This is a genomic window from Streptomyces sp. NBC_00075 (assembly GCF_045041225.1).
Classification (GTDB): Bacteria; Actinomycetota; Actinomycetes; order Streptomycetales; family Streptomycetaceae; genus Streptomyces; species Streptomyces adonidis.
Genome location: NZ_CP108243.1, coordinates 11,244,848 through 11,302,518 on the forward strand (window position 1 = coordinate 11,244,848; position 57,671 = coordinate 11,302,518).

Genomic DNA, 57,671 nt, shown 5'->3' on the forward strand with positions numbered 1-57,671 from the left:
CGGCGCCTCCTTCCGGAGGTCGGCCGGCTGCTCGTAGGTGTAGACGTGGTACAGCTCGTCGAGCGGGTTGAACAGCCGTCCGCGATACGCCTCGGAGACCTTGCCGGGGCCGCCGGTGGTGTCGATCCAGGGGATCGCGTGGCCCAGCATGTAGCGGTAGAAGGGGTCGTTGCCGGTCAGTAGGCGGTTGTCGAGGAAGCGGTAGGGACTGACGGCGTCACGGGCCGTGGAGACGGTGCCCTTGACCGGGTCCACCCGGGTGCCCTGGACGGTGAGGATGCGGGCCAGGCCGGTGGCGGCGTAGACGTCGTCCTCGGCGTGCGCCTGGTCGCGGCCCATCTCCTGGAGCTGGATGAAGGAACGGCCGAAGGTGTTGAGCGGGTCCTTCCTGTCGATCCTCGGGTAGAGCGAGGCGATCGCGCCGTTCTGCTCGGGCCGCGTGGTCGTGGAGTTGACGGTGTACCACTCGACGCCCTCGCGATAGCGGTCGAGGTTGTCGGTGAAGATGTAGCCGGCCAGGGCGCCGACCAGCGGGTAGAGATGCTGGTTGTAGTAGTAGGTGTTCTTGTGCAGGAACGTCTCCGTCATCGGGACGACGAGATTGGCCGTCAGATTCGCGGTGTCGGAGTCGTGCCAGACGATGTCGTAATCGGCGTACGGGGTGGACGCGGCGTCGAGGTCGGTCGCACGGAAGATCTCGGCCCCGGCCAGCAGCCGATAGAGCGGCACGCCGGAATGGATCTGGGCGTCGGCGTAGTAGGCGTACTTGTCCGGGGCCATGTGGCTCCAGATCCGGATGATCCGCATGCCGTTGGCGCGGTGGACCGGGTCGCCGGTGACGAAGAACAGGATCGCCTGGGTGAGCACGCCCCAGGAGTCCTCGATGAGCTTCGACTCCGTGCCCTGGGAGGCGAAGGTGTCGGTGCCCGGGAGGTCCGGGACGCTGCCCAGGTTCTTGGATTTGAGCGTCGTGGAGGCGTACGACGTCTGCCGCATCGCCGCGTAGTAGCTCGCCCAGGGTTCGCGGCCGGCGAGCACCTGGGCGCGGGCGAGACGGAGATTGCCGGCCGAGACACCGATGCCGGGGTGGACGAAACCGTTGGGGCTGCGCCAGGTGCGCAGGACGGGCAGACCGTCGTCGGCCGGCGCTTCGTCGGCCATGGCGCGTCCCGGCGCCACGGCGGGCAGGCCGAGCGCGGCGGCGCCGACGGTCATGGCGCCGAGGACGGTACGGCGGGAGGGGCGTTGGGCGTACGACGGCTGGTGACGTCTGTCGGACATGCTGCGGCTCCGGGTGCGGTCGTCGTCAGATCCAGGTCGATTGCGGGGTGGTGTAGTAATCGTTTGCTGCCAAGCTAGGTGAGACCAGTGACACCTATCAAGAGGCGTGCGACCGCTTATGACGTAAACGATTACCGTCGCGTGGGATCGGACTCCTGCCCGCACCTCTAGTCAGCCTGTATATGGGCTATGTAGAGTACGGGCATGGGTACGCCGCGTATGACCCTGCAGACCCAACTGGTCCTGCGGGCTTTGCTGGAGGATCCCGCCGAGCAGCGGTACGGCCTGGAGCTGTGCGGGGTGGCGGGACTGCCGTCGGGCACGATCTATCCGATCCTTGCCCGGCTGGAACAGGTCGGCTGGGTGGACAGCGTCTGGGAGGACCCGGCTGTCCATGAGACGGCCGGGCGCCCACGCCGCCGCTTCTACCGGATCACCCAGGACGGCGCCGAGCAGGCCCGCGACGCCCTGGCCCGCGTCTACCGGTCCCGGAAGAAACCTCTGCCCGGCTGGGCGGCCGTCCGCCCGGCGACCGAGGGAGGCCCGTCATGAAGGCCCGCCGCCGGTCAGGGGCGCGCCGTGTCGTACGGGCAGGCAAGGCACAGTCCCTCGACGGCCTGCTCGCCGCTGTCCGCGCACACCACCCCGAGTCCGACACCGCCCCGGTGGAACGCGCCTATGCCGAGGCCGCCTTCTGGCACGAGGGCCAGCGGCGCCGCAGCGGGGACGCCTACGTCACCCACTGTCTCGCCGTCGCCGCCATCGTCGCCGATCTCCGGCTGCCCCCGCACGTGGTGTGCGCGGCGCTGCTTCACGACGTGCTGGACGACACGGCCTGTCCTCCGCAACGGATCGCCGACCGATTCGGCCCAGAAGTCGCCGACTTGATCGCGGCGATCGGAGCCGCCGAGGTCTCCTGGTACTGGCAGGACGGCAGGGCGACGATGCCCGCGTCCGATGTCGCCGACCCGTCACCGGAGATGGCCGTGCTGGCCGTCCGACTCGCCGACCGGCTCCACAACATGCGCACCATCACGTTCCTGGCCAGGGCCAGGCAGCTTCTCAAGGCCCGTGAAACCCTTGAGGTGTTCGTGCCCGTGGCCTCTGCGGCGGGCCTGGATACGGTCGGCCGTGAACTGCGGGACCTCGCCTCGGCGGTCCTGCAACCGGCGCCGTCTTCGTACGCCGTCACGGGACGGCTCCTGACAGCATGCACTCTGCTGCTGCCCGCAGGGCAACGCGCACGCTGGCAGGAGGAATGGGGCGCCGACCTGGCCACCCACACCACCCGCCGCGCGCGCACCCGCTTCACACTCCGCGTCCTGCTCGGCACCCCCCGACTGTCGATGACGCTGCGCCGCCCTTTACGTCAGGAACCGCGATGACGAGCGGGGCGGCGCGACTGGGTGCCGTCCTCGGGACAGTGGCCGCGTTCGTGATGGCCATGGTGCAGGGAGGGCTGACCGCATGGGCGGCCGGAGCACTCGCCGTAGGCGGACTGGCGTTGGTGGCGGCAGTGCTCTTCGTCCCCAGCGAGACACCGGCTCGTCGTCTGTGCCGGCTGCTCCAGGCCTGGCAGAACCCCACGTCCGGTGCCGCCGGACCCGAGCCGAGCCGGCGCCCGGCACGACCTTCCGCTCCGCAGGACGGGCTGTGACGGCCGGGACGCTGCAACGGGCCGCCGACACCCGCTCGGTCGGAAGCGGATCACGACGATCGTGGGCGACAGCTCCTCCAGGCGCCGGATCGCCGTCCAGAGCCCGGCCTCGGCCGCCGCACTGCGCGGCGGCATGAACTCGATGGGCCCGTCTTCCGCGATGCCGGTGCCGGGGGAGGACCACGGGGGAGGAGCAACAGAGATGCTCCCCCGTCCGCAGCCCTTCCCCGGCCTATGGGGCCTGCCGTCAGGGCGCGGCGAGTTCCTCACGGACCGTGCGGGCTGCCGCGACCAGGTGCTCAAGCGATGCGCGGGTCTCGGGCCAGCCGCGGGTCTTCAGGCCGCAGTCGGGGTTCACCCAGAGGCGCTCGGCGGGGATCGCCTTGAGGCCGGTGCGGAGCAGGTCGGCGGCCTCCTCGGTGCTCGGGACGCGCGGGGAGTGGATGTCGTAGACGCCGGGACCGGCCTCGCGCGGGTAGCCGTGGGCGGCGAGTTCGCGGGCGACCTGCATGTGGGAGCGGGCGGCTTCGAGGCTGATGACGTCGGCGTCCAGGTCGTCGATGGCCTGGACGATGTCGCCGAACTCGGCGTAGCACATGTGCGTGTGGATCTGGGTGTCCGGACGGACACCGCCGGTGCTCAGCCGGAACGCCTCCGTGGCCCAGGCCAGGTAGGCGGGACGGTCGGCGGCCCGCAGTGGCAGCGTCTCGCGCAGTGCGGGTTCGTCCACCTGGATGACCGAAGTCCCGGCCGCCTCAAGGCCGTTGACCTCGTCGCGCAGGGCGAGGGCGACCTGGCGGGCGGTGTCGCCGAGAGGCTGGTCGTCGCGGACGAAGGACCAGGCCAGCATGGTGACCGGCCCGGTGAGCATGCCCTTGACCGGGCGTGAGGTGAGGGACTGGGCGTACGTCGTCCAGCGCACCGTCATGGGTTCGGGGCGGGAGATGTCGCCGGCCAGGATCGGCGGGCGGACATAGCGGGTGCCGTACGACTGCACCCAGCCGTGCTGCGTCGCGAGGTACCCCGTCAGCTGCTCGGCGAAGTACTGGACCATGTCGTTGCGCTCGGGCTCGCCGTGGACGAGGACGTCGATGCCGGTCTTCTCCTGGAAGACGATCACCTCGCCGATCTCCGTCCTGATGCGATCCTCGTACGCCGCCTGGTCGATCCGGCCCGTCCTCAAGTCGGCGCGGGCGGTGCGGAGTTCGGCGGTCTGCGGGAAGGAGCCGATGGTGGTGGTCGGCAGCAACGGCAGGCGCAGGTGGGCGCGTTGGGCCCTGGCACGCTCGCCGTAGGGCTGTGAGCGGCGGGCGTCGGCGTCCGTGACGGCGGCCGTGCGGGCTCGTACGGCGGGGTCGCGGGTGATGGGTGATGCGGCTCGGGTGGCCAAGTCGGCGCGGTTGGCGGTCAGTTGGGCGGTGATGGCGCCGGTGCCCTGGGCGAGCCCCGTGGCGAGGGTGACGATCTCGGTCGTCTTCTCGCGGGCGAAGGCGAGCCAGCGCAGGATCTGCGGCTCGATGTCGCGTTCGGCGGCAGTGTCGAGGGGGACGTGGAGCAGGGAGCAGGACGCCGACACATCGACCCGGTCGGCCAGGCCGAGGAGGGTGCCCAGCGTCGACAGCGACTTCTCCAGATCGTTGACCCAGATGTTGCGGCCGTTGACGACGCCTGCGACCAGGCGCTTGCCGGGCAGGCCGCCCACCGCCGCGAGCGCGTCCAGGTTGGCGGCGGCCGACTCGGTGAAGTCCAGCGCCAGCCCCTCGACCGGCGCCTTCGCCAGCACCGGCAGCGCGTCGCCGAGCCGGTCGAAGTAGGACGCGACCAGCAGCTTCGGCCGGTCGGTGAGCCCGCCGAGGGCACGGTAGGCGCGGGCGGCGGCGTTCAGCTCGGCCGGAGTGCGGTCCTGGACCAGGGCCGGCTCATCGAGCTGCACCCACTCGGCGCCCGCCGCCCGCAGATCGGCGAGAACCTCGGCGTACACCGGCAGCAGCCGGTCCAGCAGGGTGAGCGGGTCGAAGCCGGCGGGCACGCCCGGGGCGGGCTTGGCGAGCAGCAGATAGGTGACCGGGCCGACCAGCACCGGGCGGGTGCTCAACCCGAGGGCGAGAGCCTCCTTGAGTTCACTGACCTGCTTGGCCGAGTCGGTCGTGAAGACGGTGTCCGGTCCCAACTCCGGGACGAGATAGTGGTAGTTGGTGTCGAACCACTTGGTCATCTCCAGCGGCGCCACGTCCTGCGTACCCCGCGCCATCGCGAAGTAGCCGTCCAGCGCGTCGGCCTCGACGGCCGCGCGGTGGCGTTCCGGGATCGCGCCGACCATCACGGTCGTGTCGAGGACGTGGTCGTAGTACGAGAAGTCGCCGGTCGGGACCTCGTCGATGCCGGCGTCGGCGAGCCGGCGCCAGTTGGCGGCACGCAGTTCGGCCGCGGTGGTGCGGAGGGCGTCGGCGCCGGAACGGCCCTTCCAGTAGCCCTCGATGGCCTTCTTCAGTTCCCGGTTCGGGCCCTGACGGGGGTAGCCGTACACGGTGGACCGTGCTGCCGCGGCTGCGGACTTCGCTGTCACGGAAATCTCCTTCGCGAGATATCTCCCCGGGATCCCGGGACGGGACGAGGAGCGCGAAGGGAACGACACACCGGGCGGACGCGCGACGGCCGTCCGACCGGATATGTACGCCGACCCGCCCACGAGGTCACCGGGATGTCCGCGCACGAGTGCTTCGTACGCGGGCAACGGGCAGGTCTTCGGACTCGCGAGCACGCCCTCCGACCGGAGGACACCTACTGGCCGTCGCTTCCCAGACCCTGTTCACCGGATCCAGTGCGTATGACGGCGGTCGTTCTCGCTCACCGCTGCGGGGCAGTCCCGGATTCCCACCGGGTTCCCTCTTGCGACGCATCCCGCCTGGCGGACGGGGCGAACCAGCTGCACGGACCAGCCTAAGGGGCAGCACCAGGGCGCGGTGGATCACGCCCGGCATATGTGACGTGCGCCATACGGCTGCCCCGGAACCCGGCCCACATCCGGTCCGACTACTCAACCGGTACGGCGCGATCCGAGCGACGCCGTACGACGTGACTTGGAGACGCGGTTGATGGACGAGTCCCGGCAATCCTCCTTACCCGGCGCGGGTGCGGTCCTGCGGAGAGCGGCGCCCCCGCCCGCACTCTGCGGCTTCCTCCTGCTGCTGGCCCTGGTCTTCACGGTGTCCTACGCCGCCGGGACCGCCTCCGGCCCCGTCGCGCCCGGGATGCACAGCACGGGTACCGGCACGGGCACTGGCACGGGCGGCGGGACCGGCGAGACGGACGACATGGGCGACATGGGCGACATGGACATGAGCGGAGGAGGCAACTGATGGGCGCCGAACCCACGACCGTCCTGGTGACCACCGATCTGACCGTCGGCGGCATGACCTGCGCGGCCTGCGTCACCCGCGTCGAGAAGAAGCTCGGCAAGCTGGACGGCGTCACGGCCACCGTCAATCTGGCCACCGGGCGGGCCCGGGTGAGCCACCCGGCGGACGTCGGCCCCGACGAACTGGTCGCGACCGTGGAGAAGGCCGGCTACACGGCCGCCCTCCCCGAACCGCCCAGGAAACGGGAGGCCACGGACGACGGCGGGCCCGAGGAGACGACGCACGAACGGGACCGGCTCGTCGTGACGGCCCTGCTCGCGGTGCCCGTGCTGGTCCTGTCGATGGTGCCCGCGCTCCAGTTCGGCAACTGGCAGTGGCTGTGCTTCGTACTGGCCGCGCCCGTCGCCGTGTGGGGCGCCTGGCCTTTCCACGAGCGGGCGGTACGGGGGCTGCGGCACTCCGCCGCGACCATGGACACCCTGGTCTCGCTGGGCGTCGTGGCGTCCTTCGCCTGGTCGGCGTACGCACTCTTCCTCGGCGGTGCCGGCACCCCCGGCATGCGGATGCCGTTCACGCTCCTGCCGTCCGCGTCCGACGGCGTCGCCCACATCTACCTCGAAGCGGCAGTCGGCGTACCGCTGTTCGTGCTCGCGGGCCGCTTCCTGGAGGCGCGGGCCCGGCACGGGACCGGGGCGGCGCTGCGGTCGCTGGCCCGGCTCGCCGCCAAGGAGGTGTCCGTCCGGGAGGGCGACGGCTCCGAACGGCTCGTCCCCATCGAGGAGTTGATGGTCGGGCAGGTTTTCGTCGTGCGGCCGGGGGAGCGGGTCGCCACCGACGGCGAGGTGGCGGAGGGCAGTTCGGCCGTGGACCTGTCCCTGGTCACCGGGGAGAGCGAACCGGTCGAGGTCGGGCCCGGCTCGGCCGTGGTCGGCGGTGCCGTCAACGCGGGCGGGCTGCTGCTCGTACGCGCGACGGCCGTCGGCGCCGACACCCAACTCGCGCGCATCACACGGCTGGTGACAGAGGCTCAGGCCGGCAAGGCCCGTGCCCAGCGGCTGGCCGACACGGTGGCCGGTGTCTTCGTGCCCGTCGTGCTGGCGCTGGCCGCGACCGTGCTCGGGTTCTGGCTGGGCGCCGGGGCCGATCCGCAGGCGGCGATCACCGCGTGCGTGGCCGTCCTGGTCGTGGCCTGCCCGTGCGCGCTGGGCCTCGCGACCCCGACCGCGCTGATGGCCGCGACCGGCCGGGGCGCTCAGCTGGGTGTCCTGGTCACCGGTCCGCAGGCGCTGGAGGGACTTCAGCACATCGACGCCGTCGTCCTCGACAAGACCGGCACGCTGACCTCGGGGCACATGACCGTCGCCCGGGTCGCCGCCGTACCGGACGGGCTCGGACGTGACGAGGCGCTGCGCCTGGCGGGGGCCGTCGAGTCGGGCTCGGAACATCCGCTGGGCCGGGCTGTCACCGCGTACGCCCGGCGGGAGTCGGGCGAGCGGCGGCTGCCGGAGGCGAGTGACTTCGGTGCCCTGCCGGGGCGGGGTGTCCGCGGCCGGGTCGAGGACCGGATGGTCGAAGTCCTCGCGCCGGACGACGAGTTGCCCACCGCCCTCGCCGACGCTCTGGCCGTGGCCGAAGCCGCCGCACACACCCCCGTGCTGGTCCGGGTGGACGGCAAGGCCGAGGCACTGATCGAGATCGGTGACGTCGTACGGCCCGGCAGCTACCGTGCCGTCGAGCGGTTGCGGCGCCTCGGAGTGCACCCCGTGCTCGCCACCGGCGACCGTGACGCACCCGCCCGTGCCGTCGCGTCCGCCCTGGGCATCGACGAGGTGCACACCCGCCTCACCCCCGAGGGCAAGGCCGAACTCGTCCTGGACCTCCAGGAGCAGGGCTATCGGGTCGCGGTCGTCGGGGACGGTGTGAACGACGCCGCGGCGCTGGCCGGTGCCGACCTCGGGATCGCGATGGGCAGCGGTACGGACGTCGCCATCGGGGCCGCCGATGTCACGCTGGTGCGCGGAGACATCGAGGCCCTCGCGGACGCGGTCCGCCTCGCCCGGCGCACGCTGGGCACGATCCGCGTCAATCTGGTGTGGGCCTTCGGCTACAACGTCGTCACCGTCCCGCTGGCCATGGTCGGTCTGCTCAACCCGATGCTCGCCGCGGCGGCCATGTCCGCCAGCTCGGTGCTCGTCGTCACCAACAGCCTGCGGCTGCGCGCCTGGCAGCCCTCACCCGCCTCCCGGAGACACACCCCATGAGCGACCGAGCCCCCTGGCGGCCGACGCGCCGCCAGCTCACCGATGCCCTGCTCGCCGCACTCGCGCCCGTCGGTGTGTGCGGTCTGGCCCTCGGCGGTCTGAGCACCTGGACGGCGTACGGCAACGCGGGCACCCCGCCGCGCGTCGCGGTCACCGAGGGCCGGATGTTCCTGCCCACCGGCGACACCCCGGAGACGGCGGCCTTCTTCCGGATCGTCAACAGCGGAGGATCGGCCGACCGGTTGCTGAAGGTGACGTCCGCCGGGGTCGGGAAGGGGGCCCTCACCCTCAGCCGCCACCTGATGACCGGCGCGCGCACCGCCTCCGCGGAGACGGTGACCTCGGCCGAGATCCCCGCCGGAGACCGCCTCGCCATGTCCCCGGACGGCCTCGACGTGATCGTGCCGGTCAAGGCCGGCTGGCAACCCGGTGACCTCGTCTCGTTCACCCTGCACTTCGAGCACAGCGGAGCGGTGAGGACGCTGGCGGTGGTGGTCCGCCCGGGCGAGGACGGGGCTTGACTCCCGTCCCCGGCCTCGGACGCGGGAACTCGGCGCCACCCGTGGCCGACTACTGGTTCGACGAGTTTTATCGACCGGCGGAATTCCCTCACCCGGAATTTCGAATTCTGTGATCCCGAGGGGGTGATCGATGATGTTCGTGACAGATTCGGCGAAGTCCCAGCTCCGAAAGGCGCGTGGTCTTCCGCTGCTCGTTCTGGCGTCGGCGCAGCTGGTCATATCGCTCGACTACAACATCGTGTATGTCGCTCTGCCCGACATCGGCGCCGGACTGGGGTTCTCCGACCACGACCTGCAATGGGTGGTGAGCGCCTATGTCGTGGCCACCGGAGGTTTCCTGCTGCTGGGCGGCCGGGCCGCGGACCTGCTCGGCCGACGCCGCATGTTCGTCCTGGCGGCGCTGCTGTACGCGGGGTCGTCTTTGGTGGGCGGCCTGTCCCAGACACCCGGCGTTCTGGTCGCCGTCAGGGCGGTCCAGGGCATCGGCGGGTCGCTGCTGTTCCCGGCGACGCTGTCCCTGATCACCACCCTGTACGACGAAGGGCCCGACCGGAACCGGGCGTTGGCGGTGTGGGGCGCTGCCGGGGCCGGCGGCCTCTGCTTCGGGTCCCTCCTCGGCGGGGTCCTGGTGGAGGCGTTCGGGTGGCCGTCGGTGTTCTTCGTCAACGTGCCGATCGCCGGAGTCCTCGCGGTGGCCGGGTGGCTGCTCTTCCCGGCGGACGGTCCGTGGGACCGTACGCGGCGCTTCGACGCGGCGGGCGCGCTGACCGCGACCGGTGGGACCACACTCCTGGTGTTCCTGCTGGTCCAGGCTCCGGCCGAGGGCTGGGGCACGCCGGTGGCCCTCACCAGCGCCGGGCTGTCCGTCTGCCTGCTGACGCTCTTCGCGGTCGTGGAGTGCCGCTCCCGTGAACCACTCGTACCGGCACGGCTGTTCGCCCACCGGGGCCTGCTGGTGGCGATGGGGGTGACCGCGCTGTTCAGCGCCACGTTCAGCTCGGTGCCGTACTTCCTGACGCTGTACTTCCAGACCGTCCACGGCTACAGCGCGGCCGCGACCGGGCTCGCGTTCCTCGTGCCCGCCGTGGTGGTGGCCGCCGGTACGCAGGTCGGCGAACGGGCCGTGTCCGCGTTCGGCGTGCGCCGCATGCTGGTCGGCGGCATGGCGCTGGGCGCCGCCGGGGCCGGGGCCCTCGGTCTGGCGCTCACCTCGGACGGCTCGTTTCCCGCACTGCTGCCGGGAATCGTGCTGCTGAGCCTCGGTCAGGGCGCCGTATGGACGGGAATGTGGATCGCCGCGTCCGCCGGGGTGGCAGCCGGCGACCAGGGCATCGCCTCGGGACTGACGTCGACGACCCTCCAGGTGGGCGGCGCGGTGGGCCTCGCACTGCTCGTCGCGGTCGCCGGGGGAGTGGGGCAGAGCGCCTCGGGGGCTTTGCTCCTCGACGGCATCCGTACCGCTGTTTTCGCGACGGCGGTGGGCATCGGCTGCGGGGCGGTCGCGTTGGGGGTGTTCGGGGGTACGGCTTGGGGTGGCTGGGGTGGCTGGGGTGGCCGGAGTGCGCGGGACGGCCCGAGCGCGCGGGGCGCATCGGGTGGCCGGAGTGCCCGGGTTGGGCGGGCTGGCCGGGCTGCCAAGACTTCCCGGACCAGCGGGCCTTAGGCCCTGCCTTCCCGACCGCCCTGCTCGACTTCCCCGTCTGCCCGTCTGCCCGTCTGCCCGTCTGCCCGTCTGCCCGTCTGCCCGTCTGCCCGTCTGCTCGCCTACTTCGCCCGCACTGTTTGCCTCGCCCGCCTACCGCTCGCCCCGCTTGCTTGCCCGCTTGCCTATCTCGCCCGCGCTGCTTGTTTCGCCCGCTTCGCCCGCCTGCCTGCCTGCCCGCTCTGCCTGCCCGCCCGCTCCGCTCGCCTGCCTGCCTGCCTGCCCGCCCGCTCCGCTCGCCCGCCCGCTCCGCTCGCCCGCCCGCTCCGCTCGCCCGCCCGCTCCGCTCGCCCGCCCGCTCCGCTCGCCCGCCCGCTCCGCTCGCCCGCCCGCTCGCCCGCCCGCTCGCTCGCCCGCTCGCTCGCCCGCCCGCTCGCCCGCCCGCTCGCCCGCCCGCTCGCTCGCTCGCCCGCTCGCCCGCCCGCTCGCTCGCCCGCCCGCTCGCTCGCCCGCCCGCGTGCTTCGCCCCCGCTCAACCTCCCTCCCGACTGACCTCCCTACTCGCTTGCCTTGCTCACTCGCCTCCTTCGCCCGCCTGCCTTGCTCGATTGCCTCGCCCTACTTGCCCTCTCGCCTCGCCCTCTCGCCTCGCCCCTCTCGCCCCTCTCGCCTCGCCCTCTCGCTCGGCCGCCCTGCTCGCCTTCCCGACCGCCCCCTTTCTCACCCGCTTCCCGTCCTGACCTCCCTTCCCGACCCCTCCATTCCCGTGTCCGGGCCCCCGGTCCGTCCTCCGTCATGCCAGGAGAACCCTCATGTCCACTACCGCCGCCGGTTTCCACGCCCCTCCTGCCGCCGTCCTGTGCGGGCTGGGCGGATGGGTGCCGTCCCGGGTGGAGACCAACGAGCAGCTTGCGCGTCGGCTCGACACCGACGACGCGTGGATCCGGGCCCGGACCGGGATCCGCCGGCGGCATGTCGTCGACCCCGGTCAGGCCACCTCGGACCTGGCCGTCGAGGCCGGCCGCCGCGCTCTCGCCGGCGCCGCGACGGACCGGGTGGACGCCGTCGTCGTCGCCACGGCGACCCCGGACCGTCCCTGCCCGGCCACCGCGCCCGCGGTTGCCGCACGGCTAGGGCTGACAGGGGTGGCGGCCTTCGACATCGGCGCCGTGTGCACCGGGTTCGTGTACGGGCTCGCCTCGGCCGCCGGACTGATCGCGGCCGGGGTGGCGGAGAGCGTCCTGCTGATCGGGGCGGACACCTACTCCACGATCGTGGACCCGCTGGACCGGGCCAACGCGATCATCTTCGGCGACGGCGCCGGAGCTGTCGTCCTGCGCGCCGGGCACCCCGACGAACCCGGCGCCGTCGGCCACTTCGACCTCGGCAGCGACGGCGGCCACGAGGACCTGATCACGGTCGCCGCCGGTGGCTCCCGGCAGCGCTCCACGCCGGGTGAACCGAGCCGCGGGGAACGGCACTTCGCCATGCGCGGCAAGGAGGTCTACCGCCACGCGGTGACCCGTATGGCCGAGTCCGCGCGGGCCACGCTGTCCCGGGCCGGATGGAAGATCGACGACGTCGACCACTTCGTACCCCACCAGGCGAATCTGCGGATCCTGCACTCGGTCGCCGACGACCTGGGCCTCCCACGGGAGCGGTGCGTGACCCATGTCGGGTCCGTCGGCAACACGGGCGCCGCGTCCATCCCGCTCGCCCTCGCCGACGCCGCCGCCCGGCAGACGGTCGGCCCCGGCGACCGGCTGCTGCTCACCGCCTTCGGCGGCGGCCTCACCTGGGGCTCCTGCCTCCTCACCTGGCCCTCACTCCCTCAACAGGAACGGACGACGACACCATGACCACCACGTACGGCCAACTGGTCGAGATCCTCGCGAGACTCCACGACGCCCCCGCCGACCGGCTCCGCCCCGAGGCGACCCTCGGCGAACTGGACGTCGACTCCCTGACCACGGTCGAGATCAGCATCCGCATCGAGCGCGACCTCGGAGTGCGCGTCGGCGACGACGAACTCCAGCCCGACCTCACCCTCGGCGACCTCGCCGGACTCGTGGACACCCGCCGAGACACCCGCCGAACGACCGTCTGACCCACGCCGTCCGACCCACGGAAGGAAACAACACCCATGCAGATACAGATCAAGGAACAGCCCGGCAGCGCGATCGGCGCGACGGTCGAGGGCTTCGACCACACCACCGCCACGGACACCGACGTAGCAGCCCTCAAGAACACCGTCTACACGAAGAAGATCGCCGTCCTGAAGGGCCAGCACCTCTCCCCTCAGGAGTTCCTCGCACTCGGCAAACTGCTGGGCCGCCCGGAGACGTACTACGAGCCGATGTACAAGCACCCGGAGGTCCCGGAGGTGTTCGTCTCCTCCAACGTGCCGGAGAACGGCAAGCAGATAGGCGTCCCGAAGACGGGCAAGTTCTGGCACGCCGACTACCAGTTCATGCCGGACCCCTTCGGGATCACCCTCATCCACCCCCAGGTCGTTCCCGAGAAGAACCGCGGCACGTACTTCATCGACATGGGCCGGGCGTACGAGAAGCTGCCCGAGGAGCTCAAGAAGGAGATCGGCGGGACGTACTGCCGGCACTCCGTGCGCAAGTACTTCAAGATCCGGCCCCACGACGTCTACCGGCCTCTCTCCGAGATCATCGAGGAGGTCGAGCGGAAGACCCCCGCCGTCGTACAGCCGACCACCTTCACCCACCCCATGACCGGCGAGACGGTCCTCTACATCAGCGAGGGTTTCACCGTCGGCATCGAGGACCGGGACGGCCGGCCGCTCGACGAGGAGCTGCTCAAGCGGCTGTTCGACGCCACCGGCCAGCTCGACGAGAGCTTCGAGCACGAGAACATCCATCTGCAGAGCTTCGAGAAGGGCGACCTGCTGGTCTGGGACAACCGCAGCCTCATCCACCGCGCCCGGCACACGACCACGCCCGAGCCGACCGTCTCCTACCGCGTCACCGTCCATGACGAACGCAAACTCCACGACGGGATCCGGGCGGCATGACGGGCCGCATGACGGGCCGCATGACGGGCCGCATGACGGACGAAGCCCTGCTGGCGCGGGTGCTCACGCCCTACAAGGAGCACTGCAAATACCTGCGTTCGGCCGTCGTCACGGAAACGGGCGGTCGTGTTTCCGTCCGCTGTGAATTCGAGATTTCCGAGTCGTGCTACATCGACGACACCGGCCACCTCAATTCCGTCGAGGTGAACATCTGCTACAACCAGATGATGTATTTCCTGGTCGCCAAGACCGTACAGGACGGTCTTGGCTCGGGATTCGCCGACTGGACGCTGGACGACTTCTTCAAGCACCAGCTCCCGGACATTCTCATCGCCCGTTTCTCCTCCAGCTTCCGGAGACCGGTCGACCCCCGCGCATTCTCCGGGGAGATGGAGTTCCGGTCCGTCACCCGCCGCACCCGGCCCGACGGCAGTCCCTTCCTCCACGCCGGCACCGCCTTCCGCTACTGGGACGCCGCCTCCGGCCGCTGCGACGGCGAGGCGACCCTCGCGTTCGTCAACATCCCCTGACCAAGGTCCCTGGCCAACGTCCCCTGACCATCGAAGGGTTCGCCCATGAAGACCCTCGCCCAGACCACCCGCCACCATGCCGAGCGCCAACCCGACCTCCCTGCCGTCCTCTGCGAGGGCCGCACCCTGACGTACGGGCAACTGCACCGCGAGAGCAACCGCGTCGCCCACGCCCTCAAGGCCGCCGGACTCGCACCCGGCGACCGGGTCGCCTACCTCGGTAAGGAGTCCGAGCACTACTACGAGATCCTCTTCGGCTGCGCCAAGAGCGGCACCGTGCTCGTCCCCGTCAACTGGCGGCTCACCGCGCCCGAGGTCGGCCACATCCTCCAGGACTCCGGTACCCGACTCCTGTTCCTGGAGGACGATTTCGGGCCGATCGTCGACAAGATGCCTACCGCGCCCCCGGAGACGGTCGTACCTCTCGGATCGATACGGGAGTGGCGTGCCCAGCACGCCGACGGGGAAACGGAGTTCGACCCGACCCCGGACACCCCGGTCGCCCAGCTCTACACCAGCGGCACCACCGGACTGCCCAAGGGCGTGGTCCTCGCCCACCGCAGCTTCTTCGCGATCCGGGACGCCCTGGCGGGCGAGGGGCTCGACTGGATCGACTGGCGGGACGGCGACATCGCGCTGATCGGCATCCCCGGATTCCACATCGGCGGCCTGTGGTGGGCCACCCAGAACCTCAACGCCGGAACGACCGTCGTCGCGATGCGCGCCTTCGCCGCCCGTCAGGCCGTCGACCTCATCCGCGACCTCGGCATCACCACCGCCTGCGTGGTCCCCGCCATGCTCCGCATGATGCTGACCGAACCCGGCGTCGGCGCCAAGGACTTCACCACGCTCCGCAAGACGGTCTACGGCGGCTCCCCGATCTCCGAGGCCCTGCTGGAGGAGAGCCTCGCCGTCCTCGACTGCGAGTTCGCCCAGATCTACGGCCTCACCGAGACCGGCAACACCGCCGTCTGCCTGCCGCCCGCCGCCCATGTCGCCGGCGGCCCGCTCATGCAGGCGGCCGGGCACCCCTATCCGGGCGTACGCAGCAAGGTGATCGACACCGAGGGCCGCGAACTCCCGCCGGGCGCCGTCGGGGAGGTCTGCCTGGCCACGCCCGCCCGCATGGTCGAGTACTGGGGGCTGCCAGACAAGACCGCCGAGACCCTCGTCGACGGCTGGATCCACACCGGGGACGCCGGCTACATCGACGAGGACGGTTACGTCTTCATCCGCGACCGCATCAAGGACGCCGTCCTCGTCGCCGGTGAGAACGTCTACCCGGCCGAGATCGAGAACGTCCTGGAAGGCCACCCAGGCGTCGCCGAGGCCGTCGTAGTCGGCGCTCCCGACGAACGCTGGGGCGAGTACGTGCACGCCTTCGTCGTCCCCGTTCCCGGGCAGCGGCCCAGCCCCCGGGACCTGCACACCTTCCTCGTCCCGCAACTCGCGAGCTTCAAGCTGCCCGCCCGCTACGAGTTCATCGACAGCGTCCCGCGCAACCCCAGCGGCAAGATCCTCCGCCGCGAACTGCGCGACCGCTTCTGGGACGACTCCGCGCGCAAGGTCAACTGACCCTCGAACTGCCCCTCAAACAGGCCCGATTGAGAGAACCACATGCCTGCTCCCCTCACGCTGGACGGATTCCGCGCGGACCTGGCGGAGTTCCTGTACCAGCTGCCCGTCGAGGTCGACCTCGACGAGAACCCCCTCTTCGCGGGCATCGACTCCCTGCGCATCGTCACCCTCATCGAACGCTGGCGGGAGGCCGGCGTGGAGGTGACCTTCGTCGAACTCGCCGAGTGCACGTCGTTCGCCCAGTGGTGGCAGCTGCTCGACGCACGCCAAGCACACCAATCACGCCGAGGGGGAACCACGTGACGGCGCGTCAACCGCTACTGGCCGCCCAGGAGGGCATCTGGGCCGGCCAGCAGTTCGACGTGGACAGTCCCGCGTACAACACGGCCGAGTACGCGCACATCCACGGCCCGGTGGACACGGCCGTCTTCGACGCCGCCCTGCACCACGTGGTCGCGGAGACGGAGGCCCTGAACGTCGCCTACGTCGTCGACGACACGGGCCGGCCGTGGGAGACGGCCGCCCCGGCGGACGACTGGGTACTGCACACGGCCGACCTCACCGCCGAGCCCGACCCGCACGCGGCGGCCCTGGCCTGGATGGACCAGGACATGGCCCGTCCCGTCGACCTCGCGCGCGACCCCGTCTTCGGCCACGCACTCCTGCGGATCGCACCGCGGGAATACCTCTGGTACCACCGCGTGCACCACATCGCCCTCGACGGCTACGGCCTGTCGCTGGTCGCCCGCCGGGTCGCCGAGGTCTACACGGCCCTGGCGGCGGGCGATCCGGTGGACGACAGCGACTTCGGCACCCTCGCATCGGTACGGGACGAGGAACGCGCCTATCGGGAGTCGCCCCGCTTCGCCGAGGACCGCGCCCACTGGACGGAACGGTTCGCGGACCGCCCGCCCGTGGCGACACCCGCCGGCCGTACGGCGCTGCCCGCACGTACTTTCCACCGGCGGGTGGCCGACCTCGACCCGGCGCGGACGCAGACCCTGCGTACCGTCGCCCGGGACCTCGGGGTCACCTGGTCGGAGGTGCTGCTGGCGGTGACCGTGGCCCGGCTTCACCACGCGACCGGCGCACCGGAGATCGTCCTCAGCCTGCCGACGATGGGGCGCCTGGGCTCCGTATCGCTCCGCGTCCCCTGCACGGTCCGCAACATCCTGCCCCTGCGCGTCACGGTCACCGGCGCGGACACCCTCCGCGACCTCGCGACCCGGATCTCCCGCGAACTGCGCGCCAACCTGCCGCACCAGCGCTTCCGCTACGAGCAACTGCGGCGCGACCTCCGACTCGTCGGCGGACAGCGCCGGTTGTCGGGTCCCGGCGTCAACATCATGCCCTTCGCATACGACCTGCGCTTCGCCGGACACCGCAGCACCGTCCACAACGTCTCGGCGGGCCCCGTCGACGACCTGTCCGTCAACGTGTACGACCGCGCCGAGGGCGCGGGACTGCGCATCGCCGTGGACGCCAACCCCGACCTCTACGAGGAGTCGGACGTCACCGGGCTGCGGGACGACCTGCTCAGCCTCCTCGGCGAGGCTCTCGCCGAGCCGGACAGGTCCCTCGGTGACTTGTGCTCCCGCAGGCCCGTGGCGTCGTCCGTTCCCGTCCTGGACGGAGGGCCGTTGCCAGGCCCGGCACGCCCGGTCCTCGACCTGATCGCCGACCACGCCGCCAGGCGCGGCGGTTCCGTCGCCGTCGAGTACGACGGACACGCCCTCACGTACGCCCAACTCTTCGGCTCGGCAAGCGAACTGGCCCGACGGCTGACCGCCCGCCGGATCGGCCCCGGCGACCTGGTGGCCATCGCCCTGCCCCGGGGCATCGACGCGATCACCGCCGTCCTGGGCGTCCTCCTCTCCGGTGCTGCCTACTGCCCACTCGACCCGACGGCACCCCTGGCACGCAGGGCGGAGCTGCTGGCGGACGCCGGGCCCGTCCTCGTCCTGACGACCGACGCGCACGCCGGCGGTTTCGGGGATCTGCCGGTGCTGCCCCTCGACCAGCCGGCATCACCGGCCCGCACGGCGGAGCCGCAGGCCGACGCCAGTCCCGCACTCGCCCTGACGACCAACGGCTTCGGAGACCTGTCGCTCCCGACCCTCGATCCGCCGCACACCACACCGACCCCGGACGACCTCGCCTACGTCATCCACACCTCGGGCTCCACCGGGCGCCCCAAGGGCGTAGAGATCGGTCACCGTGCCCTCGCGCACTTCGTCGCCGGTGCCGCACACCGCTACGGCCCCCAACGTGAGGACCGCGTCCTCCAGTTCGCCTCCCCGCACTTCGACACCAGCGTCGAGGAAATCTTCCTCACCCTCTGCGCGGGCGCCACCCTCGTCGTCCGCACCGACGACATGACCGAGTCGGTCCCCGGGTTCCTGGACGCCTGCGCACGGCTGCGGATCAGCTACCTCGACCTCCCCACCGCCTACTGGCACGAACTGGCGTACGCCGTCTCGACCCGCGCGGCCACCCTGCCCGCCGGGGTGCGCACCGTCGTCATCGGCGGCGAAGCGGCCCTCCCCGAACGGGTGGACCGCTGGCGCGAGTCCGTCGGCACGTCGGTGCGGCTGCTGAACACGTACGGCCCGACCGAGGCCACCGTGGTCGCCACCGTCGCCGACCTCCACGATCCGGCCCTCGCCCCGGGAGACGTCCCCATCGGGCTCCCGCTCCCCGGCACCCGCGCCGCCGTCGTCGACGGTGAACTCCACCTCCTGGGCGGCAACCTGGCCCTCGGCTACCGGGGAGCGCACGCACCCGACGCCGCCCGATTCGCACCCCTCGACGCACTGCCCGGAGCACCCCGCGCCTACCGCACCGGCGACCTGGTCCGGACCGGCGACGACGGGCAACTGCGCCACCTGGGCCGCACGGACACCGAGTTCAAGATCAGCGGACACCGCGTCCACCCCGCCGAGATCGAGAGCGCCCTCCTGACCCACCCGGCAGTACGCGATGCCGCTCTCGTCGGACAGGTGCTCGCCGACGGGACGCGCCGTCTGGTCGCCCACGTCGTGCCGGACGGGCCTGCCCCGGAAGTCGCCCTGCTCCGGGACCACTTGAGGGCCACCCTGCCCGCAGCGATGATCCCTTCGGCCTTCGAGTTCCTGGACCGCCTGCCCTTGACCGGCTCAGGAAAGATCGACAGGAACGCGCTCGCCAGGACGGCGACGGCCCCTGAACCCCGTACACAGAAGGCCTCGAACGACAGCTCGCTGGAGCGCGTCATCGGCGCCGTCTGGCAACGGGTCCTGGGCGTGGCCGTCGTCTCCGCGTACGACGACGTGTTCGACCTGGGCGCCCAGTCGCTCCAGGCCATCCAGGTCGCCAACCGACTCGGCGTCGAACTGCGCCGCGAGGTGAAGGTCGCCTGGCTGTTCCAGCACCCGACCCCCGCCGAACTGGCCGCCTTCCTCCGACAACGGGCCCCCGCACGGCCCGAGGCCCCCGCCCTCCCGGCGACCCTCCTCGCCGACACCGTCCTCGACCCGGACATCCACCCCGGCGACGTCGCCCCCCGAGCGGACAGTGCACCGCACAGAATCCTGCTGACCGGAGCCACCGGCTTCGTCGGCGTACACCTCCTGGCCGAACTCCTCACGAGCACCACGGCGGAGATCGTCTGCCTCGTCCGGGCCCCCGGCCCCGCCGAGGCCACCGCACGTGTCCAACTGGCCCTGGAGACGCATCGGCTCGACCTCCCGGCCGCCGCACGCGCCCGCATCACCACCATCCCCGCCGACCTTGCCCGCCCCCAACTCGGCCTGACCGACGGGACGTTCGCCGACCTCGCCCGTACCTGCACGGCGATCCTCCACAACGCGGCGACCGTCAGCATCATGCGCGAGTACGCCACACTCCGCGCCGCCAACACCGAGTCCACCCGGGAGTTGCTGCGCCTGGCGGCCGTACGCTCGACCCCGCTGCACTTCGTGTCGACCCTGTCGGTCGCCCCGCCCCTCGGCCTCGCCCCCGAGGTACCGGAGGCGTTTCTCCCGGCCCACCGCGGGCTGCGGTACGGCTACCAGCAGTCCAAGTGGGCCGCCGAGCGCCTGCTCGAACAGGCCGCAGAGCGGGGCCTGCCGGTCACCGTGCATCGGCTCGGCCGGATCGTCGGCCCGCGCACCACCGGATACGTCAACGAGCGGGACTTCCTGTGGAGCGTGCTGCGCGCCGGAGTCCCCGCAGGGCTCGTCCCCGAACTGTTCGAGGAGGAGACCTGGACGCCGGTCGATCACGTCGCCAAGGCCCTCGTGCACCTCAGCCTGGGACAGCAGCCGCCCGTCGCGACGGTCTTCAACCACGCCGCGACCGCGCCCGTACGACTGAGAGACATCTACGACTGGGTGGGGGAGTACGGCTACCGGCTGCGTCGCCTGCCCTTGGCCCAGTGGCGGGCCGAGCTTCCACGGGCGGCTTCCGGCGTCGCGGCGACCACGCTTGCCTTCCTCGACGCCTGGGACACGGCCACCGACGACACCACCGGGCCCGATCTGCGCCTGGGACACGTCCGCACCGACAACGTCGTGAACGGCCTGCGCGGCAGCGGCATCACGCTCCCGCCCGTCGACCGGGACCTCGTCTTCCGCTACCTCGACCACTGCGTCGCCACCGGAACGCTCCCCGCGCCGGTCGGACGACAGGCTCATCTCCCCGTCCCCGCAAAGTAGTTGGGCACGTCCGGGAACTCACGGACACCACCCCCCGACTACTGCAACAGAACCCGTCGCATCACGAACACCCCGCACCAAGGAGCCCGCAATGCCGAAGAAACGGCCGGTCGCCATCGCCCTGGCCGGCGCCCTCTGTCTGGTCACCACGGCATGCGCCGACTCGACGGAGAAGACCGCCGCGACGAGCGGCAAGGCGTCCGCGCAGGCGGGTACCTCCGGCTACCCGGTGACCCTCGACAACTGCGGAACGTCCGAGAAGTTCACCGAGGCGCCCAGCCGGGTCGTCGTCATGAACGGCGCCTCGGTCGCCGAGGTCTCCACGCTGCTCGCCCTGGGTCTTGAAGACAAGATCGTCGCCAATCAGCAGACCTACGGCATGTCCGAGGTCGAAGGCCGGGCCGCAGCCATCAAGGCCCTGCCCACCGGTGACGTCAAACTCAACGACGCCTACGACATCCCCCGCGAGGCGATGATCGGGCTGCGCCCCGACCTGGTGCTGTCGACGACGGCGTACGGCTTCGACGAGAAGAACGGCTTCGCCACCCGCGAGCAGCTCAAAGCGGTGGGCGCCAACTCCTATGTCTCGCCGCAGGGTTGCGACCAGGACACCTCGAAGATGACCATCGCCGACAGCTACACACTGCTGCGCGACATGGGGAAGATCTTCGGCAAGAGTGCCGAGGTCGAGAAGCTCATCGCCGCGTCGGAGCAGAGCATCGCCGCCGTCTCCGCCAAGGTGAAGGGCGAGAAGGCGCCGAAGGTCATGGTCCTGTTCTCCAACATGGCCATGGGCGGCAACGACTTCAGCTCGGTCGTCGCCAAGGGCATCTACAACGACATCCTCGCCAAGGCCGGCGGCAGCAACGCCTTCGAGAACGCCTCCAAGACCTCCTTCGCCGACCTGAGCAAGGAGAAGGTGGCCGCCACCGACGTCGACGCGCTCGTCGTCATCGGCTACAACGACCCCGACCCGGCGGCCTACGCCAAGAAACTGCTGAAGGAGTTCCCCCAGTGGCCGGCCGCGAAGAACAACACGTACGTGGCGCTGTCGGACTCGATGTACCTCGGCCCGAGCAACGACCTGGCCGTGGAGAAGATCGCCGGGATGCTGCACCCCGACAAGGTCTGAGCGGTCCGCGACTGCCGCTCGCGGTCACCGGGCTGCTCCTGGCTCTCGTCGCCGTCATGGTGGTGGCGGTGAGCATCGGCGCCGTGAACATCCCGGTGGGTGACGTGTGGGGGATCCTCCTGCACCACCTCACCGGCGGGGAAACCGTCGACGATCCGGCGCTGGACCAGATCGTATGGACCTTCCGCGCACCCCGAGTCCTCCTGGCCGCCCTGGTCGGCGCGGGCCTCGCGGTGGTGGGCGCGGTGTTGCAGACCCTGGTCTCCAATCCGCTCGCCGACCCGGTCGTCCTGGGCTTCTCGTACGGCGCCTCCCTGGGCGCCGTCCTGGTCATCACCCTCGGCGGCGCGGCGCTCGGCGGGCTCGGCGGCCTCGGAGTGTCGGGTGCGGCGTTCGTCGGTGCGCTGGCGGCCGGTGTCCTGGTGTTCGCCCTCGGGCAGCGGCGGGGCCGGCTGGCCCCCACCCGGCTCGTCCTTGCCGGAGTCGCCGTCGGCTACGTCCTCCTGTCGATGACCAGCTTCGTCCAACTGCTGGCGACGCCCACCGAACTGCGGACCGTGATGTTCTGGATGCTCGGCAGCGTCGCCGGCGCCCAGTGGGACCAACTGCCCACCGTCGCCGTGGTGGTCCTGACAGGCACCGTCGTGCTGACCCTGTTCGGACGGCGCCTCAACGCCCTGCTGGCCGGCGACGAGTCGGCGACCGCGCTCGGTGTGGACGTCGACCGGCTGCGCGCGATCCTGCTGGTCGTCAGCGCGCTGCTCACCGGAACCGTCATCGCCGTCGCGGGCGGTGTCGGCTTCGTCGGCCTGATGATCCCCCATCTGGTCCGCCTCACCACCGGCGCCGACCACCGCAGACTGCTGCCCCTGACCGCACTCCTGGGCGCGATCTACCTGGTTCTCGTGGACCTGCTCTCCCGTACTCTCACCCGCCCCAACGAACTGCCGCTGGGCATCCTCACCGCCCTGCTCGGCGCCCCCTTCTTCCTGTGGCTGCTGCGCCGAGACAAGGGCCTGGACTCCGTATGAAAAAGACACCTGTATGAAACTGACCGTCGACCAGCTCCACATCACCCTCGACCGCCGGCCGATCCTCCGCGAGGTGAACCTGGAGGCCGCCAAGGGCGACATCGTCGGGCTCGTGGGCCCCAACGGCAGCGGCAAGTCCACCCTGCTCCGCACGGTCTACCGCTCGCTGCGCCCGGCCGACGGCGCGGTCAGGGTGGGCGGCGACGACGTGTGGGAGCTGTCCGCCCGCACCGCCGCCCGGCGTACGGCCGCCGTCCTCCAGGACTCCGGCACCACGGCCGGCCTGACGGTCACCGAGATCGTCGCCCTCGGCCGAACGCCCCACCACGGCCTCATGGGCCGGGACGGTGCCGAGGACCGCGAGGCCGTGGCCGACGCCGTCGCCCGCTGCGGGGTCACCCCCTTCGCGCACCGCGACTACTCCACCCTCTCCGGCGGCGAACGCCAGCGCGTCCTGCTTGCCCGGGCGTTGGCCCAACGCCCCCAGCTCCTGGTTCTGGACGAACTCACCAACCACCTCGACATCCGTGCCCGGTTCGAACTCCTGGACCTGATCCGCTCCACCGGCATCACCACCCTGGCCGTCCTGCACGACCTCGACCTCGCCGCCCGGCTCTGCGACCACCTCGTCGTCCTGCACGAAGGCGAAGTGGTCGCGGCAGGACCCGTACTGGAGGTCCTGACCCCGGACCTCCTCCGGAGCGTCTTCGGCGTACGGGGCGACACGGAGCGCCATCCCGACGGCGTCGTCCGCATCACCTACGCGGCCCGGCCACTCGCCCTGGACCGGGAGGCCGAGCCGGCCGACCACTGACCCGTCCCGTCGGCTCAGCCGGTGTGCACGCGAGGGCGGCGGGCCCGGTCCGGTTCCGCCTCGCGCAGGACCTCTCGGGTGACGGGGGCGACCTCGCCCTGGCCGAAGAGGAAGAAGCGGAGGAAGTTGGCGAAGGGCGTGCCCTCGGTCCACTCGAAGTAGATGTGCGGGATGCAGCCGGTGGAGTCGCGGACGTACAGGAGGAGAGCGGCCAGGGCGTTGGGGATGGAGGAGGACTCCAGGGTCAGGACGCGGTAGCGGCTGTGGAGCACTTCGCCGCGTACGGTCAGGCCCGCCTCGAACTCGGAGGGGTCGGTGACCGTGACCTCGACGAAGACGAAGTCCTCCTGGTCCGGCATGTCGTTGTCCTGCCGGATCTGCTCGATCTTGTCGCGGTACTCGGCGTTGTCGCGTTGGTCGGGCTCGTTCGCGATGAAGCGGATCTTGCGGCTGGCCATGTCCCGGATGAAACGTTCCGCCATGTCGTCCAGTTCGACGTGTGTCACCCGCAGCTCGAAGGCGCGGGCCAGCCGGGAGAGCAGCGAGACCAGGATGATGCCCGCGATGAAGCAGGCGCCGATCTTCACACCGTCGGGGCGTTCGATGACGTTCACGACGGTGACGTAGAGGAAGACGGCCGAGATGACGGCGAAGCCGACGGTCCAGTTGCGCTGGCCGGCCTTGCGGGCGGCGATGGTCACGGCGATCGCCGCCGAGCTGATGAGCACCAGTACGCCGGTGGCGTACGCGCCGCCCTGGGCGTCGACGTCCGCGTCGAAGATCCAGGTCACCAGGAAGCCGATGAGGGTGAAGACGATGACCATCGGGCGCACGGCGCGGGCCCAGTGCGGGGCCATGCCGTAGCGGGGGAGGTAGCGCGGCATCAGGTTGAGCAGGCCGGCCATCGCCGAGGCGCCCGCGAACCAGAGGATGGCGATCGTCGACACGTCGTAGACCGTGCCGAAGGCGCTGCCCAGGTACTCGTGCGCGAGGAAGGCGAGCGCACGGCCGTTGGCCTGGCCGCCCGACTCGAACTCCTTCTCCGGGATCAGCAGGGTGGTGATGAAGCTGGTGGCGATCAGGAAGACGCTCATGATGACCGCGGCGGCCGTCAGCAGCTTCTTGGTGTCCCGGATGCGGCCCCTGGGGCTCTCCTCGGTGTCGCTGTCGTCGCCCCTGACGTGCGGCATCACCGCGACGCCGGTCTCGAAGCCGGACAGGCCGAGCGCGAGCTTCGGGAAGACGATCAGCGCCACGCCGACCATCACGAAGACGTTGCCGTGCTCGGCGGTCAGGGCGGTGGACCAGTCGGTGATCACATGGCCCTCGGTGATCACATGCCACAGGCCTACGGCGATCACCACGACGTTCAACCCGAGGTAGACGGCGACCAGGGCCACCGCGACGCCGATGGCCTCCAGAAAGCCCTTGAGGAAGACCGCGCCGAGCAGCGCGACCAGGATCATGGTGATCAGCACCTGCTTGTCGTGCAGCGCACTGGTCAGATGCGGGTTCTCGACGAGGTGGGTCGAGGCGTCGGCGGCCGACAGCGTGATGGTGATCAGGAAGTCCGTCGCGGCGAAGCCCAGCAGCGTCAGCACGAACAGCTTGCCCTGCCAGAAGGACAGCAGCCGCTCCAGCATCGCGATCGAGCCCTCGCCGTGCGGACTCTCCTCGGCCACGCGCCGGTAGACCGGCAGAGCGCCGGCCAGGGTGACGATCACCAGCACGATGGTCGCGATCGGCGACAGCAGACCGGCCGCGAGGGCCGCGATGCCCGGCTGGTAGCCGAGAGTGGAGAAGTAGTCGACCCCGGTGAGGCACATGACCCGGTACCAGGGCTGGCCCTTGTGGACCGGTGCCGGTTGGGCGTGCGGCCCGGTGTGGCCGGCCGGCTTGCCCATGTCGGACAGGCCTTCCAGCATCCATGCACGTAGACGCCGCTGTGGTCGTTCGGTGATGGCCATCGACGTGCTCCTGGTGCGTGGTTCGGCGCGGGGTTCGGGCCATCACGCGGACGGCCGCACCAGCGTAAGCAGAGAGTGACGTCTTGGCCCACGTCAGAGGGCTCCGAGCGCGTCAAGACTCCGTTAAGAGTGTCCGGGTATGTACGTCCGTCCCGTGCCCACGGCCGCGATCACATCGTCCTCCCGGTCGGCGACAGCCTTGCCTCTATCCGCTAACATAGAATAATTAGATAGATGAATGGACTGATGCTGGCGAGGAGTGGCCGTGGACTTCGGGCTGACCGACGAGCAGGACCTGTTGCGCGCGACGGCACGGCAGTTCGTCGCCGACGTGTGCCCGGCCGAGAAGGCCAAGCAGTGGGACGAGGAGAGCGCCGTACCGCCCGAGCTGTTCCGCGGGATGGCCGAACTCGGTTGGTTCTCGCTGCCGTTCAGCGAGGAGGAGGGTGGCGACGGCGGCGGACCGCTCGAACTCGTCCTCATCGCCGAGGAGCTGGGACGGGCCAGTTTCGATGTCGCCATGTGCTACATCGGGGTGCTCATCCCCGGGCTCACGGTGTTCCGCTGGGGCAACGAGGCGCAGCGCGACTTCATCCGGGCCGAAGTGATGACGGGGCGCCATCGGCTCGCCGTCGGACTCAGCGAGCCGGACAGCGGGTCCGACGCCGCCGCGCTGCGGACCACCGCCGAGGACCACGGGGACCACTTCCTCGTCCGGGGGCAGAAGGCGTGGTGCACGGGCGGCGGACTGCCCGACACGACCATCGCCACCTATGTGCGCACGGGGCCGCGCGAGCCCAAGCACGGCGGGATCAGCCTGCTGCTCGTCGATCCGTCGACGGACGGTGTCGAGGTGCGCCGGACGCCGACCCTGGCCCGGCACATCCTGGGCACCAACGAGGTGTTCTTCAACAACGCCCTGGTGGCGAAGGAGAACCTCGTGGGCCCGCGTGACGAGGGCTGGAAGGTGATGCTCACCAACATCGAACTGGAGAAGGTGATCATCAGCGGCGGCTATCTGGGCGCCGCCCAGGCCACGCTCGACGAGATGCTCGAATACTCCCGCACCCGGCACGCCTTCGGCCGTCCGATCGGCAACTTCCAGGCGCTCGCCCACGCCATGGCCGACCTCCAGACCGAGATCGACTCCGCCCGGCTCCTCGCCTACCGCGCCGCCTGGCTGCTCGCCCAGGGCAAGCCCTGCACACGCGAAGGATCGATGGCGAAGCTCAAGGGGTCGGAGACCTACGTGGCCGCCGCCCGGCTCGGGATGCAGGTCTGCGCGGGCCACGGCTTCTCGACGGAGAGCGTGATGAGCTTCCGCTACCGGGAGTCGATCGTCGCCACCATCTCCGGGGGCACCAGCCAGATCCAGCGCAACGGGATCGCCCGGAGCATGGGACTGCGGTCCTACTGACCTGCGGTCCCGCCCTTTGCTTCCTCCGCCTGCCCGGCCAGCCACTTCGCGTGCCGCGCGTAGTGGCTCTGGTCGCGGGTCACCCAGATCCCCGAGGCCCGCGCCAGAACGGCCCCGCCCGGCGCGAGCGTCAGCTCACCCGTGATGTACCAGCGGGAACCCTCCCGCCGGTCGGCCCACACCCGCAGCTCCAGCGGCCGTTCCACCGGCACCGGCTTCTTGAAGCTCACCGTCAGCTCGGCCGTCACGCTCATCACGCCGTGCAGCAGCGGGAGATGGCCGAGACAGTCGTCCAGGACGGCCGCCGTCCAGCCGCCGTGCGCGACATCGGGCCCGCCCTCGTGGGAGCGCGGGCAGCTCAGCTCGAACCACGCCACGCCGTCCTCGTCGAGCCGCTCGCGCTCCACCCCGAGCCGGCAGGCCCCGAGAGAACGGCACCCACCGCAGAGGGTCACACCCCCGGCGGTCCGGGGCGGCTCCGGCATGCCCGTCCCCGCCCAGTGCCCGTTGGGTGCCGTCACTCCGGTCCCGCCGGATCCCGTCGTCGACATGATGTGCTCCTCGGTGTCTGTCTGTGCGTCCGTCACGCGTCGGCAAGCAGCGGGCGCAACTTCTGCGCGATCAGCTGGACTTGGCGGGCGACCAGTTCCTCCGGCATCCCGGCCAGGGAGGCCCACAGGAACACGCCCTCGACGGGTAGCCCCGCCACGTACTCCTTGATGGCGTCCGCGACGGTCTGCGGGGTGCCGTACAGGAACTGGCCGACGCCGGTCGCGCTCAGCCCTGTCTCCCGCCATCGCTCGGGGTCGATCGGCCGGGGCGCGGGCTGGTCGGTGCCCTCCACCATGTACCGGCGGTAGCTGTCCCACTGGTACGCCAGGTGCTTGCGGACCACCGGCCAGTCGCCGTCCGGGTCCTCGGTGACGAACGTCGTGAACGAACCCTGCATCCGGCCCGCCGACACGTCGTACCCGCTCTCCGCGAGCCCTTCCCGGTACGGCGTCAGCAGCGCCGGGTTGAGCGACAGCAGCCCCGTGCCGAGGCGACCGGCCCGGCGGGCGCCCTGCGGGCCCTGGTAGCCGAGCCAGATCGGCAGCGGGTCCTGGACCGGGCCGGGAGTGACCAGGGACTCGGCCCACAGGCCGCGGATCTCCCGTACCCGCTGGTCGGTCGTCGTGTAGCGCTTGGTGAGGTCGCCGCCGTACAGCCGGTACTCGGGCACGCGGTAGCCGGTGCCGAGGCCGAGATCCAGACGGCCGTCGCTGATGATGTCGACGATCGCGGCCTGTTCGGCGATCTCGGGGGCCGCGTGGAGCGGTGCCGGGATGACGGCGGTGCCCAGGCGCACCCGGCGCGTGCGGGCGGCCGCCGCTGCCGCCATGGTGAGCGGCTGGGGGAGATAGCCGTCCTCGAAGCCGTGGTGTTCGGAGAACCAGACCGAGTCGAGGCCCAGGTGGTCCGCCTCCTCGCACATCTCCAGGGCGAACCCGTACACCCGGGACCAACTCTGGTGCCAGGGCGGGGGGTTGCGCATATCGAAGTAGATGCCGACTCTCATGAGCGGCCACCTCCCTTGGTGTTGTCGTCGGACAGCCGGACCGTCGCCTGGGCGACGACCACGCCGTTCCCGGGCGGCAGCAGTCGTACCGGGCGCAGTTCCAGTGCCTCGATCTCGGGGAGGTCCTCGACCATCGCCGAGATCCGCAGGACGGTCTCTTCGAGCGCCGCCAGATCCACCCCCGGACCGCCCGCCCGGCCGTCCAGCAGCGGGGCCGCCCGCAGCGAGCGGACCATCTCCCGGGCGTCGCGGTCGCTGAGCGGGGTGACGCGGTGCGCGACGTCCGCCATGAGGTCGGCGTAGTCCCCGGTGAGCCCGAAGGCCACCACCGGACCGAAGACCGGGTCGGCGCGCACGGAGAGGAACGCGTCCGGGCCGGGGCGTGGGTCCGGGTGCGGTTCGGTGTCGTGTACGGCGATCCCGTACGCGTCCAGGAGTTCGGCGGCGACCGCCGGCGGGAGCGGGCCGGGAGTGTTGGCGGCGATCAGCGACCGGGCGCGTTCCATGTCGACTCCCGCGAGGTCCGGGATGACGCCCGCGGGAGTGCCGCGCCAGGCCTGGTAGGCCGCCGCGTGTCCGAGGGAGACGGCCGCCGCCTCGGGGAACGTGTACGTCGGCACCACCAGGTCGCCGCGGTGCAGGAGGTCGGCGACGCCCGCGCCGCCCAGGAAGCTGGCCACCACCGGCTTGTCGGGGCGGGCCGCAGCCGCGTCGAGGATCGCCGACGCCACCTCGTCGGGCTTGTCGGCCAGCGGCGGCATGAACAGGACGACGGCCGCGTCGATGCCGTCGTCGGCCAGGACCGCGTCCAGGGCCTGCCGGTAGTGCGCGGCGGTGGCCGTCGGGGTCAGGTCGACCGGGTTGGCGACGTCCGCGCCGGGTGCCAGGGCCGAGCGGAGCGTCGCTCGCGTGCGCTCACCGAGTGCGGGCACGGACAGACCGCTCGCCGCGCACGCCCCGACTGTGAGCGCTGCCGGGCCGCCCGCGTTGGTGACGACGGCGACCCGGTTTCCGGGCGGGGGAGGCTGGTGGGCGAGCAGCAGGGCGACGTCGAACAGCTCCTGGAGCCCCCGGGTACGGATCACCCCGGACTGGGCGAACAGCGAACTCACCGCCGAGTCCGCGTGGCCCGGATGCACCGCGACGATCGGCTTGCGCGGGGCGATCCTGCGGGCGACACGCGCGAACCGGCGTGGATTGCCGAAGGTCTCGACGTGCAGCAGGATCACCGAGGTCCCCGGGTCCTCCTCCCACCACTGGAGCAGGTCGTTGGTGGACACGTCCACGGCGTGCCCCACCGACACGAACCCGGAGAAGCCGAGCCGCAGCCGCCTGGCGAAGTCGAGCACCGCGAGCCCCAGCGGCCCGGACTGACTGGACATCGCCACCCGGCCGGGCATCGGCAGAGCGGGCGAGAAGGTCGCGGCCAGCCGCGCGGCGGGCGTCGTGTTGACCACGCCCATGCAGTTCGGGCCCACCAGCCGCATACCGGAGGCCCGGGCGAACCGGGCCAGTTCCAGCTCGGTCGCGCGGCCCTCAACTCCCGTTTCCCCGAAGCCCGTCGAGACGACGACCACCGCCTTGACACCGGCGTCCGCGCACTCCCGTACGACCTCGGGGACCGCCCCCGCCCGTACGGCCACCAGCGCCAGGTCCGGCGGCTCGGGAAGGTCCCGGACGCTCGCGTACGCCCGTACCCCGGCGATCCGTTCCGCCCGCGGGTTGACCGGGAACACGCTGCCGCCGAAGCCGCCCCGCAGCAGATTGGCCACGATCTCGTGGCCGATCGTCAGCGGATCGCGATTGGCGCCTATCACGGCGACCGACCCCGGCTCCAGCAAGGGCCTGAGCGACCGTCGTACGGCCGTGTGCTCACGGCGCTCGGCGCGGGCCACGGCCTGGGCCTGCGGGTCGATGGCGATCTCGAAGTGGATGATCTGACCGGGCGGCCCGGCCTCGATCCGGTAGCCGGAGCCGAGGAAGACGTTGATCATCCGGGTGTTGTCGGCGAGTACGTCGGCCTCCAGCACCCGGATGCCCCGGGCGCGGGCGGCAGCGGCGATGTGCTCCAGGAGCAGCCGGCCGAAGCCCTCGCTCTGGTGGTCGTCCCGGATGGTGAACGTGACCTCGGCGTGCTCCGGTTCCTCCGGGTCACGGACGTAGCGCACCAGACCGGCGATCTCGTCACCGGCCAGGGCGACCAGCGCCAGCTCGTTGAGATAGTCCACGTGCGCGCCGCGCCGGATGACGTCGTCGCGGGCGCGGACCACCGGGCCGAGCGAGCGGTAGGCCAGGGTGGCCCGGGACAGCCCGCCGACGAACGCGACCAGCCGGTCGGCGTCCTCCGGCCGGATCGGCCGGACGAAGGTCGACCGCCCGGTCCTGACGAGCCCGGGCCGTTCCAGGTCCTCGGGGTACGAGTCCTCCGGGGACGGGTCCTGGGAGGACGGGGCAGTGGTCACCGGAGGGCCGCCGTCGGCGCCGTTCAGACGGCCGCCTCCTGGGGAGTCTGCTCCGGCAGCTTGAAGAGTTCGTTGAAGGTGCCGCGCGTGACACGGTCACGGGTCTCGTCGGACACACCGTCGAACAGCTCGCGGAGCGTGGACTGGGTGTGCCCGTAGGTGCCCTCCAGGTGGGGGTAGTCGTCGCCCCACATCACATTGCGGTAGCCGGTCGCCTCGACGATCTCCACCGAACTGCGGTCGTGCTGGAAGGACGCGTACACCTGCTGCCGGACGATCTCGCTGGGCAGCCGGCTCAGCTTCGGCCGGACGAACATGCCGTGCTGGCGGTACGCCTCGTCCATCCGGTCGCCGATGACCGGCACCCAGCCGGCGCCGCCCTCGGCGATGAGGATCTTGAGGTCGGGATGGCGGTCCAGCGCGCCTCCCGCGACCATGTGGGACACCACCCGCATCCCCGGGTAGGTCGTCTCCATGTAGTTGACGACCGCGCCGCCCGGCCCACGGAAGACGACGTTCTGGGCGCCCGTGCCGATGTGGAAGCCGAGCACCATCCCGGCCCGCTCGGCCGCCGTCCACAGCGGCTCCCAGCGGTCGAGCGCGTACTCCTCGCCCTCCCGTGTCGAACACGGCAGGAAGATCGCCTTGAAGCCCAGCTCCGCCGCCCGCTCCAGCTCGGCGACCGCGTCACCGACGTCGGCCGTCGAGACACAGGCGGTGGTGATGACCCGCTTGTTCTTGCTGAGGATCTCCTCGTGCGCCCAGTCGTTCCAGGCGCGGACGGTCTCCCGGGCGAGTTCGCGGTCGGTGATCGAGACGAGCCAGAAACCCATGGAGGGGAAGGCCAGTTGGGACCAGACGCCCTCCTGGTCGAGGTCCTTCAGGCGGACCTTCAGGTCCCAGGCGCCCGGCGGACGCATGGCGTCCATGAAGTCGCCGAGCTGGCGGTCGATGCGCTCACCGTCGATGTAGAGCATCTCGTACTTCTCGCCGCGCTCACTGCGGGGGGCGCGGGCGCCGAGCCGTGCGGGCAGCCGCTCGGTCCACACATCGGCGGGCTCCATCACATGGGAGTCCCCGGAGTTGACCCAGATCTTCGACATGACGCTCCTTCGGGCCAATAGATGTAATCAGTTAGCGATTTTAGTTGTATGGCGCGCTGAAAGGAAGGCCGGACGGGTGGGAGATCAGCTGCGCCGCCGTTCGATCTCCTCCACCAGCGCGGGCAGCACCTCGAAGAGGTCCCCGACGACGCCGTGGTCGGCCAGCTCGAAGATGGGGGCGTCGGGGTCCTTGTTGACGGCGACGATGGTCCTGGACGTCTGCATGCCCGCCCGGTGCTGGATCGCGCCGGAGATGCCGGCGGCGAGATAGAGCTGCGGGGAGACCTGCGTGCCCGTCTGGCCGACCTGGTGGCTGTGCGGGTACCAGCCCGCGTCCACGGCGGCACGCGACGCCCCGACCGCCCCGCCCAGGGCGTCGGCTACCCGCTCGACGAGGGCGAAGTTCTCGGCCCCGTTCACGCCCCGGCCGCCGGAGACCACGATGTCCGCCTCGGTCAGCTCGGGACGGTCGCCGCGCTCCCGCCGGGTGCGCGACAGGACCCGGACACCGGCGGAGGCCGGACCGAAGACGACGTCCTGCTTCTCGACGACGGGGTCGGTGGGGGCGGGTTCCGGTGCGGTGGCGTTCGGCTTGACCGTGATCACCGGCACGCCTCGCGTGACGTGTGCGGTGACCTGGTGTGTCGCCGCGAACGCCGACTGCTCGGTCACCGGTCCTTCCGGCCCTGCGGTGACGTCGACGGCGTCGGTGATCAGGCCCGAGTCGAGCCGAAGCGCGATCCGGGCGGCGGCCTCCTTGCCGTCCGGCCCGGACGGCAGCAGGATCGCCGCCGGGGCGGTGCGTTCGGCGATCTGGGTGAGGGTGTCGACGACGGGGGTGACGAGGTACTCGTCGACCTCGGGGGCGTCCACGACGTAGATCTTCCGTGCGCCGTACCGGCCGAGGGTCTCGGTCGCGGTGTCCGCGCCCGCCCCCAGGAGGACGGCTGAGGGTTCGCCCAACCGGCGGGCCAGGGTGAGCAGTTCGAGGGTCGGTTTGCGGACCACGCCGTCGGTGTGGTCGACGAGGACGAGGACTTCGGCCACGGTGGTGCACTCCCTTTGAGATGAACTTCTGGTTCAGATGAACTTCTGAGCGGTGAGGAACACGGCCAGTCCGGCGGCGCCCGTGCCTTCGTCGACGACGATCTCGCCCTTGGTGCGCGGCGGACGCCTGGCCGCGCTGTCCACGGCCGAGCGTGCGCCGGCCCGGCCGACCTGCGCGGCCTCGATCCCGAGGTCGGCCAGGTCAAGGGTCTCCACCGGCTTCTTCTTCGCGGCCATGATCCCCTTGAAGGACGGGTAACGCGCGTCCCAGGAGCGGTCGGTGACCGACACGACGGCCGGCAGGGCGCCCTGGATCCGTACGGTCGCGCCGTCGCCCTCGCGTCGGCCCGTCACCGTTCCGTCCTCGATCGCGACCTCTTCGAGATGGGTCACGGCCCGGACGCCGAGCCGCTCGGCCAGCAGCGCCGGTACGACGCCCATGGTGCCGTCCGTGGAGGCCATCCCGCACAGCACCAGATCGAAACCGTGCCGCTCGATCGCCCTGGCCAGGACGAGGGACGTACCGAACGCGTCGCTGCCCTCGATGTCCTCGTCGTTGACGTGGATCGCCGAGTCGCCGCCCATGGCCAGCGCCTTGCGCAGCGCGTCCCTGGCGTCGTCGGGGCCGACGGTGAGGTAGCTGATCTCGGTGTCGGCGTCCGACTCGGCGATCCGCAGGGCCTGTTCGACGGCGTACTCGTCGAGTTCGGACAGCAGTGAGTCGACCGACGCGCGGTCGGTGGTGCCGCCCTCGGTGAAGGTGCGGTCCGCCGTCGCGTCGGGCACGTGCTTCACACAGACAACGATCTTCACGGCGCCCTCCTGTTGGCTTAATGAGTTCTAATAGTTAACTATATAGATCGATGGAGCGCGAGGTCTGGCCTTGAATCCGTCGAATTGGTTGACTGATTGCGCTGATAGTTGGAAGATCTGGGCACTGAGCCGCGAGGAGGCGCCATGGTCGGTGACAGGGACACCGGGGACAGGTACTTCGAGCCCCAGGTGGAGACCATGCCCCGCGAACAGCTGCGGGCGCGGCAGGAGGAACGGATCCTGGAACTCGTCGAGTACGCCTACGGCAACTCGGCCTTCTACCGCGAACTCTGGGACGCCCATGGGGCACACCCGCGCGACATCCGGACCCTGGACGACTTCCGGGAACGGGTGCCGTTCATCACCAAGGACATGGTGCGTGCCTACCGGGCCCGCACCGGCGACCCCTTCGGCGGTCTGCTCTGCGTCCCGGTCGAGGAGCTGACCTCGGTCTCCTCCAGCTCGGGCACCACCGGCGACCCGGAGTTCTTCCCCGAGATCTGGCAGGACGCCCCGCCCCTGGTGACCGCGCAGGTGCGTGACCTGTGGGAACTCGGCCTGCGGCCGGGGGACCGGGTGCTGAGCCCGCCGGGCACCTTCCGCAACCTCATGGACCCCGGCTATCAGGCGCTGGGCGCCGTGGTCATCGAGGTCGACACCTGGATCGGCCGGATGCACGAGGTCGTCGAGGCCCTGCGCACCTACCGGCCCGCCTACCTCCAGATGATGTATCCGCAGATGGTGGAGCTGGAGCACCTGGCCGAGAAGACAGACCTGAAGGAGGCGTTCTCCTCCCTCAAGGGCGCCTCCTGCGCCGGCCAGCCGCTCAGCCGGAAGATGCGCGAGCGGATCCGCGACGACTGGGGCATCGACGTCTACGAGTACACCAGCGCCGCCGACACCGGCACCGCCTGGGAGTGCCGTGAGCACGACGGCTTCCACCTCTGGGAGGACACCGTCTTCGCCGAGTGCGTCGAGGTCGACGAACACGGCGGCTGGTACGACGCCCCCGAGGGCGACCTCGGTGAGCTGGTCGCCACCGACCTGGACAACAGGGCGGCGCCCCTGATCCGTTACCGCAGCGAGGACCTCGTCCGCCTCTCCCGGGACACCTGCGGCTGCGGACGGACGCACGCCCGGATGTGGGTGGCCGGGCGGCGCGGCGACGAGACGCTGGTCCACGGGCGTTCCGTCGTCCTGCGGGACGTCTGGCAGGCCGTGGAGGACCAGCCGGAGACGGTCGCCGGAGTCTTCCAGATCGTCCGGGACCGCCGCGAGGTCGACGAACTGCGGCTGCGCGTCGGCTACGACCCCACGCTCACCGGCGACGTCGACGCCCTGGCCGGACGGCTCGGCGAGGCCGTGCGCGAGCGGACCGGCGTCAAACCGGTCCTTGACATGCGCACCGAGGAGGACCTCTTGAAGACCATGACCAGCGTCGCCAAGTTCCCCCGGGTGGTGAAGAGCTGATGGCCCGCGCCGACACCCTGGCCCGCGCCAGGGAACTCGACCGACCCGAACTCGCCTACCTCGTACGCTTCCCCGCCGCCGACGGCATGACCGACATGGAGCTGACCTGGGCCGAACTCGCCCGGGACACCGAGTGGGTGACCGAACGGCTCCGGGAGCACGGCCTCGCCGCAGGACAGCGGGCGCTGCTGACCACCTCCGGCTTCGAGGGCTTCTGGGGCCACGCGGTGATCGGCGCCCTGCGCACCCTGAAGGTGACGTACGGCATCGCCGAGGCCATGGGCTGGGACCACCGCCGTACCTCCGTCTTCCACCGTGAACTCGCCCCGCACGCGGTCATCGGGCTGTCCGCCGAGACCCTGGAGGGGCTGGCCGGAGGCGCCGACATCGGCGAGCTGTTCCGGTCGACGTCCGTCGTTCTGGCCCGGCCCGCCGCCGTACCGCTCCTGCGCGGAGCGGGAGTGCCCGCCGCCCTGATCTCGGCCGTGGGGCCTGCTCTCGCGCTGGAGTGCCCCGAGCGGGCGGGCGCGCACATCAACGCCGCCGAATGGCGGGTCGGCGAGCGGGACGGACAGCTGTCCGTGGCGGCGGGGGAGGGGCGTGTCTCGCCGCTGCCCGAGACCCCGCTCGGCATCGCGGGCCGTGTCGTCACCGGCCGGTGCGCCTGCGGCAGCGAGAACCCCCGGGTTCTGCTCGCCGAGGCGAACTGGCCCCCGTCATCGAGGAGTTGAGGATGTCAGAAGGAGTGGTCGACGGCCGGGTCGTGGTCGTCACGGGCGCCGGCAACGGGATCGGCCGGGCGCACGCCCTGGCGTTCGCCGCGCACGGGGCGAAGGTCGTGGTCAACGACCTGGGCGGTTCGCGCGACGGGGCGGGCGCCTCGGCCGGGCCCGCCCAGACCGTGGTGGACGAGATCGTCGCGGCCGGCGGCGAGGCCGTGGCCAACACGGACGACATCTCCACCTGGGAGGGCGCGGCCCGCCTCGTCGGGCAGGCCGTGGACACCTACGGCGGACTGGACGTGCTCGTCAACAACGCGGGCATCCTGCGCGACCGGATGATCGTGTCGATGACCGAGCGGGACTGGGACAGTGTGCTCGCCGTCCATCTCAAGGGCAGTTTCGCCACCCTGCACCACGCGGCGGCGTACTGGAGGGAACGCGCCAAGGCCGGTCACGACAACGACGCCCGGGTCATCAACACGACCTCTCCGTCCGGCATCTTCGGCAACCCCGGACAGTCCAACTACGGCTCCGCCAAGGCCGGTATCGCCAGCCTCACCCTCATCGCCGCCGCCGAACTCGCCCGCTACGGCGTGACGGTGAACGCCATCGCGCCGACCGCGCTCACCCGGCTGACCGAGGACATCGAGATGATGAAACGGGCCGCCGAGGCGGAGGACCTCACCCCCGAGGCCATCTCGCCGCTCGTCGTGTGGCTGGGCTCGGCCGCCTCGCGCGAGGTGACCGGCCGGGTGTTCGGCGTCGTCGGCAACCGGATCACCGTACTGGAGGGCTGGGTCAACGGCCCCGCCGCGAGCGCCGAGTCACGGTGGACCCCGGAGGAACTGTCCTCCGTCGTCCCGAACCTGGTGGCCAAGGCGGCGCCGAACGCGGACGCCCTGGGCAACCGGAACGGGGCGTGAGATGACATCGACGACTCAACTCCCCGTGGCCAAGGGTCTGTTCACCTGGCCGCCCGGTGACTCCGCGCCTCTTCGGCTGATCGGCTCCGAGTGCGTGGCGTGCGGTCTGGTGAGCTTCCCGGCGACCTCCGACTGCGTCCGCTGCGCGAGCACGGAGGCGAAGGAGCGGCTGCTCGCCGACCGCGGCACGCTGTGGACGTACACGACGCAGGACTTCCGCCCGCCGTCCCCGCCGTACGACGGCCCCGAGACCTTCGAACCGTACGCGGTCGGCTACATCGAACTCCCCGGCGAACTGCTGGTCGAGGCCCGCCTCACCGAACCCGACCCGGAGAAGCTCAGGATCGGACAGGAGATGCGGCTCACCCTCGTTCCGTACACCGTGCGGGACGACGGCACCGAGGTCATGACGTTCGCGTTCACCCCCGTCGAGGAGTCCGCCCAGTCCGAGGAGAAGACATCGTGACCGAGGCCGTCGTCATCGGCGTGGGGCTGCACCCCTTCGGCCGGTTCCCCGGGAAGCCCGCGCTGGACATGGGCGCGGACGCGGTACGGCTCGCGCTCGCCGACGCGGGCGTCAACTGGCCGCAGATCCAGGGTGGTTACATCGGCAGCTACGAGGTCGCCAACCCGGACGCCATCGTAGGGCGGCTCGGTCTGACCGGCATCCCGCTGCGCGGCGTGTTCAACGGCTGCGCGACGGCCGGTACGGCGGTGGCGCTGGCCGCCCGCGCCATCGAGACCGGCGAGCACGACCTGACGATCGCGATCGGCCTCGACAAGCACCCGCGCGGCGCGTTCGCCGCCGATCCGTCCGTGGCGGGCATCCCCTCCTGGTACGGACAGACGGGGCTCTTCCTCACCACCCACTTCTTCGGCATGAAGATCAACCGCTATATGCACGACCACGGCATCTCCCACGAGACGCTCGCCCGCGTGGCCTCGAAGAACTTCCGCAACGCGGCCGGGAACGAGAAGGCCTGGCGCCGTACACCCCTCACCCCCGAGGAGATCCTGGCCTCCCCGGTCCTCAACTACCCCCTCCGCCAGTTCATGTACTGCGGCCCGAACGAGGGCGCCGCGGCCCTGGTGCTGTGCCGGGCCGACCAGGCACACAAGTACACGGGGAAGCCCGTACGGGTCCGCTCCACCGCCCTGCGCAGCCGCAGACTCGGCGCCTTCGAGGTGCAGAGCCCTTCGTTCCCGGTCGGAGAGGCTGTCGAGAGCCCGACCGTGGACGCGTCCCGGGCGGCGTACGAACTCGCGGGCATCGGTCCCGAGGACGTGGACGTCGCCCAGCTCCAGGACACCGACGCCGGGTCGGAGATCATCCACATGGCCGAGAACGGCCTCTGCAAGGACGGCGAGCAGGAGCGCCTCGTCGCCGAGGGCGCCACCGAGATCGGCGGCCGGCTGCCGGTCAACACCGACGGCGGCCTGCTCGGCAACGGGGAACCCATCGGCGCGTCCGGGCTGCGGCAGATCCACGAGATCGTCCTCCAACTACGGGGTACGGCGGGCACACGCCAGATCCCCGGCACGCCCCGCGTCGGCTACACCCACCTGTACGGCGCGCCCGGCGCGTCGGCGGTGACGATCCTCTCGACCTGAGGGAACAGGCCCATGGACCAGGACATGCAGGACTTCGCCGCCGAGGTGCGCCGCTTCCTCGACGCCCACGCGGCGAAGGCCCCCGACCGCACCGCCCTCACCTGGGGCGAGGGCGACGACTCGATGGCGTACTTCAGCAGCCTTCCGCCGGACGAGGAACGGGAGTCCGTGCGGCGGGCGCGGGAGTGGCAGCGCATCCGGCACGAGAACGGCTTCGGTTGGATCACGGGACCGGAGGAGTACGGCGGGCGGGGCCTGACCCCCGTCCACGACCTGCTCTACGACGCCGTCGAGTCGGAGTACGACGTCGCCGACACCGGCGTCCTGAGTGTGATCGGCCTCGGCATGATCGGGCCGACGATCCTGGCCCACGCCCAACCCCACATCAGGGAGCGCTGGTTGCCCGCGATGTACCGCGGGGACGCCATCGCCTGCCAGCTGTTCAGCGAGCCCGGCGCGGGGTCCGACCTGGCGAGCGTGGCGACCAGGGCCGTCCGGGAGGGCGACGACTGGGTGCTGAACGGGCAGAAGGTGTGGACCTCGGTCGCCCAGCACAGCGAGATCGGCCTCGCGCTGACCCGCACGAACCCGGACGCGCCCAAACACCGTGGCATCACGGCCTTCCTGGTCCCCATGGACGCCCCCGGCGTCGAGGTCCGGCCCCTGCGGCAGATGACCGGCGGCGCCGACTTCAACGAGGTCTTCCTCACCGACGTACGCATCCCCGACGACCACCGCCTCGGCGAGGTCGACGGCGGCTGGAGCGTCGCCCTGACCACGCTGATGAACGAGCGCGACACGGTCGGCAGCGAGGGCGCGGGCCCGGTGGCCGCCGCTCTCTCCCCGGACCACCTCTCGGCGCTCATGCGTGCCACCTGGACCTGGGACGACCGCGCCCTGCGCGCCCGTCTCGCCGACCTCCTCGTCGACGCGCTGGCCACCGGCTACCTCAACGCCCGCGCCCAGCGCACCCTGCGGGCGGGTATCGCGCCCGGCCCGGAGAGGTCCGTCGCCAAGCTGATGTACGGTCAGAACCTCACCAGGGCCGCCCACTTCGTCGCGGACTGCCTCGGCCTCCGCATCGTCGCCGACACCGGCAGATGGGGGACGTACGCCTGGTCCGAACTCCTCCTTGCCACACCGGCGTTGCGCATCCTCGGCGGTACCGAGGAGATCATGAAGAACATCCTCGCGGAACGGGTCCTCGGTCTGCCGAAGGAGGCACGCGCGTGAGCGCCGACGAGAGTGAACTGAAGGAACTCCGGGCCTCCGTACGGGAGTTCCTGGCTGCCAAGTCTCCCGAGGAGGCCGTGCGCAAGCTCATGGAGAGCGAGCCGCGCTTCGACCTCGACGTGTGGGCGCAGGCGGCCGACCAACTGCGGCTGCCCGGCCTGGTGATCCCGGAGGAGTTCGGCGGCGACGGCTTCGGCCCGGTCGAACTCGGCGTCGTCCTGGAGGAGATGGGCCGCGCCCTGTTCTGCTCGCCCTTCTTCGCGACGGTCGTCCTCGCGGCCCAGGCCCTGCTGGCCTCCGGCGACAAGGAAGCCTGCACACGCCATCTCCCCGGCATCGCTGCGGGCCGGACCACCGCGACTCTCGCGGTCGCCGAGGACGACGGCTCCTGGGACCCCGCCCTGATCTCCGCCCGCGCGGTACCGGACGGGGACGGCGGCTGGCGACTGAGCGGCCGCAAGTCCTTCGTGATCGACGGGACGACGGCCGACCTGGTCGTCGTGGTCGCCCGTACCGTCGCCGGTCCGTCGTTCTTCACGGTGGAGCGGGCCTCCGCCGGCGTGACCGCCGAGGCCATGGAAACCCTGGACGCCACCCGGGCCATGGCGCGGCTGACCTTCGACGCCGTGCCGGCGACGCTCGTCGGCCCGGACGGGGCGGGCGGACGGATCATGGCCAAGGTGCTCGACATCGCCACGGTCGGGCTGGCCGCCGAGCAGACGGGCGGGGCGCGCCGCTGCCTGGAGACGAGCGCCGAACACGCCCGTACCCGGCACCAGTTCGGCCGGCCGATCGGCTCCTTCCAGGCCGTCAAGCACAAGTGCGCCGACATGCTCGTCCAGGTGGAACTGGCGGAGGCGGCGTCCAGGGAGGCGGCGCGACTGGCGTCCGAGGGCGCCGAGGACTTCCCGGTCGCCGCGGCGGTGGCACACGCGTGCTGCTCACGGGCGTACATGTTCGCCGCGATGGAGAACATCCAGGTCCACGGCGGCATCGGCTTCACGTGGGAGCACCCGGCCCATCTGTACTTCCGCCGGGCCAAGTCCTCCCAGCTGCTGTTCGGGGGGCCGGCCCTCTATCACGAGCGGCTGCTGGACCGGCTCGGTATCTGACAGCCGCAGACAGGTGAGGGCCCCGGAGAATCTCCGGGGCCCTCATCGTCGTACTGCTCAGCCGCGCGCGGCCTCGCCCAGCAGTGCCTTCGCGATGATCACCTGCTGGATCTGGCTGGTGCCCTCGTAGATCCGGAACAGGCGGGCGTCGCGGTAGAAGCGCTCGACGGCGACCCCGCGCATATAGCCCGCGCCGCCGTGGACCTGGACCGCGCGGTCCGCGACACGCCACACCATCTCGCTGGCGAAGTACTTCGTGCAGGACGGACCGATCTTGGTGTCCGTTCCGGCGTCGAAGGCTCGGGCGGCCTCCAGGACCGTGGCACGGCCGGCGTAGTAGTCGGTCTGCGCGTCCGCGATCAGGCCCTGGACGAGCTGGAAGGAGCCGATGAGCTGCCCGGACTGCCTGCGGGTGCTCGCGTATGCCACCGACTCGTCGACCAGGCGCTCGGCCATGCCGACCATCAGCGCGGAGATGTGCACCCTGCCGTGCGCGATGCAGCCCATCGCGGTGCCGAAGCCCCGGTTGAGGCCCTTCTCCTCGCCACCGACGAGAGCCTCGGCCGGGACGCGTACGTCGTCGAAGTACACGTCCGCCGTCCACGCGCCGAACTGGCCCATCTTGTGGTCCTTGGGAGCCACGGTGAGGCCCGGGGTGCCGGCCGGGACCAGGAAGGTGGAGATGCCGCGAGTGCGCGGGGCGTCGGGGTCGGTACGGGCGAAGACCATGAAGACGTCGGCGAGCGGAGCGTTGGTGATGTACCGCTTGGCCCCGTTGATCACCCAGTCGTCGCCGTCCCGGCGGGCCCGGGTCGTCAGGGTCGACGGGTCGGATCCCGCCTCGGGTTCGGTGAGCGCGAACGACGCCAGGACCTCGCCCGAGGCGATCCTCGGCAGCCAGTCGGCCTTCTGTTCCTCGGTGCCGCCAACCATCAGGACATGGCCCGCGATGCCGTTGTTGGTGCCGAACATCGAGCGGAGGGAGGGGGTCGTGTAGCCCAGCTCGAACATCAACTGGGCCTCCTCGTACATCGACAGGCCCAACCCGCCGTACTCCTCGGGCAGCGCGAAGCCGAACAGGCCCATCTTCTTCGCCGCCTCGCGGATGTCCGCGGGCATCTCGTCCTTCTCGTCGATCTCCTCCTCCAGCGGCACGACGCGGTCCCGGACGAAGCGCCGGACCTCGGACAGCACCGCGGTGAAGTCATCCGCGTCCATGTGGTCTCCCTTGCCCATCAGTCGTCTGTCTCGTTCGGCTTCTCGTCGGGCCGGTAGCACACCGCCAGCAGTGCCGCCGCGCTCACTGTGCCGATTCCGGCGGCCAGCAACGCGGGCCCCACGCCCGCGCGTTGGCGCCGCAGCAGCCCGTCCAGCGAGTACCGGCCGTTGCCCAGCGCCGCCAGCGCGACGGCCGTGCCGCCCACCACACCGGCGTATTCCCAGCCGCCCTTGAAGACGAAGAAGCCCTTGCCGCGGTGGTCGGTCCGCGCGGCCACGGTCATGAGGCCGACGGCCGCCGCGGCGGGCAGCGGGCCCGCCGCGCCCAGGGTGATGCCCACCCCGGCCGCCAGTTCCGTCCCGGCGGCCATCCGGGCGTGCACCTCGGCCGGTCGCAGGCCGAGTGCCTCGAACCAGCCCGTGGTGCCCATGAGGCCGCCCGGCCCGGCGACCTTGTTCCAGCCGTGGGCGACCAGCATCGGGCCGAGCGTTGCGCGCAGCACGAGAGCGGCGGTGTCGTGGCCCTTCACTGGCCGACCCCCGTGGCCCGTCCGGCGGGCGCGACTCCGTACAACTGCGGTACGGCGTCGACCAGTTCGTCGTACGTGAGGGCCTTGCCGGACTCGCTGGGGTGGACCCCCGCGACCGTCCAGCCCTGGAGGCGGTTCAGCCGGTTGCCCTCGATGCGCAGGACCTGGCCGGTCAGCCAGGCCGAGCTGTCGGAGGCCAGATAGACGACGACCCCGGAGGCGTTCGCCGGGTCGCGCGGGTCGAAATCGTCGGACGCCTGGAGGGATTCGCCGACGGCCAGTCCGTCCGTCATCCGGGTCGCCGCGATGGGCGAGATGGCGTTCGCGGTGACGCCGTACCGGCGCATCTCCAGGGCCGTGAGGACGGTGAGCCCGGCCGTACCGGCCTTCGCGGCACCGTAGTTGGACTGCCCCTGGTTGCCGAACAGCCCGGTCCCGGACGTCGTGTTGATCACGCGGCCGGCGACCCGCTCACCCCGCTTCGACGCCTCCCGCCAGTACGCGCAGGCGTGCCGGGTGAGTGCGAAGGTGCCCTTCAGGTGCACCGCGATCACGGCGTCGAACTCGGCCTCGCTCATCGAGAACAGCATCCGGTCGCGCACGATCCCCGCGTTGTTCACGACGATGTCGAGGCGGCCGAACTCCGCGACGGTGTCCGCCACCATCGCCTCGGTGGCCGCCCAGTCCGTCACCGAGGAATGGTTGGCGACCGCCCGCCCGCCGAGCTTGGTGATCTCGGCGACGACCTCGTCGGCGGGGGAGTCACCGGTCCGCTCGCCGTGCACGCCCGAACCGAGGTCGTTCACCACCACGGTCGCGCCGGCCTCGGCGAGCGCCAGACAGTGCGCCCGGCCCAGGCCTCTGCCACCGCCGGTGACGATGGCGACCTTGTCGTCGAGGATGCCCACGTCCTGCCTCCTGTAGGGATGGATGTCAGTGAAGTTCGCGGAGTACGGCGTCGGTGTGCTCGCCGAGGGTCGGCGCACCGGCGCGGGGTTTGTCGTCGATTCCCCAGAAACTGACCGGAGTTGAGACCGTCCGCAGCGGCGGCGCGTCCCCCATGCCGGGCTGCTCGACGAACGCCCCGACGGCCTCCGCCTGCGGATCGGCCGCCACCTCCGCCAGCGTCTGTACGGGCGCCCACCACACGCCCTCGGCGTCGAACCGCTCCGCCCACTCGGCCAGCGTCCGCCGCGCGAACTCCGCGTCGAACTCGGCGATCAGCTCGCGTACGTGCCCACGCCGGGCCTTGCCGGTCGCGAACCGCTCGTCCGTCTCCAGGTCGGCGCGGCCGAGTGCCTTGACGACTCCGGGCCAGTGCCGGTTGCCCTCCAGACCGACGAGCCAGAACCAGCGGTCGTCGGCGGTCCGGTAGCTGTTGTAGAGCGGGGACTCGTGCTCGGTGCGGGGACGGGTCCGGCCGCGCTTGCCGAAGAAGTTCTGGAGGGCGAGGTCGTTGCCGTTGGCGTACGTCCCGGAACGCAGCAGGGACACGTCGACCACACCGCCCTCGCCGGTGCGCTCCCGGCGCAGCAGCGCGGCCAGCACCCCCGCGACCAGGTTGGACGCGGCCGTACGGTCGCCGAGGCCGGGCCGGATGCCGGGCGGTGGCTCACCGGCCGGGTTGAGCATCGCGGCGATACCGGGGCGGGCCCAGAAGGCGGAGACGTCGTACCCGGCCCGGTCGCGCTCGGCGCCCGTCCAGCCGTACCCGGTCAGCGTGCCGACGACCAGGCGGGGATGGCGGGCACGCAGTTCGTCCGGCCCGAGGCCCAGTCGCTCCAGGGCGCCGGGGCGCAGGTTGGTGACGAACACGTCGGCGCGCTCCAACAGCCGCTCCAGCGCGTCCTTGCCGTCCTCGGCGCGCAGATCGAGAACGATCCCGCGCTTGCCGCGGTTGTCGGTCTCGAACGGGGGCGCGCTGTCGATGTCCTGACCGACGTGCCGCAGCGTGTACCGGTTGGGATCCCCGGTCGGCGCCTCGACCTTCACCACGTCCGCGCCCCAGTCCGCGAGCATGGTGGCCGCGGCCGGAGCCGCCACCCACATGCCCAGCTCGACGACGGCGATGCCCTCAAGTGGCCGCACGACCCACCTCCCTGTCTCTCCGGTACGCCTGGCTACACACCGCGGAAGTCGCCTGGTCGGCGCTCCCGGAAGGCCTTCAGCCCCTCGGCCCGGTCCTCGGTGGAGAACAGCACCGAGACGGTCTCGCGCTCGTACGCGATCGCCGCCTCCAGATCCATGCCGAGCCCATGTCCGATGAGCCGCTTTCCGGCCGCGAGTGCCAGCGGAGCACCGGCGGCCAGCGTGCCGGCCAGCTTCTCGGCGACGCTCAACACCTCACCGGGCTCGGCCAGTTCGTTGACCAGCCCGAGCGCGTGGGCCCGCTCCGCGTCGATCGGCTCGCCGGTCAGGATCATCTGCCTGGCGATCGCCGGCGGCAGGAGCCGTGGCAGCCGCTGGGTCCCGCCCGCGCCCGGCAGGACGCCGAGCTTCATCTCCGGCAGCCCGAGCCGGGCGCCCCGCTCCACCACGCGCAGATCGCAGGCGAGCGCCAGCTCCAGACCACCGCCGAACGCGAACCCGTGAATGGCAGCGACCGAGGGCTTGGGGTACTCGTCGAGCAGCGCGAACGCCTCCGTCAGCCGGCCCACGAAGGCACGGAACTGCCCGGGCGAGGTGAACGACTCGATCTCCCCGAGGTCGGCACCGGCAGAGAAGGCCCGCCCCGCGCCGGTCACCACCAGGGCGCGTACGTCGTCGTTGTCGCGCACGTCGTCGAGGGCTTGCTCCAGCCGCTCCACGGTCTCCGACCCGATGGCGTTGAGCTGCCGGGGCCGGTCGAGGGTCAACACGGCGAGTCTGTCGCGGAGTTCGACACGCAGCACGGTGCTCACCTCAGACCATCGTGAGGCCGCCGCTGACCGAGAGCGTCTGCCCGGTCATATAGGCGGCGTCGTCGGACGCGAGGAAGGCCACCACACCGGCGATCTCGCCCGGCTGGGCGACACGGCGCAGCGGGATGGCCCGCACGGTCGCGTCGTACATCTTCTGGCTGTACTCGGCGACCTGCCCGAGCAGCGCGGTCTCGGTCGGCCCCGGGCAGACGCTGTTCACGGTGATGCCGTGCCGGGCGACCTCACGGGCGAGCGCCTTGCCGAAGGCGATGACTCCGCCCTTGGTCGCCGAGTACACGGCCTCGCCGGAGGAGCCGACCCGGCCGGCGTCCGAGGCGATGTGGACGATCCGGCCGCCGCCGCGCTCGATCATCGGGTCGAGCACGGCCCGGGTCACCGTGATCGTGCCGCGCAGATTGACGGCGATGATCCGGTCCCAGGTGTCCTCGGTACTGTCGACGAACCGCCCGATGACGTCGATGGCCGCGTTGTTGACCAGGACGTCCACGGGACCCAGCTCGACGGTCACCCGCTCCACGGCGGCCCGTACGGCCGCGCTGTCGGAGATGTCCGCGCCGACTCCGGTTGCCCGCACTCCGTACCGCTCGGTGAGCCGGGCCGCGACCTTCCCCGCGGCCTCGGCGTCCAGATCGCAGACCGCGACCGAGGCTCCGGCGGCGGCCAGCGCGTCGGCGATCGCCTCGCCGATGCCGCGTCCCGCTCCGGTGACGAGCGCCACCTTGTCCCGTACGCTCACGCGCCCTCCCTCGCCCAGTCCTCGATACAGCGCTATCGTATAACTACTTCAGCTAAATAAGCGAGATGCCTGAGTGGAGTCGAGTATGCGCCGGACGATCTTCACCGCGGAACACGAGCAGTTCCGGGACACCGCCCGCACCTTCTACCTGCGGGAATGCGCCCCGCACACCGAGCAGTGGGAGCGGGACGGACAGGTGAGCCGTGCCGCCTGGGCGGCGGCGGGCAAGGCCGGGCTCATCGGCTGGCAGTTCCCGGAGGAGTATGGCGGCCAGGGGATCTGGGACTTCCGCTACAACGCGATCATGGCGGAGGAGATGGCGGCCACCAGCTCGGTCGGTATCGGGCTCGGGCTACAGAACGACGTCCTCCCGCCCTATCTCATGCACCTCACCAGCCCGGAGCAGAAGGCCCGTTGGCTGCCCGGGGTGATCAGCGGCGAGACGATCTGCGCGCTCGCGCTGTCGGAACCGTCCGCAGGATCCGACCTCAAGGGCATCCGCACCACCGCCCGCCGGGACGGCGACGAGTGGGTGATCGACGGCTCCAAGACCTTCATCACCAACGGCATCCTGGCCGACCTGGTCATCGTCGCCTGCAAGACCGACCCGGACGCCGGCCACAAGGGCATCAGCCTGATCGTCGTCGAGCGCGGCGCCGAGGGATTCGAGCGCGGACGCAAGCTCGACAAGGTCGGGATGAAGGCCCAGGACACCGCCGAACTCTTCTTCCGCGAGGTCCGCGTCCCCGCCGAGAACCTCATCGGACAGGAGGGGCGCGGTTTCTACCACATGATGGGCAACCTCCCCACCGAGCGCCTCGCCATCGCCGTCTCCTCGCTGGCGGCGGCCGAACGGGCCTACGAACTGGCCCTGGAGTACGCCAGGACCCGTACCGCCTTCGGTCAGCCGATCGGACAGTTCCAGGCCAACAGGTTCGCCCTCGCCGACATCAGGGCGAAGCTGAGCGTCGCCCGCGTCTACGTCGACGGCTGCATCATGGCCCTGTTCCAGGGCGAGTTGACGCCCGAGGAGGCGGCAGCGGCCAAGTACTGGACCTCGGAGACCGGCTGGGAGGTCATCGACCGTTGTATGCAGCTCTTCGGCGGCTACGGCTATGTCAACGAGTACGAGATCGCCCGCATTTGGCGGGACAGCCGTGTGCAGCGGGTGTTCGGCGGGACCTCGGAGATCATGCAGGAGATCATCGGGCGGTCGCTGGGGCTGTGACAGGGGGCTGTGGCAAGGGGGCGTGCGAGGGGACCGTGCGGGGCATTGATTGGTTCGGCTAAATAGGTTATCTATTTAAGCTGTACGGATGTGAGGGCAGCGGGCTCCAGGAGGCACCGTGGTCACGGTCGATGTGAAGCTGCACCAGGAGAGAGCCGAGCGCGACCTGCCGCAGCCCCGGCTCGTCATCGGCGGCAAGGACGTCACCGACACGAGCGGCGGACTCTACGAACACCGCAACCCGGCGACCGGCCTGATCCAGGCGCGCATCCCGCTCGCGGGCCCCACGGAGGTGGACCGGGCAGTCGCCGCCGCACGCCAGGCCTTCGAGGTGTGGGGCGCCATGCGCCCCGCCGACCGCCGTCGGCTCCTCACCCGCTTCGCCGGGCTGCTCCGCGACCACATCCCCGACTTCGCGGCGATCTGCCCGCTGGAGAACGGCGTGTGCGTCGGCGGCTGGGCGGACAACGTCGGCCCGCATGTCGCCGAGTGGACCGAGTACTACGCGGGCTGGGCCGACAAGATCGAGGGCATGGTCGGCGCCGCCTACAGCCCGCACGAGAACGTCGAGTACACCATCGCCGAGCCGTACGGCGTCATCGGCCACATCATCACCTGGAACTCGCCCGCCCTGTCACTGGCGATGAAGGTCCCACCGTCGCTCGCCGCCGGGAACACGGTGGTCATCAAACCGGCCGAGTCCACACCGTTCTCCGCGCTGCTCTTCGCCGACCTCGCCCGCGAGGCCGGCCTCCCCGAGGGCGTCGTCAACGTCGTCACCGGACTCGGCGACGCCGGATCGGCCCTGGTCAGACACCCCGGCGTCGACAAGATCTCCTTCACCGGCGGTCCCGCCACCGCCCGCCGCATCATGGCCGACGCGGCACAGACCCTCAAGCCCGTCGTGTTCGAACTCGGCGGCAAGTCCGCCAACCTGCTGTTCGCCGACACCGACCTGGACACCGTCGTCCCGTACTGCGCGGCCTTCGCCATGAGCAACACCGGGCAGGGCTGCGCGCTGCCGACCCGCCTGCTCGTCGAGCGCCCGATCTACGACGAGGTCGTCGCACGCGTCACCGGTGTCGTGGCCCACCTGCCTGTCGGTGACCCGCTCGACCCGACGACGTACATCGGACCCCTCATCAACGAGGCCGCCCGCGACCGCGTCCAGGGAATGATCGACAAGGCGGTCGCAGGCGGCGCGGGTCGGCTCGTCTTCGGCGGTGAACGCATCGATTCCGACGGCTACTTCGTCTCCCCGACCGTCTTCGCGGACGTCGACAACCGCAGCGACCTCGCCCAGCAGGAGGTCTTCGGCCCGGTCCTGGCCATCACCCCCTTCGACACGGAGGACGAGGCCGTGGCCCTCGCCAACGACACCGAGTACGGCCTGTCCGCCTACATCCAGTCCCGTGACATCGCGCGCGTCAACCGCCTGGTGCCGCGTCTGAAGGCCGGGACGGTCTACGTCAACCCGGGCCCGAACCCGATCACTTCGCCCGCGACGCCCTTCGGAGGCGTGGGTCTCAGCGGGTTCGGCCGGGAGGGCGGCAAGGCGGGTCTGGACGAGTTCATCAACGTCAAGGGCGTCGGCATCGGCCGTGCCTGACCAACCCTCACTTTCTGGAGCCAAGAGCATGCACCCAGCCCGCCGCCTGACGTTCGGCGACCTCATCCGTGAACACCGAAGGTCCTTCCCCGACGGGGTCGCCCTCGTCGACGGTGAAGTCCGGCTGACCTGGCCGCAGTTGGACGAGCGCACCAACCGGCTCGCAAACGCCCTCGCGGACGCGGGAGTCGGCGCCGGAGACCGTGTCCTGTGGCTGGGCCAGAACTCCTTCCGGATCTGGGAGCTGCTCGGCGCCGCCGCGAAGATCGGCGCCATGGTCTGCCCCGGCTACTGGCGCTGGGCCGCGCCCGAAATGGCCTTCGCTGTCGAGGACTTCGACCCGAAGGTCGTGGTCTGGCAGGACGAGGAGATCGGCGAGACGGTCGGCAAGGCGCGGGCCGAACTGGGCAGCGACCACCGGGCGTTGTGGCTCCGGCACGACACCGAGAGCAGCGCGGGGCCCGACTCGTACGAGGCCTTCCTGGCCGCCGGATCACCCGAGGACCCGTCGGCCGACGTCGACCCGGACTCCGCCCTCCTGGTCATCTACACCGCCGCGATCACCGGACGGCAGTCCGGCTCGATGCTCTCGCACCGCAATCTGCTCGCCATGGGCGCGAGCGCCGCCTGGATGGGCGACATCGGCACGGAGACCGCCTTCCTCGGCGCCGGACCCATGTTCCACATCGGCAACTACCAGTTCTGGGGCGTCCCCGCCTTCGTCCATGGCGGCAAGAACGTGATCGTCCGCCGCGTGGTCGCCGAGGAACTGCTCCCGCTGCTGGCGGCAGAGCAGTGCACCCACGCGTATCTGATGCCGCCGACGATCGCGCAGCTGGTCGCCCTCAACAGGGAGGCGGGCCATGACCTTTCCCACCTCCGCGCGAGCGTGGCCGCGCCTCTCTGGCAGGGCACAGTGCCCATCGACACCAGCCGCTTCACCCGAAACGGCGGCGGCGAGGGCCGAGGCTACGGGCAGACCGAGGTGACCGGCTTCGCCGTGACCGGCGCCTACGGCGGCACGGGCACCGGCAACGCGGGACGCCCCAGCCCCTTCACCGCCGTACGCGTCCTCGATGGCACCGGCGAGGAGTGCGCGGTCGGCGAGGCGGGCGAGATCTGCGTCCGGGGCGACCTCGTGCACCTCGGCTACTGGAACCGGCCGGAGATCAACGAGGTGCGCTTCCGCCACGGTTGGTGGCACACCACCGACCTCGGACGGCGTGAGCCCGACGGCACGATCAGCTTCCTCGGGACGACGACCCGCATGCTCAAGTCGGCGGCCGAGAACATCTTCCCGGCCGAGGTCGAGAACTGCATCGAGTCGCACCCCGGGGTGAAGGAGGCCGCCGTGATCGGCGTCCCCAACGAGCGCTGGGCCCAGGACGTCAAGGCCGTCGTCGTGCTCCACCCGGACACCGGCGACGGGGTCACGGCGGCGGACGTCATCGAGCACTGCCGGGCGCGGATCGCCTCGTACAAGAAGCCGAAGACGGTCGAGTTCGTCGACGTGCTGCCGCGCACCAAGGACTTCGCCAAGGACTACGAGACGCTCGACGAGCGCTTCGGCGGTGGCGGCTATCCCGGCGGCGACACGCTGGGCGCGGGACGGTGACGCGGTGAACGCCCGCCAACCCGTCGTCGTCGGCGTCCACGCCACCGAACAGGCGCTGACGCTCCCCGACCGCGACGCCATGGATCTCGCCCTCGAAGCGGTGAGCGGCGCGATCGCGGACGCCGGACTCACCCCGAGGGACGTCGACGGCGCCCAGGTCGACTGGCCCGGCCCCGGCGGCGTACCCGGCGAGGGCAGCTCCTGGGCGCGCATGCTCGGCCGGGACCTGCGCTGGACCAGCGACTCGATGCTCGACAACGCGGGCTCCCGGGGCCTGCTGAAGGCGGCGGCAGCTGTCCAGGCCGGCTTTGCGGACACCGTCGTCGTCGGCGGCTGCAAGCTGGTCTCGCGCGGCGCCGGCCCGGTCGGTGCGGGGGTGCCGCTGGAGTTCGCCGACGTGTGGGGCAGCTATGTCGTCGCCCAGTTCGCACTGGTGGCGGCCCGGCACATGCACGAGTACGGGACGACCTCCCGTCAGCTCGCCGAGGTCGCCGCCACGATCCGCAACAACGGCACCACCAACCCGGAGGCGATGATGTACGGCCGGGGCCCGTACACCGCCGACGACGTGCTTGCGTCCCGCATGGTGGCCACACCGTTCCATCTGCTGGACTGCTGCATCGTCGGTGAGGGCGGCGCCGCCCTCGTGGTCACGACCGCCGAACGCGCCCGCGACCTCCCGCACCCGCCCGTCGCCGTGCTCGGCGGCGGCATGGAGTACCACCAGGCCGCGTACGCCAACCCGGCCCTGCACCGGGAGGTCGGACAACTCGGCCGGGACGCCGCCACCCGCGCCTACGCCATGGCGGGCGTCGGCCCCCACGACGTGGACGTCTTCTCCCTCTACGACCCCAACTCCTTCGAGGTCATACGGCAGTTGGAGGCCCTGGGGCTGTGCGGGGAGGGCGAGGGAGGGCCGCTGGCCGCGAGCGGAGCGATCGCAGTCGGGGGCAAGCACCCTGTCAATCCCGACGGCGGCTGTCTGGCGTACTCATGGAACGGCACCCAGCAGATGACGCTCAAAGTAGTCGAAGCCGTACGGCAGTTGCGCGGCACCGCCGTGCACCAGGTCGAGGGCGCCGAGCTGGCCGTCGTCGGCAACGCCGGATCAGGGGCGCAGCACTACGAGATGAGCGTCCTCGGGAGGATGCGATGAGCCGGCCCGTACCCGTCCCCACCGAGCTGTCCCGGCCGTTCTGGGACGCGGCCCGGCGCGGTGAACTGGTCGTCCCGCACTGCCCGAGCTGCGGGCTGCGATTCTTCGTGCCCGAGCCCGCCTGTCCCGGGTGCATGGCGCGGGACTGGCGGTACATACCGAGTACCGGCCGGGGGACCGTCTACTCGGTGACCGTCGTCCACCGGGCGCCGGGGCCCGGGTTCGACACCCCCTTCGCGCTGGCGGTGGTCGACCTGGACGAGGGCGGCACACTGCTGACCCACGTCGACGCGGGCGAGCCGGACGAGGTGGCCATCGGCATGCGGGTCCGCGTGGACTTCCGGGCGCTCACCGACGAGATCGCACTGCCGTACTTCGTACCGGACGCGGGTGACTGAAGGAGATGGACGCAGTGGCGAACACGCCGGTACGGGTCCCCAAGATGGCCGAGCTGGTCGCGGCACAGCTCCGACGCAAGATCGTGCGCGGCGAACTGGCCGAGGGGGAGGCACTGCCCGCCGAGACGGCGCTGATGGCGGAGTTCGCCGTGTCCCGGCCGACGCTGCGCGAGGCGTTCCGGGTCCTGGAGTCGGAGTCGCTGATCAGCGTGCGCAGGGGCGCCCGGGGCGGGGCACGGGTGCAGACCCCGGAAGGCACGGTCGCCGCCCGCTACGCCGGGGTCGTCCTCGAATACCGGGGCACGACCCTCAAGGACGTGTACGACGCCCGTACGGTGATCGAGGCCCCGTGCGCCGGACTGCTGGCCGAGCGGCGCACGGACGAGGACCTGGAGCGGCTGCGGGCCGCCGTCGCCGAGGCCGAGACACTCATGGACGACCCGTCGGCGTTCATCCGCGCCCACATGGAGTTCCACGCCCTCGTCGTCGAACTGGCCGGCAACGAGACCCTCAGCGTCCTCAACGGCATGGTCCGCCACATCATCGACCAGGCGAACTGGTCCCACGTCGACCTAGACGCCGGCAGCCCCGAAAACATCCGCGCCAACCGCCGGGGCTTCCGGGCCCACGGCGCACTCGTCGACCTGGTCGCGGCCCGCCGCACGGAGGCCGCCGAGGAACTGTGGCGCGTACACCTCCAGGAGGCCGAGGACTACCTCCTACAGAACAGGTCCATGACCACCGTCCTGGACCTGCTCGGCTGACCCGTCCTCGGCCCGCGGCTCCCGGTCAGGAGCTCCGAGTGCGGGCGCGGAGCATACGGCTGACCGCGTCCGAGCGCTCCAGCAGCGTGGTGCGGACCACCGGGGCTGCCTCCTGGGACGCCTTCTGGGCCGTCTCGATGTACGCGGGGTCGATGGCGTGCAGTGGGAAGAGTTGCCTGGTGAAGGTCATCGCGGGGATCATTCCTCCCCGGTGGAGTTCGGTGATCAACCCTAGGTATTCGTGTGCGTAGGGTGCCAGCAGGGTCTCCTGGGCGGGGCGCCAGAAGGCCGCGGCCACATGGTGGACCGAGCTGACGGGCACGGTGCGGTCCACGGCCAGTCGCTGCCAGACCTCCGCCTTCGCCGAGGGGTCGGGCAGGGCGGCTCGTACCATGAGGACGCGGACCCAGGCGTCCGGGTCCGGGTCACGTTCGAGCAGGCGGGCGGTCTCGGACGAGACGTCCCCGCCCAGTTCCGCCTCACGGACCAGCGCACGCCAGCGCAAATCCACGTCGTCGCCCGCCTGTTCACGGAGCCAGGCCAGGTCGTCGGCGTCCGTCGCGGTACGGGCCAGACCGCGCAGCGCGACCTGATGACGGCCGGGATTCGCGGCGAGACGCCGACAGACCGCCGCCACCTCCGCCGTCAGACCGGCGCGTTCGGCGGGCGGCGCCCACAGTTCGGCGATGTTCCCGGCGAGGTTCAGATACGGCTCGATGACGGCGTCGGAGGTCTCGGTCGCCAGGACCGCGGTCATGCAGCGCCCGGCTTCCGCCGCCGTGGCCTCGCCGGTCGTCAGCATGTCCCACACGGTGGCCGCGGCCGCGCCCCGGGAGATGGCCGTGGGCAGCTCCGCGGCAGCACGCAGCAGCGGGTCCCGGGTCGTGGGATCCGGCCGGGTCGTGGCGAAGGTCAGGTCGTCGTCGTTGACCAGCAGGAGGTCCGCCGTCGGCGGGAGGCCGACGACCGGGGTGCGGTCCTGTGTCACCTCGACCCGCACCAGGGCGCTGCGTTCCAGCGCCTCGCCGTTCCTGTCGTACGCCCCCACCGCCAGCACCTGCGGACGCGGCGTGCCGACCGCCACCAGGGTGACCGACTCGCCGTCACGCTCCAGCAGGAAGCGGTCGGTGCCCGCCGTCTCCAGCCAGGCCGTCCGCCAGGCGTCGAGGTCGCGCCCACTGGCCTCGGAGAGGGCGACGATCAGGTCCTGGAGCGTGGTGTTGCCCCATGCGTGGCGGGCGAAGTAGGCGGCCATGCCGGCTCTGAATCTCTCTTCGCCGACGTACGTCATGAGCTGCTGGAGAACGGAGGCGCCCTTGGGGTAGGTGATGTTGTCGAAGATCGACGCGGCCTGGGCGACATCGTGAATCGGCTGGTGGATCGGGTGGGAGACGGGCCCTTGGTCGGACAGGTACGCAGTGAGCTTGCCGCCCACCAGATGGCCCGCCCAGGCGTCGGTGTACCGCGTGGCGCGCTCGGCCGCCCAGTGGCAGGCGAACTCCGCGAACGCCTCGTTCAGCCAGAGGTCGTCCCACCAACGCATCGTGACGATGTTGCCGAACCACATGTGCGCCATCTCGTGCAGCAGTACCTTGGCGAACAGCTCACGCTCGGCGGGCGTCGGTACGGCCCGCCGCAGGTAGGCGTCCGACCAGGTCACGCAGCCGTAGTTCTCCATCGCCCCGCCGAACTCGGGCATGAACACCTGGTCGTACCGGCGCTGCGGGAACGGCATCGCGAAGACCTCGCCGTAGAAGGCGAGGCCCTGGCGGGTGAGGGTGAAGATCTCGTCGGCGTCGCGGTCGAGGACCTCGGCCAGCGAACTGCGGGCGTACAGGCCGAGGTCGTGCCCGTCGGCCTCGCGGCGGATCTCGTGGAAGGGGCCCGCGTTGACGACGGTGTTGTACACCGACAGGGGCGGGGTGTCCGGGAAGGTCCAGCGGCGGGCCGAGTCCAGCTCCTCGATGTGCGCGTCGCCCGAGTTGCTGGTGACGGTCCACGCGGTCGGGGCCGTGACCGTGAAGGCGTGCGGGGCCTTCAGGTCGGGCTGGTCGAAGCACGCCCACACGAACCGGGCCTCGTCCGGTTCGAAGCTCATCCAGACGTAGACCTCGCCGTCCGCGGGGTCGATCGCCTTGTGCACGCCCTCGCCCGTGGCCGTGTCGGCCTGGACACTCTCCACGCGCAGCACGTTGTGCGCGGCCAGGCCGGGGAGGGGGATACGGCCGCCGTCACCGGTGGTGGCGAGGGAGACACCGTTCAGCGTGGCGCTGCGGATCTGTGCCGCGCAGTCCACGAAGGTCTCCGCACCCGGCTCGCCGCACGTGAACGTCACCGTCGAGACGCACCGGACCTCCGGCCCTTCCGCCAGGCCGGTGAGGTCGATGTCCACGTCGTACCGTTCGACCGCCAACAGCCCGGCCCGGCGTTCGGCTTCGGTACGGGTCAGGCTTCGGATCCCCATGCGTCGTCCTTCGTCAGCAGACATCGGACGTCAGCGTACGACGGAGATCGCCAATGAACGCAGGCAATTTACACGGCTGCTTGGTGCCCCATGCGGCTGTACGAGGATTCAGTTGTCGCGCAGCTCCCGCACGATCGGTTCCCACACCCCGGCGTCGATCTCGTACGCCGTGTAGAAGGACACCCGGTCGACCAGTGCCCCGTACCGGCGCCGTATCTCGCCCGCGACCCGGTCCGGCTCCGCCACCACCGCGAAGGTGTGCAGCACCTCGTCGTCGACGAGTCCGCTCATCGCCTCCCACTTGTCCTCGCGCCGGGACGTGGACAACGCGTGCAACTCGTCCCCGAGTTCACCCCACCCGTGCAGCTCCAGCACCCCGCGATAGGCGGGAGTGCTGCCGTAGAAGGCGATCTGCGCCCGGGTGCCGTCGATAGCGCGGGCCATCTCCTCCTCCGTACGGCCGGTCGCGGTCAGCAGCAGATGGGAGACGGAGAAGTCGTCGCGCGTACGGCCGGACGCGGCCAGGCCCGCCCCGACGGTCGGCAGCGTCACCTCCCGCAGATACCGCTCGGTGGTGAAGCCGTGCGCGAGGAGCCCGTCGGCGACCTCGCCCGCCACCCGGGTCATCGCTTCGCCGACCGCGGCGACGAACACCTTGGGCGGGCCGCCGGGCGCGGGCGGGGGAGAGAAGAACGGGGACATGAGCGTGTGCGAGTAGAAGTCGCCGCGGAAGTCGAGCCTCTCGCCCTCGTTCCAGGCGGTCCAGATGGCATGCAGCGCGCTCACGTACTCCCGCATCCGTGCCGCGGGCCGGCTCCACGGCATGTCGAAGCGCCGCTCGATGTGCGGCTTGATCTGGCTGCCCAGACCGAGCGAGAAGCGCCCGCCCGCGTAGGTCTGCAAGTCGTGGGCGGTGTAAGCGAGTTGCATGGGGGAGCGGGCGAAGGCCACCGCGATGGCCGTGCCGACCTCAAGACGGTCGGTGTGCTCGGCCGCCAGCACCAGCGGCAGGAACGGGTCGTGCTTGGACTCCGACGCCCACAGACCGTCGTAACCGGCCTTCTCGTGGTGCCGGGCCTCCTCGACCACCTCGGCGGTGCCCCAGACATTGAGCTTGCCGTCGACCTTCATGCCGCTCCCTCTCCTGTTCCTGTGCTCATGCGCTCATACCGATGCGTCGCGCCAGCAGCTCCCGGTGGAACGCCGGATCGCCGAACAGCAACTGCGAAGTCTTCGCCCGCTTCAGATACAGATGGGCCGGGTGCTCCCAGGTGAAGCCGATCCCGCCGTGGACCTGGATGTTCTCCGCCGCCGCCTTCAGACAGGCGTCCGAGCAGAACGCCTTGGCCAGGCTCGCCACGGCGGGCAGTTCCGGGTCCTCGTTCTGGGCGGCGAGCAGTGCGTAGTGCGCGGCGGCGCGTGCCGACTCCACCTCCAGGAGGACGTCGGCCAGCAGATGCTTCACGGCCTGGAAGGAGCCGATGGGCCGCCCGAACTGGTGGCGCACCTTGGCGTACTCGACCGCCATGTCGAGCGCCCGGGAGGCCACGCCGACCTGCTCGGCGGCCAGCGCCACCGCGGCCCGGTCGAGCACCTCGGCCACCAGGCCCCAGCCGTCGCCGTGCGTACGCAGCCGGGTCGCCGGTACGTCGTGATAGTCGAGGCGCGCCTGTCTGCGGGTCGGGTCCAGCGTGGGCAGCGGCTCACGGGTCAGGCCGGCCGCGTCGCCGTCCACGACGAAGACACCGATGCCGTCGTCGGTACGGGCGACGGTGAGGACGACATCGGCGGTGGCGCCGTCGAGGACGAACATCTTCGTCCCGGTCAGCAGCCAACTCCCGTCGCTCTCCCGGGCGGTGAGGCCGATCCCCGCCGCGTCCCAGCGGGCGGAGTCCTCGGTCAGGGCCAGCGTCCCGACGAGTTCACCGGACGCCAGGCCCGGCAGCAGGCTCTTGCGGGCCTCCTCGTCGGCGGAACGCAGGAGCGTGGTCGTCGCGAGCACGGCCGAGGCGAGGAACGGCGCGCACAGCAGCGCACGGCCCATCTCCTCCATG

Annotated in this window: 49 protein-coding genes and 1 riboswitch (2 of these 50 running past the window's edge); of the genes, 31 read left to right on the forward strand and 18 right to left on the reverse strand. The window is 71.1% G+C overall.

Going from position 1 to position 57,671, the window contains the following annotated elements:
• Positions 1-1,281 carry the start of a putative Ig domain-containing protein gene (locus OG787_RS49485; protein ID WP_405540026.1) on the reverse strand. 2,250 nt of this gene lie to the left of the window's left edge, so only the first 1,281 of its 3,531 coding nucleotides appear in the window; its start codon is at positions 1,279-1,281; its stop codon lies off the left edge, out of view.
• A gap of 204 nt (positions 1,282-1,485) precedes the next feature.
• On the opposite strand from OG787_RS49485, the gene OG787_RS49490 reads away from it, so the two are divergent.
• Genes OG787_RS49490 through OG787_RS49500 form a run of 3 tightly spaced genes read left to right on the forward strand, consistent with a single transcriptional unit; the run spans position 1,486 to position 2,938 of the window.
• Positions 1,486-1,833 carry a PadR family transcriptional regulator gene (locus tag OG787_RS49490; protein ID WP_369031564.1) on the forward strand — a complete coding sequence of 116 codons (348 nt, stop codon included), beginning with the start codon at positions 1,486-1,488 and terminating at the stop codon, positions 1,831-1,833.
• Complete coding sequence (locus tag OG787_RS49495; RefSeq protein ID WP_369031563.1) at positions 1,830-2,666, forward strand: HD domain-containing protein; 837 nt, start codon at positions 1,830-1,832, stop codon at positions 2,664-2,666. Before OG787_RS49490 ends, OG787_RS49495 begins: the two co-directional genes overlap by 4 nt.
• The gene (locus tag OG787_RS49500) at positions 2,663-2,938 is read left to right on the forward strand and encodes a hypothetical protein (RefSeq protein ID WP_369031562.1); all 276 of its coding nucleotides are present in this window, start codon (positions 2,663-2,665) and stop codon (positions 2,936-2,938) included. Before OG787_RS49495 ends, OG787_RS49500 begins: the two co-directional genes overlap by 4 nt.
• A 247-nt stretch (positions 2,939-3,185) precedes the next feature.
• On the opposite strand, the gene metE is transcribed toward OG787_RS49500, so the two are convergent.
• Positions 3,186-5,504 (reverse strand): 5-methyltetrahydropteroyltriglutamate--homocysteine S-methyltransferase, encoded by a 2,319-nt coding sequence (gene metE, locus OG787_RS49505; protein WP_405540028.1) that lies wholly within the window; start codon positions 5,502-5,504, stop codon positions 3,186-3,188.
• A 152-nt stretch (positions 5,505-5,656) separates the two neighbouring features.
• Positions 5,657-5,880, reverse strand: a riboswitch (cobalamin riboswitch).
• A 153-nt stretch (positions 5,881-6,033) separates the two neighbouring features.
• Here metE and OG787_RS49510 point away from each other — a divergent pair.
• From OG787_RS49510 to OG787_RS49575, 14 genes are all read left to right on the forward strand, one after another.
• The gene (locus tag OG787_RS49510; protein ID WP_405540029.1) at positions 6,034-6,297 is read left to right on the forward strand and encodes a hypothetical protein; all 264 of its coding nucleotides are present in this window, start codon (positions 6,034-6,036) and stop codon (positions 6,295-6,297) included.
• A complete protein-coding gene (locus OG787_RS49515; protein WP_405540030.1) occupies positions 6,297-8,558 on the forward strand; it encodes a heavy metal translocating P-type ATPase in 2,262 nt (753 codons plus the stop codon). Before OG787_RS49510 ends, OG787_RS49515 begins: the two co-directional genes overlap by 1 nt.
• The gene (locus OG787_RS49520) at positions 8,555-9,079 is read left to right on the forward strand and encodes a copper chaperone PCu(A)C (RefSeq protein ID WP_405540032.1); all 525 of its coding nucleotides are present in this window, start codon (positions 8,555-8,557) and stop codon (positions 9,077-9,079) included. Before OG787_RS49515 ends, OG787_RS49520 begins: the two co-directional genes overlap by 4 nt.
• Positions 9,080-9,212: 133 nt before the next feature.
• Entirely contained in the window at positions 9,213-10,742 is a 1,530-nt protein-coding gene (locus OG787_RS49525; RefSeq protein ID WP_405540801.1) for an MFS transporter, read from the forward strand.
• 791 nt (positions 10,743-11,533) lie between these two features.
• A complete protein-coding gene (locus OG787_RS49530) occupies positions 11,534-12,580 on the forward strand; it encodes a beta-ketoacyl-ACP synthase III (RefSeq protein WP_405540033.1) in 1,047 nt (348 codons plus the stop codon).
• Entirely contained in the window at positions 12,577-12,828 is a 252-nt protein-coding gene (locus OG787_RS49535) for an acyl carrier protein (RefSeq protein ID WP_405540034.1), read from the forward strand. The genes OG787_RS49530 and OG787_RS49535 overlap by 4 nt, the downstream gene beginning before the upstream one ends.
• 42 nt (positions 12,829-12,870) lie before the next feature.
• Positions 12,871-13,761, forward strand: coding sequence for a TauD/TfdA dioxygenase family protein (locus tag OG787_RS49540; RefSeq protein WP_369031551.1), 891 nt, complete (start codon positions 12,871-12,873; stop codon positions 13,759-13,761).
• A gap of 32 nt (positions 13,762-13,793) precedes the next feature.
• Complete coding sequence (locus tag OG787_RS49545) at positions 13,794-14,291, forward strand: FcoT family thioesterase (protein WP_405540036.1); 498 nt, start codon at positions 13,794-13,796, stop codon at positions 14,289-14,291.
• A 45-nt stretch (positions 14,292-14,336) separates the two neighbouring features.
• On the forward strand, positions 14,337-15,866 hold the full coding sequence (locus OG787_RS49550; RefSeq protein ID WP_369031393.1) for a long-chain-fatty-acid--CoA ligase: 1,530 nt from the start codon (positions 14,337-14,339) through the stop codon (positions 15,864-15,866).
• Between the two features lie 42 nt (positions 15,867-15,908).
• Positions 15,909-16,172 carry a phosphopantetheine-binding protein gene (locus OG787_RS49555; RefSeq protein ID WP_405540038.1) on the forward strand — a complete coding sequence of 88 codons (264 nt, stop codon included), beginning with the start codon at positions 15,909-15,911 and terminating at the stop codon, positions 16,170-16,172.
• A complete protein-coding gene (locus tag OG787_RS49560; protein WP_405540040.1) occupies positions 16,169-20,563 on the forward strand; it encodes an amino acid adenylation domain-containing protein in 4,395 nt (1,464 codons plus the stop codon). The genes OG787_RS49555 and OG787_RS49560 overlap by 4 nt, the downstream gene beginning before the upstream one ends.
• A 91-nt stretch (positions 20,564-20,654) precedes the next feature.
• On the forward strand, positions 20,655-21,695 hold the full coding sequence (locus OG787_RS49565; protein ID WP_405540041.1) for an ABC transporter substrate-binding protein: 1,041 nt from the start codon (positions 20,655-20,657) through the stop codon (positions 21,693-21,695).
• Positions 21,696-21,751: 56 nt separating this feature from the next.
• Complete coding sequence (locus OG787_RS49570) at positions 21,752-22,726, forward strand: FecCD family ABC transporter permease (protein ID WP_369031552.1); 975 nt, start codon at positions 21,752-21,754, stop codon at positions 22,724-22,726.
• A 13-nt stretch (positions 22,727-22,739) separates the two neighbouring features.
• Positions 22,740-23,540 (forward strand): ABC transporter ATP-binding protein, encoded by an 801-nt coding sequence (locus OG787_RS49575; protein WP_405540043.1) that lies wholly within the window; start codon positions 22,740-22,742, stop codon positions 23,538-23,540.
• A 14-nt stretch (positions 23,541-23,554) separates the two neighbouring features.
• On the opposite strand, the gene OG787_RS49580 is transcribed toward OG787_RS49575, so the two are convergent.
• Positions 23,555-25,507 carry an amino acid transporter gene (locus OG787_RS49580; RefSeq protein WP_405540045.1) on the reverse strand — a complete coding sequence of 651 codons (1,953 nt, stop codon included), beginning with the start codon at positions 25,505-25,507 and terminating at the stop codon, positions 23,555-23,557.
• Positions 25,508-25,772: 265 nt separating this feature from the next.
• Here OG787_RS49580 and OG787_RS49585 point away from each other — a divergent pair, with 265 nt between their 5' ends.
• Positions 25,773-26,924, forward strand: coding sequence for an acyl-CoA dehydrogenase family protein (locus OG787_RS49585; protein WP_369031399.1), 1,152 nt, complete (start codon positions 25,773-25,775; stop codon positions 26,922-26,924).
• Here OG787_RS49585 and OG787_RS49590 read toward each other — a convergent pair.
• The 6 genes from OG787_RS49590 to OG787_RS49615 all read right to left on the reverse strand — a co-directional run bounded on the left by OG787_RS49590 (position 26,918) and on the right by OG787_RS49615 (position 33,889).
• Positions 26,918-27,475, reverse strand: coding sequence for a PaaI family thioesterase (locus tag OG787_RS49590; RefSeq protein ID WP_369031400.1), 558 nt, complete (start codon positions 27,473-27,475; stop codon positions 26,918-26,920). The two genes, OG787_RS49585 and OG787_RS49590, sit on opposite strands and share 7 nt — an antisense overlap.
• Before the next feature lie 32 nt (positions 27,476-27,507).
• A complete protein-coding gene (locus tag OG787_RS49595) occupies positions 27,508-28,482 on the reverse strand; it encodes an LLM class flavin-dependent oxidoreductase (RefSeq protein ID WP_369031401.1) in 975 nt (324 codons plus the stop codon).
• On the reverse strand, positions 28,479-30,944 hold the full coding sequence (locus OG787_RS49600) for a GNAT family N-acetyltransferase (RefSeq protein WP_405540047.1): 2,466 nt from the start codon (positions 30,942-30,944) through the stop codon (positions 28,479-28,481). Before OG787_RS49600 ends, OG787_RS49595 begins: the two co-directional genes overlap by 4 nt.
• Positions 30,945-30,967: 23 nt before the next feature.
• Complete coding sequence (locus OG787_RS49605; protein WP_369031403.1) at positions 30,968-32,047, reverse strand: amidohydrolase family protein; 1,080 nt, start codon at positions 32,045-32,047, stop codon at positions 30,968-30,970.
• A gap of 84 nt (positions 32,048-32,131) precedes the next feature.
• Positions 32,132-33,094: an electron transfer flavoprotein subunit alpha/FixB family protein gene (locus tag OG787_RS49610; RefSeq protein ID WP_405540048.1), complete on the reverse strand. Its 963-nt coding sequence runs from the start codon at positions 33,092-33,094 to the stop codon at positions 32,132-32,134.
• Positions 33,095-33,127: 33 nt separating this feature from the next.
• Positions 33,128-33,889, reverse strand: coding sequence for an electron transfer flavoprotein subunit beta/FixA family protein (locus tag OG787_RS49615; protein ID WP_405540803.1), 762 nt, complete (start codon positions 33,887-33,889; stop codon positions 33,128-33,130).
• Positions 33,890-34,051: 162 nt separating this feature from the next.
• On the opposite strand from OG787_RS49615, the gene OG787_RS49620 reads away from it, so the two are divergent.
• From OG787_RS49620 to OG787_RS49650, 7 genes are read left to right on the forward strand one after another with little or no spacing between them, the layout of a single operon-like run.
• The gene (locus OG787_RS49620) at positions 34,052-35,377 is read left to right on the forward strand and encodes a phenylacetate--CoA ligase family protein (protein WP_405540049.1); all 1,326 of its coding nucleotides are present in this window, start codon (positions 34,052-34,054) and stop codon (positions 35,375-35,377) included.
• On the forward strand, positions 35,377-36,108 hold the full coding sequence (locus OG787_RS49625; RefSeq protein ID WP_369031406.1) for a hypothetical protein: 732 nt from the start codon (positions 35,377-35,379) through the stop codon (positions 36,106-36,108). Before OG787_RS49620 ends, OG787_RS49625 begins: the two co-directional genes overlap by 1 nt.
• Before the next feature lie 2 nt (positions 36,109-36,110).
• Entirely contained in the window at positions 36,111-37,022 is a 912-nt protein-coding gene (locus OG787_RS49630; RefSeq protein WP_405540051.1) for an SDR family oxidoreductase, read from the forward strand.
• 1 nt (position 37,023) lies between these two features.
• On the forward strand, positions 37,024-37,488 hold the full coding sequence (locus OG787_RS49635; protein WP_405540053.1) for a Zn-ribbon domain-containing OB-fold protein: 465 nt from the start codon (positions 37,024-37,026) through the stop codon (positions 37,486-37,488).
• Positions 37,485-38,633, forward strand: coding sequence for a thiolase family protein (locus OG787_RS49640; protein ID WP_369031409.1), 1,149 nt, complete (start codon positions 37,485-37,487; stop codon positions 38,631-38,633). The genes OG787_RS49635 and OG787_RS49640 overlap by 4 nt, the downstream gene beginning before the upstream one ends.
• A 12-nt stretch (positions 38,634-38,645) precedes the next feature.
• Positions 38,646-39,866, forward strand: a complete 1,221-nt coding sequence (locus OG787_RS49645) for an acyl-CoA dehydrogenase family protein (protein WP_405540055.1) — start codon at positions 38,646-38,648, stop codon at positions 39,864-39,866.
• Positions 39,863-40,978, forward strand: a complete 1,116-nt coding sequence (locus OG787_RS49650; protein ID WP_405540056.1) for an acyl-CoA dehydrogenase family protein — start codon at positions 39,863-39,865, stop codon at positions 40,976-40,978. Before OG787_RS49645 ends, OG787_RS49650 begins: the two co-directional genes overlap by 4 nt.
• A 57-nt stretch (positions 40,979-41,035) precedes the next feature.
• Here the strand turns inward: OG787_RS49650 and OG787_RS49655 are convergent, their stop codons facing one another.
• From OG787_RS49655 to OG787_RS49680, 6 genes are read right to left on the reverse strand one after another with little or no spacing between them, the layout of a single operon-like run.
• A complete protein-coding gene (locus OG787_RS49655) occupies positions 41,036-42,196 on the reverse strand; it encodes an acyl-CoA dehydrogenase family protein (protein ID WP_405540057.1) in 1,161 nt (386 codons plus the stop codon).
• A gap of 17 nt (positions 42,197-42,213) precedes the next feature.
• Positions 42,214-42,726 carry a DoxX family protein gene (locus tag OG787_RS49660; RefSeq protein ID WP_405540059.1) on the reverse strand — a complete coding sequence of 171 codons (513 nt, stop codon included), beginning with the start codon at positions 42,724-42,726 and terminating at the stop codon, positions 42,214-42,216.
• Positions 42,723-43,634, reverse strand: a complete 912-nt coding sequence (locus tag OG787_RS49665) for an SDR family NAD(P)-dependent oxidoreductase (RefSeq protein ID WP_405540060.1) — start codon at positions 43,632-43,634, stop codon at positions 42,723-42,725. Before OG787_RS49665 ends, OG787_RS49660 begins: the two co-directional genes overlap by 4 nt.
• 25 nt (positions 43,635-43,659) lie before the next feature.
• Positions 43,660-44,814, reverse strand: coding sequence for a CaiB/BaiF CoA transferase family protein (locus tag OG787_RS49670; protein ID WP_405540061.1), 1,155 nt, complete (start codon positions 44,812-44,814; stop codon positions 43,660-43,662).
• A gap of 32 nt (positions 44,815-44,846) precedes the next feature.
• Positions 44,847-45,626, reverse strand: coding sequence for an enoyl-CoA hydratase/isomerase family protein (locus tag OG787_RS49675; RefSeq protein WP_405540062.1), 780 nt, complete (start codon positions 45,624-45,626; stop codon positions 44,847-44,849).
• Between the two features lies 1 nt (position 45,627).
• Positions 45,628-46,383, reverse strand: a complete 756-nt coding sequence (locus tag OG787_RS49680) for an SDR family NAD(P)-dependent oxidoreductase (RefSeq protein WP_369031417.1) — start codon at positions 46,381-46,383, stop codon at positions 45,628-45,630.
• An 85-nt stretch (positions 46,384-46,468) separates the two neighbouring features.
• Here OG787_RS49680 and OG787_RS49685 point away from each other — a divergent pair, with 85 nt between their 5' ends.
• From OG787_RS49685 to OG787_RS49710, 6 genes are all read left to right on the forward strand, one after another.
• Entirely contained in the window at positions 46,469-47,611 is a 1,143-nt protein-coding gene (locus tag OG787_RS49685) for an acyl-CoA dehydrogenase family protein (RefSeq protein ID WP_369031418.1), read from the forward strand.
• Positions 47,612-47,729: 118 nt separating this feature from the next.
• On the forward strand, positions 47,730-49,220 hold the full coding sequence (locus OG787_RS49690) for an aldehyde dehydrogenase family protein (protein WP_405540063.1): 1,491 nt from the start codon (positions 47,730-47,732) through the stop codon (positions 49,218-49,220).
• 28 nt (positions 49,221-49,248) lie between these two features.
• The gene (locus tag OG787_RS49695; RefSeq protein WP_405540064.1) at positions 49,249-50,835 is read left to right on the forward strand and encodes an AMP-binding protein; all 1,587 of its coding nucleotides are present in this window, start codon (positions 49,249-49,251) and stop codon (positions 50,833-50,835) included.
• Between the two features lie 4 nt (positions 50,836-50,839).
• Entirely contained in the window at positions 50,840-51,991 is a 1,152-nt protein-coding gene (locus OG787_RS49700) for a thiolase family protein (protein WP_369031421.1), read from the forward strand.
• Positions 51,988-52,389: a Zn-ribbon domain-containing OB-fold protein gene (locus tag OG787_RS49705; protein ID WP_405540065.1), complete on the forward strand. Its 402-nt coding sequence runs from the start codon at positions 51,988-51,990 to the stop codon at positions 52,387-52,389. The genes OG787_RS49700 and OG787_RS49705 overlap by 4 nt, the downstream gene beginning before the upstream one ends.
• Before the next feature lie 5 nt (positions 52,390-52,394).
• Positions 52,395-53,153 carry a FadR/GntR family transcriptional regulator gene (locus OG787_RS49710; RefSeq protein WP_369031423.1) on the forward strand — a complete coding sequence of 253 codons (759 nt, stop codon included), beginning with the start codon at positions 52,395-52,397 and terminating at the stop codon, positions 53,151-53,153.
• 25 nt (positions 53,154-53,178) lie between these two features.
• On the opposite strand, the gene pepN is transcribed toward OG787_RS49710, so the two are convergent.
• From pepN to OG787_RS49725, 3 genes are all read right to left on the reverse strand, one after another.
• Positions 53,179-55,617: an aminopeptidase N gene (pepN, locus tag OG787_RS49715; RefSeq protein WP_405540066.1), complete on the reverse strand. Its 2,439-nt coding sequence runs from the start codon at positions 55,615-55,617 to the stop codon at positions 53,179-53,181.
• Positions 55,618-55,725: 108 nt separating this feature from the next.
• On the reverse strand, positions 55,726-56,748 hold the full coding sequence (locus tag OG787_RS49720; protein WP_369031425.1) for a TIGR03617 family F420-dependent LLM class oxidoreductase: 1,023 nt from the start codon (positions 56,746-56,748) through the stop codon (positions 55,726-55,728).
• 25 nt (positions 56,749-56,773) lie between these two features.
• Positions 56,774-57,671, reverse strand: the 3' portion of a protein-coding gene (locus OG787_RS49725; RefSeq protein WP_405540067.1) for an acyl-CoA dehydrogenase family protein. It continues 224 nt past the right edge of the window; only the last 898 of its 1,122 coding nucleotides appear in the window; the start codon falls outside the window, past its right edge; its stop codon occupies positions 56,774-56,776.

Bases quoted from the DNA above. Each gene is read 5' to 3' on its own strand.
- OG787_RS49490 (WP_369031564.1), top strand. From the start codon at position 1,486: ATGGGTACGCCGCGTATGACCCTGCAGACCCAACTGGTCCTGCGGGCT.
- OG787_RS49495 (WP_369031563.1), top strand. From the start codon at position 1,830: ATGAAGGCCCGCCGCCGGTCAGGGGCGCGCCGTGTCGTACGGGCAGGC.
- OG787_RS49500 (WP_369031562.1), top strand. From the start codon at position 2,663: ATGACGAGCGGGGCGGCGCGACTGGGTGCCGTCCTCGGGACAGTGGCC.
- OG787_RS49510 (WP_405540029.1), top strand. From the start codon at position 6,034: ATGGACGAGTCCCGGCAATCCTCCTTACCCGGCGCGGGTGCGGTCCTG.
- OG787_RS49515 (WP_405540030.1), top strand. From the start codon at position 6,297: ATGGGCGCCGAACCCACGACCGTCCTGGTGACCACCGATCTGACCGTC.
- OG787_RS49520 (WP_405540032.1), top strand. From the start codon at position 8,555: ATGAGCGACCGAGCCCCCTGGCGGCCGACGCGCCGCCAGCTCACCGAT.
- OG787_RS49525 (WP_405540801.1), top strand. From the start codon at position 9,213: ATGTTCGTGACAGATTCGGCGAAGTCCCAGCTCCGAAAGGCGCGTGGT.
- OG787_RS49530 (WP_405540033.1), top strand. From the start codon at position 11,534: ATGTCCACTACCGCCGCCGGTTTCCACGCCCCTCCTGCCGCCGTCCTG.
- OG787_RS49535 (WP_405540034.1), top strand. From the start codon at position 12,577: ATGACCACCACGTACGGCCAACTGGTCGAGATCCTCGCGAGACTCCAC.
- OG787_RS49545 (WP_405540036.1), top strand. From the start codon at position 13,794: ATGACGGACGAAGCCCTGCTGGCGCGGGTGCTCACGCCCTACAAGGAG.
- OG787_RS49550 (WP_369031393.1), top strand. From the start codon at position 14,337: ATGAAGACCCTCGCCCAGACCACCCGCCACCATGCCGAGCGCCAACCC.
- OG787_RS49555 (WP_405540038.1), top strand. From the start codon at position 15,909: ATGCCTGCTCCCCTCACGCTGGACGGATTCCGCGCGGACCTGGCGGAG.
- OG787_RS49565 (WP_405540041.1), top strand. From the start codon at position 20,655: ATGCCGAAGAAACGGCCGGTCGCCATCGCCCTGGCCGGCGCCCTCTGT.
- OG787_RS49570 (WP_369031552.1), top strand. From the start codon at position 21,752: ATGGTGGTGGCGGTGAGCATCGGCGCCGTGAACATCCCGGTGGGTGAC.
- OG787_RS49575 (WP_405540043.1), top strand. From the start codon at position 22,740: ATGAAACTGACCGTCGACCAGCTCCACATCACCCTCGACCGCCGGCCG.
- OG787_RS49580 (WP_405540045.1), bottom strand. From the start codon at position 25,507: ATGGCCATCACCGAACGACCACAGCGGCGTCTACGTGCATGGATGCTG.
- OG787_RS49590 (WP_369031400.1), bottom strand. From the start codon at position 27,475: ATGTCGACGACGGGATCCGGCGGGACCGGAGTGACGGCACCCAACGGG.
- OG787_RS49595 (WP_369031401.1), bottom strand. From the start codon at position 28,482: ATGAGAGTCGGCATCTACTTCGATATGCGCAACCCCCCGCCCTGGCAC.
- OG787_RS49605 (WP_369031403.1), bottom strand. From the start codon at position 32,047: ATGTCGAAGATCTGGGTCAACTCCGGGGACTCCCATGTGATGGAGCCC.
- OG787_RS49620 (WP_405540049.1), top strand. From the start codon at position 34,052: ATGGTCGGTGACAGGGACACCGGGGACAGGTACTTCGAGCCCCAGGTG.
- OG787_RS49625 (WP_369031406.1), top strand. From the start codon at position 35,377: ATGGCCCGCGCCGACACCCTGGCCCGCGCCAGGGAACTCGACCGACCC.
- OG787_RS49630 (WP_405540051.1), top strand. From the start codon at position 36,111: ATGTCAGAAGGAGTGGTCGACGGCCGGGTCGTGGTCGTCACGGGCGCC.
- OG787_RS49635 (WP_405540053.1), top strand. From the start codon at position 37,024: ATGACATCGACGACTCAACTCCCCGTGGCCAAGGGTCTGTTCACCTGG.
- OG787_RS49645 (WP_405540055.1), top strand. From the start codon at position 38,646: ATGGACCAGGACATGCAGGACTTCGCCGCCGAGGTGCGCCGCTTCCTC.
- OG787_RS49655 (WP_405540057.1), bottom strand. From the start codon at position 42,196: ATGGACGCGGATGACTTCACCGCGGTGCTGTCCGAGGTCCGGCGCTTC.
- OG787_RS49685 (WP_369031418.1), top strand. From the start codon at position 46,469: ATGCGCCGGACGATCTTCACCGCGGAACACGAGCAGTTCCGGGACACC.
- OG787_RS49695 (WP_405540064.1), top strand. From the start codon at position 49,249: ATGCACCCAGCCCGCCGCCTGACGTTCGGCGACCTCATCCGTGAACAC.
- OG787_RS49705 (WP_405540065.1), top strand. From the start codon at position 51,988: ATGAGCCGGCCCGTACCCGTCCCCACCGAGCTGTCCCGGCCGTTCTGG.
- OG787_RS49710 (WP_369031423.1), top strand. From the start codon at position 52,395: ATGGACGCAGTGGCGAACACGCCGGTACGGGTCCCCAAGATGGCCGAG.
- pepN (WP_405540066.1), bottom strand. From the start codon at position 55,617: ATGGGGATCCGAAGCCTGACCCGTACCGAAGCCGAACGCCGGGCCGGG.
- OG787_RS49720 (WP_369031425.1), bottom strand. From the start codon at position 56,748: ATGAAGGTCGACGGCAAGCTCAATGTCTGGGGCACCGCCGAGGTGGTC.